The organism is Kitasatospora sp. NBC_00039, from assembly GCF_045160625.1.
Lineage (GTDB): Bacteria > Actinomycetota > Actinomycetes > Streptomycetales > Streptomycetaceae > Kitasatospora.
This window is the reverse complement of sequence record NZ_CP108289.1, coordinates 4904948-4962618: the sequence shown is the minus strand read 5'-3', so window position 1 is coordinate 4962618 and position 57671 is coordinate 4904948. Positions and strand designations below refer to the sequence as shown.

The 57671-nt window shown below is 73.3% G+C and carries 45 protein-coding genes, 1 tRNA gene and 2 pseudogenes (2 of these 48 running past the window's edge); 15 read left to right on the top strand and 33 right to left on the bottom strand.

What is annotated here, in order from left to right; translation table 11 throughout:
* The 3 genes from OG286_RS22010 to OG286_RS22000 form a co-directional block, all read right to left on the bottom strand.
* Positions 1-294, bottom strand: partial view of an amino acid adenylation domain-containing protein gene (locus tag OG286_RS22010; RefSeq protein ID WP_405360337.1) — the beginning only. The gene continues 9213 nt to the left of window position 1, outside the view; only the first 294 of its 9507 coding nucleotides appear in the window; the start codon lies at positions 292-294; its stop codon lies off the left edge, out of view.
* A gap of 280 nt (positions 295-574) precedes the next feature.
* Entirely contained in the window at positions 575-1453 is an 879-nt protein-coding gene (locus tag OG286_RS22005) for a sterol desaturase family protein (protein ID WP_405360339.1), read from the bottom strand.
* 180 nt (positions 1454-1633) lie between these two features.
* Positions 1634-2635 carry an Lrp/AsnC family transcriptional regulator gene (locus tag OG286_RS22000; RefSeq protein WP_405360341.1) on the bottom strand — a complete coding sequence of 334 codons (1002 nt, stop codon included), beginning with the start codon at positions 2633-2635 and terminating at the stop codon, positions 1634-1636.
* Positions 2636-2763: 128 nt separating this feature from the next.
* Here OG286_RS22000 and OG286_RS21995 point away from each other — a divergent pair, with 128 nt between their 5' ends.
* Complete coding sequence (locus OG286_RS21995) at positions 2764-4275, top strand: MFS transporter (protein WP_396322025.1); 1512 nt, start codon at positions 2764-2766, stop codon at positions 4273-4275.
* 409 nt (positions 4276-4684) lie between these two features.
* On the opposite strand, the gene OG286_RS21990 is transcribed toward OG286_RS21995, so the two are convergent.
* The 4 genes from OG286_RS21990 to OG286_RS21975 form a co-directional block, all read right to left on the bottom strand.
* Complete coding sequence (locus tag OG286_RS21990) at positions 4685-6382, bottom strand: AIPR family protein (RefSeq protein WP_405365713.1); 1698 nt, start codon at positions 6380-6382, stop codon at positions 4685-4687.
* Positions 6315-6818, bottom strand: coding sequence for a hypothetical protein (locus OG286_RS21985; protein WP_405365712.1), 504 nt, complete (start codon positions 6816-6818; stop codon positions 6315-6317). The genes OG286_RS21990 and OG286_RS21985 overlap by 68 nt, the downstream gene beginning before the upstream one ends.
* A gap of 100 nt (positions 6819-6918) precedes the next feature.
* Positions 6919-7521, bottom strand: coding sequence for an ATP-binding protein (locus tag OG286_RS21980; RefSeq protein ID WP_396322042.1), 603 nt, complete (start codon positions 7519-7521; stop codon positions 6919-6921).
* Positions 7518-7787 (bottom strand): hypothetical protein, encoded by a 270-nt coding sequence (locus tag OG286_RS21975; RefSeq protein WP_396322043.1) that lies wholly within the window; start codon positions 7785-7787, stop codon positions 7518-7520. The genes OG286_RS21980 and OG286_RS21975 overlap by 4 nt, the downstream gene beginning before the upstream one ends.
* Before the next feature lie 196 nt (positions 7788-7983).
* On the opposite strand from OG286_RS21975, the pseudogene OG286_RS21970 reads away from it, so the two are divergent.
* The 4 genes and pseudogenes from OG286_RS21970 to OG286_RS21955 form a co-directional block, all read left to right on the top strand.
* Positions 7984-8196, top strand: a pseudogene (locus tag OG286_RS21970) (helix-turn-helix domain-containing protein); the annotation flags it as partial.
* Positions 8197-8744: 548 nt separating this feature from the next.
* Positions 8745-9374: a hypothetical protein gene (locus tag OG286_RS21965; RefSeq protein ID WP_396322079.1), complete on the top strand. Its 630-nt coding sequence runs from the start codon at positions 8745-8747 to the stop codon at positions 9372-9374.
* Complete coding sequence (locus OG286_RS21960; RefSeq protein WP_405360348.1) at positions 9371-10255, top strand: phosphotransferase enzyme family protein; 885 nt, start codon at positions 9371-9373, stop codon at positions 10253-10255. The genes OG286_RS21965 and OG286_RS21960 overlap by 4 nt, the downstream gene beginning before the upstream one ends.
* 114 nt (positions 10256-10369) lie before the next feature.
* Positions 10370-10783, top strand: a complete 414-nt coding sequence (locus OG286_RS21955; RefSeq protein ID WP_396322045.1) for an NUDIX hydrolase — start codon at positions 10370-10372, stop codon at positions 10781-10783.
* A 428-nt stretch (positions 10784-11211) separates the two neighbouring features.
* On the opposite strand, the gene OG286_RS21950 is transcribed toward OG286_RS21955, so the two are convergent.
* The 13 genes from OG286_RS21950 to bldG all read right to left on the bottom strand — a co-directional run bounded on the left by OG286_RS21950 (position 11212) and on the right by bldG (position 29011).
* Positions 11212-11285, bottom strand: a tRNA-Thr gene (locus OG286_RS21950).
* Positions 11286-11367: 82 nt separating this feature from the next.
* Entirely contained in the window at positions 11368-12027 is a 660-nt protein-coding gene (leuE, locus tag OG286_RS21945; RefSeq protein ID WP_396322076.1) for a leucine efflux protein LeuE, read from the bottom strand.
* A 110-nt stretch (positions 12028-12137) separates the two neighbouring features.
* A complete protein-coding gene (locus OG286_RS21940; protein WP_396322046.1) occupies positions 12138-13772 on the bottom strand; it encodes an alpha/beta hydrolase in 1635 nt (544 codons plus the stop codon).
* A 133-nt stretch (positions 13773-13905) separates the two neighbouring features.
* The gene (locus tag OG286_RS21935; protein WP_396322047.1) at positions 13906-15063 is read right to left on the bottom strand and encodes a hypothetical protein; all 1158 of its coding nucleotides are present in this window, start codon (positions 15061-15063) and stop codon (positions 13906-13908) included.
* Between the two features lie 338 nt (positions 15064-15401).
* Positions 15402-16613, bottom strand: coding sequence for a DNA polymerase III subunit delta' (locus OG286_RS21930; RefSeq protein ID WP_396322048.1), 1212 nt, complete (start codon positions 16611-16613; stop codon positions 15402-15404).
* 263 nt (positions 16614-16876) lie between these two features.
* A complete protein-coding gene (tmk, locus tag OG286_RS21925; RefSeq protein WP_405365711.1) occupies positions 16877-20266 on the bottom strand; it encodes a dTMP kinase in 3390 nt (1129 codons plus the stop codon).
* A gap of 343 nt (positions 20267-20609) precedes the next feature.
* On the bottom strand, positions 20610-23480 hold the full coding sequence (topA, locus tag OG286_RS21920; RefSeq protein ID WP_396322050.1) for a type I DNA topoisomerase: 2871 nt from the start codon (positions 23478-23480) through the stop codon (positions 20610-20612).
* A 545-nt stretch (positions 23481-24025) separates the two neighbouring features.
* A complete protein-coding gene (locus OG286_RS21915; protein ID WP_396322051.1) occupies positions 24026-24490 on the bottom strand; it encodes a DUF3592 domain-containing protein in 465 nt (154 codons plus the stop codon).
* 228 nt (positions 24491-24718) lie between these two features.
* A complete protein-coding gene (locus OG286_RS21910; protein WP_396322052.1) occupies positions 24719-26251 on the bottom strand; it encodes a methyltransferase in 1533 nt (510 codons plus the stop codon).
* Between the two features lie 223 nt (positions 26252-26474).
* Entirely contained in the window at positions 26475-27227 is a 753-nt protein-coding gene (locus OG286_RS21905) for a small secreted protein (RefSeq protein ID WP_396322053.1), read from the bottom strand.
* Between the two features lie 302 nt (positions 27228-27529).
* Positions 27530-27898, bottom strand: a complete 369-nt coding sequence (locus OG286_RS21900) for a cyclophilin-like fold protein (protein WP_396322054.1) — start codon at positions 27896-27898, stop codon at positions 27530-27532.
* 194 nt (positions 27899-28092) lie between these two features.
* Positions 28093-28512 (bottom strand): ATP-binding protein, encoded by a 420-nt coding sequence (locus OG286_RS21895; protein ID WP_396322055.1) that lies wholly within the window; start codon positions 28510-28512, stop codon positions 28093-28095.
* A 157-nt stretch (positions 28513-28669) separates the two neighbouring features.
* Complete coding sequence (bldG, locus tag OG286_RS21890) at positions 28670-29011, bottom strand: anti-sigma factor antagonist BldG (protein WP_148644090.1); 342 nt, start codon at positions 29009-29011, stop codon at positions 28670-28672.
* 222 nt (positions 29012-29233) lie between these two features.
* On the opposite strand from bldG, the gene OG286_RS21885 reads away from it, so the two are divergent.
* Complete coding sequence (locus OG286_RS21885; protein WP_396322056.1) at positions 29234-31690, top strand: DEAD/DEAH box helicase; 2457 nt, start codon at positions 29234-29236, stop codon at positions 31688-31690.
* Here OG286_RS21885 and OG286_RS21880 read toward each other — a convergent pair.
* The 7 genes from OG286_RS21880 to ssd form a co-directional block, all read right to left on the bottom strand.
* Complete coding sequence (locus OG286_RS21880) at positions 31685-32176, bottom strand: Rv3654c family TadE-like protein (RefSeq protein WP_405365710.1); 492 nt, start codon at positions 32174-32176, stop codon at positions 31685-31687. The genes OG286_RS21885 and OG286_RS21880 overlap by 6 nt on opposite strands.
* Before the next feature lie 38 nt (positions 32177-32214).
* Positions 32215-32598 (bottom strand): TadE family type IV pilus minor pilin, encoded by a 384-nt coding sequence (locus tag OG286_RS21875; RefSeq protein ID WP_405366075.1) that lies wholly within the window; start codon positions 32596-32598, stop codon positions 32215-32217.
* A gap of 97 nt (positions 32599-32695) precedes the next feature.
* The gene (locus tag OG286_RS21870; protein ID WP_396322058.1) at positions 32696-32968 is read right to left on the bottom strand and encodes a DUF4244 domain-containing protein; all 273 of its coding nucleotides are present in this window, start codon (positions 32966-32968) and stop codon (positions 32696-32698) included.
* Positions 32969-33126: 158 nt separating this feature from the next.
* Positions 33127-33720, bottom strand: a complete 594-nt coding sequence (locus OG286_RS21865) for a type II secretion system F family protein (RefSeq protein ID WP_396322059.1) — start codon at positions 33718-33720, stop codon at positions 33127-33129.
* A 239-nt stretch (positions 33721-33959) separates the two neighbouring features.
* Positions 33960-35024 (bottom strand): type II secretion system F family protein, encoded by a 1065-nt coding sequence (locus tag OG286_RS21860; protein ID WP_396322060.1) that lies wholly within the window; start codon positions 35022-35024, stop codon positions 33960-33962.
* 117 nt (positions 35025-35141) lie between these two features.
* Complete coding sequence (locus OG286_RS21855; RefSeq protein ID WP_396322061.1) at positions 35142-36515, bottom strand: TadA family conjugal transfer-associated ATPase; 1374 nt, start codon at positions 36513-36515, stop codon at positions 35142-35144.
* Positions 36515-37639, bottom strand: a complete 1125-nt coding sequence (gene ssd / locus OG286_RS21850; RefSeq protein ID WP_405365709.1) for a septum site-determining protein Ssd — start codon at positions 37637-37639, stop codon at positions 36515-36517. The genes OG286_RS21855 and ssd overlap by 1 nt, the downstream gene beginning before the upstream one ends.
* A gap of 757 nt (positions 37640-38396) precedes the next feature.
* Between ssd and OG286_RS21845 the strand changes: the two genes are divergently transcribed.
* Entirely contained in the window at positions 38397-39317 is a 921-nt protein-coding gene (locus OG286_RS21845) for an HAD family hydrolase (protein WP_396322063.1), read from the top strand.
* Positions 39318-39861: 544 nt separating this feature from the next.
* Here OG286_RS21845 and OG286_RS21840 read toward each other — a convergent pair.
* Entirely contained in the window at positions 39862-40755 is an 894-nt protein-coding gene (locus OG286_RS21840; RefSeq protein WP_396322064.1) for an oxidoreductase, read from the bottom strand.
* A 267-nt stretch (positions 40756-41022) separates the two neighbouring features.
* Here OG286_RS21840 and OG286_RS21835 point away from each other — a divergent pair, with 267 nt between their 5' ends.
* The 3 genes from OG286_RS21835 to acs all read left to right on the top strand — a co-directional run bounded on the left by OG286_RS21835 (position 41023) and on the right by acs (position 47107).
* Entirely contained in the window at positions 41023-42012 is a 990-nt protein-coding gene (locus OG286_RS21835; protein WP_396322065.1) for an ATP-binding protein, read from the top strand.
* Positions 42013-42520: 508 nt separating this feature from the next.
* Positions 42521-44929 (top strand): SulP family inorganic anion transporter, encoded by a 2409-nt coding sequence (locus tag OG286_RS21830; protein WP_396322066.1) that lies wholly within the window; start codon positions 42521-42523, stop codon positions 44927-44929.
* Between the two features lie 222 nt (positions 44930-45151).
* Positions 45152-47107, top strand: coding sequence for an acetate--CoA ligase (gene acs, locus OG286_RS21825; protein WP_405360368.1), 1956 nt, complete (start codon positions 45152-45154; stop codon positions 47105-47107).
* 170 nt (positions 47108-47277) lie between these two features.
* Here acs and OG286_RS21820 read toward each other — a convergent pair.
* Positions 47278-48331, bottom strand: a pseudogene (locus tag OG286_RS21820) (serine hydrolase domain-containing protein).
* 638 nt (positions 48332-48969) lie between these two features.
* On the opposite strand from OG286_RS21820, the gene nhaA reads away from it, so the two are divergent.
* The 4 genes from nhaA to OG286_RS21800 all read left to right on the top strand — a co-directional run bounded on the left by nhaA (position 48970) and on the right by OG286_RS21800 (position 53044).
* Positions 48970-50526: a Na+/H+ antiporter NhaA gene (nhaA, locus tag OG286_RS21815; protein WP_396326018.1), complete on the top strand. Its 1557-nt coding sequence runs from the start codon at positions 48970-48972 to the stop codon at positions 50524-50526.
* Positions 50527-50741: 215 nt separating this feature from the next.
* On the top strand, positions 50742-51218 hold the full coding sequence (locus OG286_RS21810; protein WP_396326017.1) for a phage holin family protein: 477 nt from the start codon (positions 50742-50744) through the stop codon (positions 51216-51218).
* Positions 51219-51450: 232 nt separating this feature from the next.
* The gene (locus OG286_RS21805) at positions 51451-52497 is read left to right on the top strand and encodes an alpha/beta fold hydrolase (protein ID WP_396326016.1); all 1047 of its coding nucleotides are present in this window, start codon (positions 51451-51453) and stop codon (positions 52495-52497) included.
* A 337-nt stretch (positions 52498-52834) separates the two neighbouring features.
* Positions 52835-53044 (top strand): hypothetical protein, encoded by a 210-nt coding sequence (locus OG286_RS21800; RefSeq protein WP_396326015.1) that lies wholly within the window; start codon positions 52835-52837, stop codon positions 53042-53044.
* A 145-nt stretch (positions 53045-53189) separates the two neighbouring features.
* Here OG286_RS21800 and OG286_RS21795 read toward each other — a convergent pair whose 3' ends face one another.
* The 4 genes from OG286_RS21795 to nth all read right to left on the bottom strand — a co-directional run bounded on the left by OG286_RS21795 (position 53190) and on the right by nth (position 57038).
* Positions 53190-53891 carry a metal-dependent hydrolase gene (locus OG286_RS21795; RefSeq protein ID WP_405365708.1) on the bottom strand — a complete coding sequence of 234 codons (702 nt, stop codon included), beginning with the start codon at positions 53889-53891 and terminating at the stop codon, positions 53190-53192.
* Between the two features lie 210 nt (positions 53892-54101).
* The gene (locus tag OG286_RS21790; RefSeq protein ID WP_396326013.1) at positions 54102-55286 is read right to left on the bottom strand and encodes a MarP family serine protease; all 1185 of its coding nucleotides are present in this window, start codon (positions 55284-55286) and stop codon (positions 54102-54104) included.
* A 154-nt stretch (positions 55287-55440) separates the two neighbouring features.
* The gene (locus tag OG286_RS21785; RefSeq protein WP_396326012.1) at positions 55441-56172 is read right to left on the bottom strand and encodes an NUDIX hydrolase; all 732 of its coding nucleotides are present in this window, start codon (positions 56170-56172) and stop codon (positions 55441-55443) included.
* A complete protein-coding gene (gene nth, locus OG286_RS21780) occupies positions 56169-57038 on the bottom strand; it encodes an endonuclease III (protein WP_396326011.1) in 870 nt (289 codons plus the stop codon). The genes OG286_RS21785 and nth overlap by 4 nt, the downstream gene beginning before the upstream one ends.
* A gap of 288 nt (positions 57039-57326) precedes the next feature.
* Between nth and OG286_RS21775 the strand changes: the two genes are divergently transcribed.
* On the top strand, positions 57327-57671 hold the 5' portion of the coding sequence (locus tag OG286_RS21775) for a VOC family protein (RefSeq protein WP_396326010.1). The gene runs 66 nt beyond the window's last position; the window shows 345 of its 411 coding nt (coding positions 1-345); the start codon lies at positions 57327-57329; its stop codon lies off the right edge, out of view.

The following is a 57671-nucleotide window of genomic DNA, read 5'->3' as shown; positions in this document are numbered from 1 at the left end:
GGCCACGTCGTACCGGCTGCGCGGGGTCGGGGTGAGGCAGTCCTTGCCGTCGACCAGGTTCTGCCAGAACGACCGGTGGTCGTTGGCGCCGCCCGGCAGCCGGCAGCCGATGCCGATGATCGCGATCCGCTCCGGGCCGTCGGCATCGGCGGCGGTGGCAGGGGTGGCGGTGGCGGCAGTGGCGGCGGCGGCCGCAGGGGTGGAGGGGGCCAGGGAGTCGGCTGGGGAATCGGCTGGGGAGTCGGCCGGGGAATCAGAGGGATCGGGGACGGCGGCGAGGCGTGAATCCGTCATGGTCGAGTCCTTGTGTCGCTGCGTTCGCCCGGACGGCACGGGCGTGGGAGGCCGTGCGGGCATGGGGACGGCGGCCGTGGCCGGCTCCGGGCATGGCGGAGCCGGGCCGGCCTGAGAGACGGGCGGGCCGGTAGGGAGGGGCAGGCCGGAGGGACGGGCCGATGGAGGGACTGGGCCGATGGAGGCAGGCCGATAGGGACGGGCCGGTAGGGGACAGACCGGAGATCGGGGAGGGCGCGGACGGGTGGACTTCGGCGTGGGCCGCCGGGACAGCGGGCGGTCAGGCCGGGGAGTCGTCGGCCCGGACCGGCCGCACCGGCCGCCGCCAGGCCCGGAGATGACTGGCGATCACCTCGTCCGTCCGGGGGAACTCGGACGGACGATGCAGCCCCACCGCGGCCGGCCGGCGGCCCGGTAGCCAGGTGAAGCTGCCGAACGCGTGGTCCCAGACGGAGAGGTCGGAGCCGTAGTGCCCGGCCTCCGCCACGTCGACGCTGTGGTGCAGCCGGTGCTGCTCCGGGCCCGCGAAGACGTGGTTGAGAACACCGAGCCGGACGTCGACATTGGCGTGCACGAAATAGCCCTGGGCGACCACGAACAGGCCCACCACGAAAACCGACTCCGCCGAGAAACCCGCCAGCGCGAGCGAGAGCTGGACGGTGCCCTGCGTGACCAGCACGTCGACGATGTGGTTGACCCCGTTGTTGGCGACGTTGACCTTCCCGGGCACGTGGTGCACCCCGTGCAGCCGCCAGAGCCATGGGTTGCTGTGGCTCCAACGGTGCATCAGGTAGTTGGCCAGCGAGCCGAGCAGCAGCGCCGCCGGGATCTCCGCCCAGAGCGGCAGCGTCGGGTGGGGCGGCGCCAGCCACCCCACCGCGGCCGTCACCGGCAGCTGCGCCAGCGCCCCGCCGATCATCGTCAGAACGAAGTAGACGCCGCACCAACCCCATTCACCGAGGCTCGGCCGCCATGCAGGTTCGTACGGAATCAACCATTCCAGAGCCGTCAGACAGCCGATGGTGCCGAGCAGGAAGACCTGGCTCGTACGCCCGAGATCCCACCGCCAGCGCAGGGCCGCGACCGATATCGACACCACGGTGACCAGCAGGGTCGGATAGGCGACATGACGCAGCACGGCGCGCAGCTTCCCAGTCACGACTACCCCCTTCGCGGCCCAGCACCGACCGATCACCAAAAGCAATCATTCCGATACTAACGGTGCCCGGACGGCCATGCGAGGGATTTTAGAGAAGAATCACAAGCGTCAAAATTTGTCGGATAATAAGTAGACAAACTATCGGCCAGAGTGGCGCAGAATCCGAGCAAATACCTTTGATCATCGGATGAGCAGCCCAGCCCGTTTGACGCTCCGGATCACCGGCGCCGTCTCCAGCGCGCCGACCCCGTCCAGGCCACCCAGCCGGTCCGTCAGATAGCCGTAGAACGCCTCGATGTCCCGGCAGACCAGACCCGCCACCAGATTGGTCGGCCCGGTGGTCGCGGCGGCGAAGCCCACCTCGGGGTGGTCCGCCACCGCCTGGGCCACGGCCGTCAGGCGGCCGGGAGCCACCGTCAGCCAGCAGAACGCCTCGATATCGAAGCCGAGCCGCCGGGGCTCCACGTCCACGTCGAAATAGAGCAGTCCCGACCGGGTCAGCGCGGCCAGCCGGCGCCGAACCGTCGCCTCCGACCCCCCGGTCCGGGCCGCCAGTTCGGCGAGCGGCGTCCGCCCGTCCTCCGCCAGCGCCGCCAGCAGACCTCGGTCCAGTTCGTCCGGCACCACCGGCGCGCCCGGAACCTCCGAGGCCTCCGCGCCCTCCCCGTCCGCGGCCCGCGAGGCGCACCGCAGCCGGGCCACCTGCGCGGAGGTCAGCGCCGAGGTGCGCCCGCTCCACGCCGCCGTCCCGCCGACGAAGGTCCGCAACAGGTAGTGCGCGCTGACCGAGAGCACCCGGGGTGTCCGCGGCAGCTTGCCCAGCAGCAGCTCCTCACGGTCCGGCCGGGCCGGGGAGCGGGTGTTGCAGACGATCTCACCGCCGCCCGAGAGCAGGCTCACCCAGGACGTCTCCGGCCGGCGGGCCAGCGCCTCCGCGATCGCCGCCGCCGCGTCCGGTACGCAGCGGACCCGGGTCAGCCAGTCGACCTCGCCGAGCATCCGGGCCCTGGTCCGCCCCACCACCCGCAGGACGCCGTCGGCGCGCAGCCGGTGGTAACGGCGGGCCACCGTCTGGTCGGACACCCCGAGGACCTCGGCGATCCGCCGGTACGGCGCCCGGCCGTCCACGTGCAGGGCGTGCAGCAGCGCGCGGTCCAGATCGTCCAGCGTCACGATTTCCACCAGCAGGACGGTACCCGGTGTCGAGATCCGTCGGATCCGCACCGGTATCCGGCGCAGCATCCCACCCCGGGCCCAGAGTGGCGGAGCCCCGGCCTCCCTGGCCGGGCAACGGAACGAGGAGTACGGGGATGCGGAAGTGGTGGCCGCTGGTCGCGGTCAGCCTGGGGGTCTTCATGCTGCTGACCGACGTCAGCATCGTGATCGTGGCGCTGCCCGGCATGGGCACCGCACTGGGCATGGACTTCGCCGGCCTGCAGTGGGTGCTGGACGGCTACGCGCTCGCGCTGGCCGCCCTGATGCTCGGCCTCGGCGCGCTGGCCGACCGGCACGGGCGCCGCCGGGTCTACACCACCGGACTGGTCGTCTTCGCGCTGGCCTCGCTGGCCTGCGGACTGGCCCCGAACGGCCCGGTGCTGATCGCCGCCCGGGTGGTCCAAGCGGCCGGCGGAGCGGCGATGTTCGCCACCGCGATGGCCCTGCTCAACCTCGCCTACCGGGGCCGCGACCGCGCCGTCGCGTTCGGGGTCTGGGGCGCCGTCAGCGGTGCCGCGGCCGCCATCGGGCCGATCGCCGGCGGGGTGCTGACGGAGTACCTGGGCTGGCGGTCGATCTTCCTGGTCAACCTGCCGATCAGCGTCGCCGCCGTCGCACTCACCCTGCGCACCCTGCCGGAGTCCCGCGACCCCACCGCCCGCCGGACCGACCTGCCCGGCGCCGCCGCCTTCACCGTCGCGGCCGGTGCGCTCGTCCTGGTGCTGGTCCGGGGCGGCGCCGACGGCTGGACCTCGACGCCGGTCCTCGCCCTCGCCGCGCTCGCCGTCGCCGCCCTCGCCGCGTTCCTGCTGATCGAGGCACGCAGCCCGCACCCGCTGCTGGACCTCGCACTGTTCCGCCGCCCGACCTTCACCGGCGTGCTGCTCTGCGGCCTGGTCTACTCCGCCGCCGCGTTCTCCTACCTCCCCTACACCTCGCTCTGGCTGCAGGCGGTGCTCGGCCAGGGCCCGCTGGCCGCCGGGCTCACCATGCTGCCGATGAGCGCCGTCGCCTTCGTCGTCTCCGCCGTGGCCGGCCGCCGGCTGGCCACCCTGCCGGCCGCGATCCCGCTCGGCGGCGGCCTCGCCGTGATCGGCGCCGGCGCCCTCCTCCAGTGCACCCTGGACGGCTCCTCAGGGTGGACGGCCCTGCTGCTTGGCCTCGCCCTGACCGGCCTCGGCGTGGGCGCGGTCAGCCCCGTCCTGGCCGCAAGCGCGATGTCCGCCGTCCCGCCCGAGCGCGGTGGCATGGCCGGCGGCGCCCTCAACACCTTCCGCCAGCTGGGCCAGGCCCTCGGCATCGCCGTCTTCGGCCTGATCCTGGACGACGGGCTGCGCACCACCCTGGCCGGCCGCCCCGGCGTCCCCGACCCGGCCGCCGCCGCCCGCGCCCTGAGCACCGGCCAGACCCCGGCCGGCACCCCGGAGTCCCTGATCCGGACGGCCTTCGCCACCGCACTGGACCACACCATGCTCGTCGCGGCCCTCACCGCACTGGCAGGCGCGGCCGTGGTCGCCGCCCTGCTGCGGCCCACCGCGAACCGTCCGACCACCCCTCCCCCGCCGGCCGACCCGGAACCGGCCCCCAGGCACCACCAGGCGGCCTGAAGCCCCACTCATTGCAGACCCAAGCCCCCGCCGCGACGGCCCGAGCCGCCCCCGGCGCACACCACGAGCGCCAAAAGGCCCGGTCGGTGAACCGACCGGGCCTTCAACTCCTGAACGGCCTATGGGATTCGAACCCATGACCTACGCATTACGAGCCCGAGAGTGATCACGTTGACTGGTGTCGACATCGATCACCTGGTGATGAACCTGCAGGTCAGAGCGTTTCCCCGTGATCCACGATCTCGCCCGAACCCGGCACGTGCTGCCCCGTCCGCTCACGCACCGCTCACGCAGCTCGGCTCCAGCACAGTCAGCCGTGAGCAGTCGACGGCACAACGCCTGGGCCGCCGCCGAGCAAACGTTTGAGTCGAAGCATGCGGTCCGACCAGTGTCGATGGGGGCGGCCCGGTTAAGACTGACTGCCTTCCTCCGGTTCCTGTTCCGTGTCCAGCCGCCGCCACAGACGTTCCGCGATCTCCACCAAGGTCCCCTCCCCCGGGACCCGCCACTGCTTGGGCCCTTGGACGGCACTCCACTGCTCCCGCCACTCAGCCTGCTGCCAGATGTGGTTTACCAGTCCACTCGGCGAGTATCGCCGGCCGTCCGCCTCCCAGAGGATCGGTGCCTTGCGGTCGTTGAGCCAACTGGCCCGGCGGCGGCGCGGGTCCTGGTCGAGCCAGGCACCGATGGCCCGCTCTTCCGTGTCGCTGGCTGCATACGCCAACGGGGTACCGTCAGGGATGAGGTCATGGTCCACGAGAAGATGAATTGTCGGCGGACGCTTCGGACGCTTCTTGCTGGCTGCTGTCACGAACGCCGATAGATCAGGGGTGCCGCTCCCTGCGTCGAGCGTCAGCAAGACCGCCTGGACCAGCTGCTTGGACTTCTCCTCGCTGGCAAAGGTACTGGTGATATAGCTCTTGCTGGTGAAGAGCTTGTCGACCATGTCGATCAGGCAGGCCAGGACACTCCGCACCTGGTCGGGCACGCGCCGCAGTATCGTGTCCCAGTCACTGTCGGGCTCTTCAATCGCCTCGCTGCCGATGCGCTGGAACACCACATGGGCGGCCAGCAGCGCCCCGCTGTCCGCGATGGACGCCGCCCTCCCTGACAGTGTCGACCGGAGCTTCGTCAGCTCGTCTCGGATTTCCCGCAGGACCTGCACGGAACGCCAGATCTGGTGGGCGCTCGGTTGTTGCCCGAAGAGACGGGTATAGGCGCCGTCAGCGCCTTCCTTCCACAGAGCCTCGGTCGATCCCTTCACCCGGACTGCGAAGGTCGGATCCCGATAGGCACAGGCGAGGGCGGTGGCCGCTTCGGTGACCGAGCAGCCGGATTCGGGCGCCGGGTCCATCTCCCCGCGCCGAAATACGTACTCTCTGTCGAGGGAGAGCTTGAAGTCTTTCTGGATTTCACTCTGGACCGAGTCAATGGCGATGAAGTCCCGCCGCTCCATGTGGTTCTGAGTGTTGGTGGCCTTGGTAATGCTCTGCGCGAATCCCTCTGGCGCCCCATGGATCGAGACGATCCGTACGGAGACATAGGCTTCCGCCACCGCGTCGGGATCCTTCTCGAAGGCCCGGTTCGCTGACGTGACGGTCTGCGCCCCGTTCACGACACTTGCGTTGCGGAGGGTCAGGGAGATAGGCGCGCCGGTCGCGCGCTTCGCAAAGAACTCCCGCTCGATGGTGTCACACTGCACCGTGATGCCGTTGTGCCGGTAGAGGAAGCCGTCAGGATCCTCCAACATGCTGTCGACCAGGGTCTTATTGACTCCGGTGAGCCCGAGCGACTTGCGGACGTTCCGGTCATAGAGACGCTCACCGTTGTCCGCGTACCACTGGGCAAGCTCCGCGGCACTCACCTCACCAACGATAGCCGTGTACGGAGTTTCGCGGTCGTGCCAACCCTCGGTCATCTTCGCGGTGAGTGTGATCGGCTCCGGTTCCAGATCTTCCCGGATGGCCCGGTGGAAGTCAGCCTGATCCACCACTCTGTATTCGACAGTGCGGCCGAGACCACCGAATTCGCGGGCCGCCTCATCCAGTATGGCGCGCGTCTCGAGCGAGAGCCGGCCGTCCCCCATGAGGGCGATGACCAGGTGCACCTTGCAGGTGGGTCACGCGCGGGATGTCGAGGTCCGGGTTCTCCTCGAAGACCTCGGCCGCGAAGGCTGCCTTCTCGAACCACGGCGCGGCGGGGAGGGGGTGCCTCGCCTGGGCCTGCAGGAGCTTCGATGCGACGGCGGCCGCCGTACTGATGACCTGGTAGCTGACCTGACCGTCCCGCCCGGCATCGGCCAGCGCCTCCTCGTGCAGCGAGGTGTCGCCGATGGCGCGCTCGACGACGAAGTAGCGCCCGTCCTCCGAGCCGCTGTCGACGATCTCCGGCACCGGGTAGCCGAGGTTGGCGGCCAGCTGCTGGAACTCGGTCTCCGCCCGCAGGTCCTCACCACCGGTCCGCTTGTAGAGCAGGCCGTCGGTCGACTTCCACACCGCACCTTCGGTGGCGGTTCTGTTCTTCACGAACTCCCAGTCACTCATCCATCCATCCTTCCGTAGAGCCGAGTTGGGGTGAGGCAGATGCAGCTGTGTCGCGTGGGGTTGGGCCGGCCACCCCCGGGGGAAAGGGCGACCGGCCCGGTCACCGCCCGGCCGGTGTGCCTGCATCGGTACGGGCGGAGTCGGTGGGCGCGGGGAGTGCGGCTCGGGGAGAACCACTGGGGCGGGCGGGCGCCGTGGTGAGCGGAGTGTGGGGCCGCGGTCGGGGGCGTCCGGCACGGAGCAGGCTTGCGCGCAGTGCTGTCCGGCGTGCCGAGCGGAGGCGCTCGGGCACCGCGACGGTGGGGACGACGAGCTCCGCCCAGACCTTCTTGCCGTGGGTGGTCGGCTCGGCGCCCCAGTTTTCGGACAGGCCCTCGATCAGCAGCATCCCCCGGCCGCTGGTCAGTTCGCTGTTGCCGAAGTTCGCGGCCCCGGCCGGCATCCGACGCGACGGGTCGTAGACCTCGATGACGACCCGGCCACCGTCCGGGGAGAGGTAGATCCCGATCAGCAGCCTGCCCGGAGCGTGGACGACGGCGTTGGCGAGCAACTCCTCCGCGACCAGAGCGATGTCGCCCAGCGCCTCCCCGGCGATCCCCCAGGAGCGGGCGATGCGGACGACCGCGTCCCGGGCCGGCGGGACGTGCTCGCACTCGGTGCCGATGAGCGTGATGCGGCGCGCGAGGGCGGAGGTTGCGCTCACTCCTCACCGCCGCTGGCCTGGACCGCGTCGACGACGGTGTGGCACGGCCAGGGACCGCAGCCGTCGCTGCACTGGCCTCCCTCGGACTGGTGCCGGTCGAGCACCCTGCGGGCGTGAGGACTGGCCGTACCCGGGCACACGGCGAGCCGGCCCGAGGCCCTCGTCGCGCTGCTGGTCGTCTCTTCCACGTAGAGCGGACCGACAGCCGCGTCCGTGTCTCGTCGGAGCGTGGCGTCGCCGCTCACGATGTCCGAGGGGAGTGTCATCGGCGCTTCTCCTTCGTGGCTGGCAAAGAGTGGGCTGATATGGCGCGGTTGCGCCGAACACCTGCACGTCAGACCCGTAGCGGTGTGTAATGGGTGCTGAACGCTTGGAGACATTCAGCCCTGCCGGTGGGCCGCCCGGCCAGTGTCGGCATTCGGACAGCGCCCGCTGTCCACAAGAGACGCCCGGGGAGCCCAAATGCCGCGACCACCAAAGCCTTTGGACCCCACGCGGTCCGCGGCCCACTGGTTCGGTGCGGAGCTCCGGCACTGGCGGGAGCTCCGGAGCCTGAGCCAGGACGAACTCGGGCGGCTTGTCCACCTCAGTGGGGACCTGATCAGCAAGATCGAGCGGGCCGAACGGCCCTGCAAGCCGCACCATGCCCAGGCGTTAGACGCTGCCCTGGACACCGGCGGGGTCCTGTCGCGGAGCATGGCGCTGGCTCAGTCCGAAATGGACAACCGCTCAAGGGAAATGGACAGACGGCCCGCTGGGCCAGCTAAGGCTCCCCTGGGGGCTCTGCTCGGGGGCACGCTGGAGGAGCCACCGCCCGCTCTCGAGTGGAACGAGTCCGACCCCATGGAACGACGGAACTTCCTTGCCGTGACGAGTGCAGCGCTCGCTGCAGGCCCACTGGCCCAGCTGTTGACCTCCACCCCGGCCGCTGCCGTACCCGCAGCGGTCCGGCCCGCAGACGTCGAGCAGGTCCGCACCGCGGCGACCACACTGCGCAGCTGGGACAACCTCTACGGCGGCGCCGGCGTCGTCCGCGACACCGCGCTCGCCCAACTGCGCTGGGCTGCTGCTCTCCTGAACAGCCGCTGCCCTACTCCGCTGCGCGCCGAGCTGTTCGCCGCCGTCAGCCGCCTGGCGACCGTGGTCGGCGCCTCTGCCTTCGACGCCTTCGCTCACGACGACGCCCACCGTCTCTTCGCGTTCGCCCCTCGTGCGCCGAGGAAGTGGACAACTGGCCGCTGCGTGCCATGTCCTACAACCTGCGCTCCCGCCAGGCCACCTGGCGCGGCGATCCTGATGCCGGCCTCACGCTCGCGGAACTCGGCCTCGCCCGCGCCGACCGCCTCTCCCCTGCCGAACAGTCCATGCTCCACAATGCCCGCGCCCGAGCCCTGGCCAAGATGGGCCGAACCCAGCAGACCCTCGCCGCGATCGGGGCCTCCGACGACTCGTTCTCCTCGGTCGTCGCGGCGAACGAGGGTCCGTGGATGGCGTACTACGACAGCGCCCAGCACCACGGCGACACCGGGCACTCTCTGTTCGACCTCGCTCTCGCCGGCCATCCTCCACCGGAGGCGCTCCGACGGCTGCGGGCCGCCGTGGACGGCCACGGCGACGGCTTCGCCCGGTCCCGCGCGTTCTCCCGCACCAAGCTCGCCACGCTCCAGATGGCAGCCAGTGACCCCGAGCAAGCCCTGGCGGAGGGGCACACCGCGCTCGCCGAGGTCAGCGACCTCCGCTCACTGCGCGCCAACCACGAACTGGCCGAGCTGGGCCGGGTAGCCCACCGCCACCGCAACCTCCCCGACGTCCGAGACCTTCGAGAGCAGATCGCCGCTACGGTGGCGACGTGAGTCGTACCGAGGAATCCCACGTTCTGCTGCTGAAGGCGTGTGCCGACGCCGGACTGTCGGCGACGGGGGCCGAGCCGATACGGATCGGGGAGAACGCGCTGTGGCGGCTGCCGTCTCGGATCGTGGCGCGCATCGCTCGGCCCGGGCAGGCGGCTGCCGCCACCCGCGAACTGGCGGTCGCCCGATGGCTGCATGAGTGCGAGGTGCCTGCGGTACAGCCGCTCGATCACCTGCCTGAGCCAGTGGATGTGGACGGTCACCCGGTGACCTTCTGGCATGAGCTTCCCCCACACCGGCCAGGAACCGCCGCCGATATCGCGCCGCTCCTCCGGCGCCTCCACGAACTCCCGGTCCCAGCCATTCCGTTGGGCTCCCTCGACCCGTTCGTCCGGCTGTCCGCCAGGATCGACGGCGCGGCCACCCTCCACGATGAGCAACGGCAGTGGCTGCGTGACCACCTAGCCGAACTCGAAGCGGCATGGTCTAGCCTCCCGGCAGGAATGCCGCCAAGCGTCATCCACGGCGACGCCTGGCGCGGCAATGTCGCGGTCACGCCCACCACCGCCTACCTGCTCGACTTCGAGCGGACCTCCTTGGGGCCTCCTGAGTGGGACCTCACCGCCACGGCCGTCGGTTACGGCACCTTCGGCACCGTTTCAAACAGCGAGTACGCGGCGTTCTGCGAGGCGTACGGCACCGACGTGAGGGCCTGGGCCGGTTACCCGGTGCTGCGGGACATCCGTGAGCTTCGGGTCACCGGCTTCGCCCTCCAACACGCGGCGGCCGATCCAGCCCGCCACCGAGCAGAAGCCCACTACCGTCTCGCCTGCCTGCGAGGAAGGAACGGTCCCCGGCCATGGGGTTGGACCGCCGTCGGCTGACGCTGGCTCGGCGCCCGCTCCTTAAGCATCGCCTCGGGGAACCGGCGATATCGGTGGCCCCTTCACTGCCGATGCGGTCTTCCGCCCACTCTGACCGCCTTGGAGGAGCCAGACGTGACACAGCAAACTGCTGAGGAACGCCCAGGTGTCGCTGCCGCGATCGTGATCCGAGAGGGTCGGGTGCTGATGGTCCGGCGCCGGGTCAGCGAGGGCTGGCTCTCATGGCAGTTCCCGGCAGGCAAGATCGAGCCCGGCGAGTCACCCGAGCAAGCGGCTGTCCGCGAGACCGCGGAGGAGACGGGGCTCAGCGTGGCCGCCATCAAGGTCCTCGGCGAGCGCGTCCATCCAGAGACTGGCCGGTGGATGTCGTACATGGCTTGCGAGATCCTCAGCGGCACCGCCGCCGTCGTGGACACGAGAGAACTGGACGCGCTCGCCTGGGTGGCGCTTCAACAGATCCCCGAGTACGTGCCGTACGGGATCTTCGAGCCGGTGCAGGCATACCTGGATGAAGCGCTCAATGCCTGAGGGAACGGCTGCGGAGGCCACCAACTGGTGGCTGCCCGCAGCGCTGCCGGGGCACCCGGCACGCCGGCACGTGTCCCGAGCGACACGGCGGCGGTCTGGCGTTCACCCGGCCCAAGACGAAGGGCAGCCACCGCACGACGCCGCTGCTGCCGCCACTCCGCCGGCGCGGTCCTCAATGAGCTGGGCGTGGGCCCCTTCACCATCATGCAGATCCTCGGCCACTCCCAGATCAGCATGACCGGCCGTTACGCCAAGACGACCGCTCCGACGACCCGTGAAGCCGCCAGGCGAATGGGCAACGCGCTCTGGCTCCGACCGGCCGAAACTGAGCCCGCGAACATGCGGGCCGCTCGCGCGCGACGGCGGCGACGGATGCAGGAAAGGCAAAAGCCCCAGGTCACGGCGAGTGAGTCCTGGGGCTTCTACAGAGCCGCCTATGGGATTCGAACCCATGACCTACGCATTACGAGTGCGTTGCTCTGGCCAACTGAGCTAAGGCGGCGCCGCTGCAACGCGCGGTCGCAACGCGGGCCAGTCTACACAGGTTCGCGGGTGATCCGTAACGGGTTGCCGGGGCGGGGGGATCAGGCGGAGGAGACGGCGAGTTTCGCGGCGAAGCCGGCGAAGAGGACGGCGACGCCGCTGGTGAGACCGGCGGAGAGGCGCTTGCGGCGGCGGAAGGCGGTGGCGAGGGTGGTGCCCGCGAAGATCAGCATGGAGAGGTAGAGCAGGCTGAAGGTCTGCAGGATTCCGCCGAGGAGGGCGAAGGAGAGCGCGGGCTGCCCGTAGGAGGGGTCCACGAACTGGGTGAAGAACGAGAGGAGGAAGAGGATGGCCTTGGGGTTCAGCAGGCTGATCACCAGGGCTCGGCGGAACGGGCGCTCGGCGGGCTCCGCGGCGGGTGCGGTGGCGTCGGGGTCCGCGGTGGCGGCGGCCCGGCGTTCGCGCCAGAGCTGGCGGGCGGCGCGGAGCATACCGATACCGATCCAGAGCAGGTAGGCGGCGCCGCCGAACTTCACCACGGCGAAGACCGCCGGGTTGGCCTCCAGCAGCGAGGCGGCGCCCAGCGAGGTGAGGCTGATCAGGGTGAGGTCGCCGACGAAGACGCCGGCCGCGGCGGTGTAGCCGGTCCGGACACCCTTGCGGGCGGCGACGGACAGCACGTACAGGGAGTTGGGGCCGGGGAGGAGGATGATGACGAGGGCGCCGAGGATGTACGTCGCCAGGTCGTTGACTCCGAGCACGGTGCGCTCCGGTGAGGGGTGACAGGGGTGGCGGGCGCTCATCGTAACGTCGTACCGGCCAACAGTTGAAGCGGAAATTACCGCCCTCTCCCCCACCCCGGCACCGCGCCCTACGAACCGCAGCGCTTCCCCTGCTCCGGTGCCTCCCCGCCCAGCAGGTACCGGTTGACCGCGCCGTCCACGCAGGCATCGTGCCGGCCGTACGCGGTGTGCCCGTCGCCCTCGTAGGTCAGCAGCCGGCCGGACTCCAGCTGCCCGGCCAGCGACTGCGCCCACGCGTACGGGGTGGCCGGGTCGCGGGTGGTGCCGACGACGACGATCGGCGCGGCGCCGGCGGCGCGGATGGTGTGCGCCGCTCCGGTGGCCTTCACCGGCCAGTACGTGCAGGTCAACGCCATCCAGGCCATGTCGCGGCCGAACTGCGGCGAGGTCTGCTCGAACTGCGGCACCGCCTGCTGGACGCCGGCGGGCCCGGTGAACGGCGCGGGCAGGTCCAGGCAGTTCACCGCCATGTTGGCGAACATCAGGTTGGGGTACGAGCCGCCTGAGCCGCGTTCGTAGTACGAGTCCGACAGCTTGAGCAGGCCGGTGCCGTCGCCGCTCCTGGCGTCGGCGAGCGCGGTGCGCAGCCGGGGCCAGAGGAAGTCGGCGTACATGGCCTGGATCACGCCGGTCGTGGCCTGGGCCTCGGTCAGCCGGCGGCCGTCGGTGGTCGGCAGCGGCTGGGCGTCGATCGTCCTGAACAGGGCGGTGAGCTGCTCGCCGGCCTGCTGCTCGGTCCGGCCGAGCGGGCAGTCGTCGTGCTGGGCGCAGTCCTTGGCGAAGGCCGCCCAGGCGGTCTCGAAGCCGCCGGCCTGGGTGCGGTTGCCGGTGAGCGCGTCCAGTGACGGGTCCATCGCGCCGTCCAGCACGATCCGGCCGGTGCGGCTCGGGAAGAGCCCGGCGTAGGTGGCGCCGAGGAAGGTGCCGTACGACTTGCCGACGTAGTTGAGCTTCTCGTCGCCGAGCAGCGCGCGCAGCACGTCCATGTCGCGGGCGGTCTCGACGGTGCTCAGGTGGCCGAGCCGGTCGCCGGCCCGCTGTCGGCAGCCTTCGGCGAACTCCTTGTCGGCGGCGACCAGGGCGTCGATCTCGGCCTGGTCGTCGGGGGTGATGTCGGCGGCGGTGTACGCGTCCATCCGGTCGCCGCCGAGACAGGTCACCGGGGAGCTGCGGCCGACGCCGCGCGGGTCGACGCCGACGAGGTCGTACCGGGCGCGCACGCCGCTGTCGTACGTCCTGGCGACGGCCTCCACGTAGTCGACCGCCGAGCCGCCGGGGCCGCCGGGGTTGAGGAGCAGCGAGCCGAGCCGGCCGGCGGCGCCCGTACCGGAGCCGGCCGGGACGGCGGGGGCGCGGACGGCCGACAGGGTGAGGTCCCCGCCCGCCGGGTGGTCGTAGTCCAGCGGCACCGTGAAGGTGGTGCACTCGAAGCCTTCGTCGCACGGCTGCCAGGCGAGCCGCTGCCCGTAGTACGGCGCCAGCGCTGCGGGGACGGCCGCCGGCAGCGGCTCCAGCGGTGTGACCCCGGGGCGGGAGGCCGGCCCCGTGCCGGGGGACGAGGAGGACGAGGGCGAGCCGGGCGCGACGGTGTCCGAGGAGGAGACGTGCGGCGTGGACGAGCTGGAGCTGCACCCGCCGATCAGCAACCCGGCGGCCAGCACCGCGGCCACCGCCGCCCCGCGCCGCTCCCGTTCTGGCCTCATCCGCTCCCGCTCCGCCCTCATCTGTTCCCCTCGGCCCTCGGGTACGGGGCCGCTGCCGCTGCCGCTGCCGACGCCCGGGTACGGCGAAGCGTAGTGCCCGCCGGTGCACCGCGCAGGGCGGCTCGGCCGCAGCTCAGGACGCCTTGGCCAGCGTCTCGGCCAGGTACTGCGCCGCCTGCCGGACCAGCCGCAGCCGCTCCCGGTCCGCCGTGTAGTCCTGCACGTTGTCGGAGATCCGCACGTCGGCGCGGGCCGCCGCGCCGGTGCCGCCGCGCAGTGCGGCCTGCAGCTTGCGGGCCGCGTCCAAGCCGGCGCTGTCGGCCTTGGCCGCGGCCAGCAGCAGCTTGGGGGCGGCGTTGGCGGGGGCCTCGGCACCGGTCTGGGCCAGTGCGGCGTTGTCGTACCTGCCGGAGACCGCGGCCGCCGCGCCGTACAGGTCGGGGCGGGCCAGGGCGGCGGCCGCGGCGCAGGGTGCGCCGCCCTCGACGCCGAGCGCGCCCCAGGAGGCCGGGCCGGGCGGCAGGGTGCGGAAGGTGGCGGCGATGGTGGTGCGCAGCGCCGCGTCGTCGGCGACGGCCTGCGGAGCGGCGGCGACCAGCTCGCAGGGGTGCGCCGTGCCGTTCGGCGCCTCCGGGGCGACCAGGATGAACGGGCGGGCCTTGCCGGTCTGGACGGCGGAGCCGAGGCCCTCGAAGACGTCGGGGACTTCCACGTCGGCGGTCTTGCGCGGGGTGGCGGCGTGCATCACCACCACCGGGAAGCGTGCGTTCGGGTCCGCGGCGTACTGGGCCGGCAGCCAGACCCGGACGTTGCGCGGGTGGCCGTCCGGGCCGAGCACGGCGGACTGCAGCAGCTCGCCGCCGGCGGGGTGGCCGACGCTGTCGAAACGGCTGGCCACCGGCGCGGGGGCGGGGGTTGTGGCACCGGCCGGGGTGGCGGAGACGGTCACCGGTGCGGCCTCGGGGGTCGGCGGAGCCGCCGGCCGCGCACCTTCGGCGCCGCTGCCCACCGCGGCGTCGGAGTCGGCACCGAACTCCGCGGAACCGGAGCGCGGGTCCTGGGCCCCGAGGCCGCCGAACGTCCCCAGGGCCGTCAGCAGCGTCAGCGCCGTGACGCAGACCCCGCACACCATCGCGCCGGCCGCGCGCAGCAGCATCGGCCGCTGGTCACCGGTGAGCTCGTAGGTCTCGGCGGCCCGCAGGTCGCGCCAGCGCAGCAGGGCGCCGCGCGCGAGCCAGACACCGCCCCCGGCGGCGGCCAGCAGGGGAACGACGAGGAGCGAACGGACCATGGGACGCACCGCCTCGGGAGGAGGGCCGGACGACCGGTGGGGCCCGGCGCCGGACGGGACGCGACGGCCCCGGCGTCGGGGCGCAGTCGGCCCCAGCGTGCAAGACGACCCGGCGGTCACACGTGGGTGTGCCCGGCGCGTACGGCCCGTTCACTCGAAGGTGGGACACGCCACTAGCGCGGGAAGCCCTACCCCGGAGCCCCGTGAGTCCCCGAGCCCCCGGAGCCCCGTGAAGTCCCGTTGAGCGCCGTACAGCCCGTACAGCCCGTACAGCCCGTACAGCCCGTACAGCCCGTACAGCCCTTGGAGCCGCGCAGCCCGCCGCGAGGCGTCGCGCGCTAACCCGCCCGCAGCGCGACCGTCATCGCCTCTACGGCGAGCAGCGGGTCGACGTTGCGGTCCAACGCCTGCCGGCAGGCGAGCACCGCCTCGATCCGGCGCAGCGTGCCCTCCGGCGGACCGGCCTGCGCGACCCGGTCCAGCGCCGACCGCTGGTCCTCGTTGGACAGCGCTCCGGTCGAGCCGAGCTGCAGGGCGAGCACGTCCCGGTAGAAGCTCAGCAGGTCGAGCAGGGCGACGCCGAGCGTCTCCCGGCGGGTGCGGGTGGCACGGCTCTTCTGCCGCTTCTCCAGCTCCTTGACGGCCCCGGCCATGCCGCGCGGCGCCTTGCTGCCCTCGGCCGCGCCGTACGCGGCCTTGAGATCGTCGGTCTCCTTGGCGTCCTGGGTCTCGGCGAGCGCCTCGGCGTCGGCCTTGGCGGTGTCGACCAACCGCTGGGCGGCGGAAAGGCAGCCGCCGATGTCGGCGACCTCCAGCGGGATCCGCAGCACCTCGGCCCGGCGGGTCCGGACCTCGTCGTCGACGGCCAGCCGGCGGGAGCGCTCGATGTCCCCCTGGCCGGCGAGCGCGGCCAGCCGGGCCGTCCCCGGGTCGACGCCGTCACGGCTCACCAGCATGTCGGCGACGGCCTCGGCGGCGGGCTGGCGCAGCACCAGCAGGCGGCAGCGCGAGCGGATGGTGGGCAGGACGTCCTGGACGGAGGGCGCGCAGAGCAGCCAGACGGTGCGCGGCGAGGGCTCCTCCACGCCCTTGAGCAGGGCGTTGGCGGCGGCCTCGGTGAGCCGGTGGGCGGCGTCGACCAGGATCACCGACCAGCGGCCGCCGGTCGGGTAGCTGGAGGCGCGCAGCACCAGGTCACGCATGTCGCCGACGCCGATCGACAGGCCGTCGGTGCGCACGTACTTCACGTCCGCGTGGCTGCCCGCCAGCACGGTGTGGCAGCCGTCGCAGAACCCGCAGCCGGGCGTGCCGCCGAGCGCGAGGTCCGGGCTGGTGCACTGGAGGGCGGCGGCGAAGGCGCGGGCGGCGGTGGTCTGGCCGGCCCCGGGCGGCCCGGTGAACAGCCAGGCGTGCGTCATCAGCGAGGCGTTGCCGCCCGGCTCCGGCGCGGCCCCGCGGCCGACGGCGACCGTCGCCCCGGCCGCCCGGGCGGCGGCGGTCAGCTGCTCGACCACCCGCTCCTGGCCCACCAGGTCGTCCCAGACGGCCACTGCTGCTCCCAAGCTCGGTACGGACTGCCTCGTGCGGACCGCCCCGGCGCTCATGCCCGGCCCGGTCTCCGCTCCCCGCCGTCGAGCATACGTGCCCGGTACGACGGCGGGCGGTGCCGCCGGAGCACCGCCCCGGCCGCACCGCCCGCCGTCTTTCCCGGAGCCCGTCCTGAGCCGTCCGGCCCGGGCCGTCCCGAGGCGTCCGTCCCGGGGTTGCGAGGTGTCCGTCCTGGACCGTCCTGGCTCTTCCGCCCCGGGCCGGGTCAGCCCCGGCGCCGCCAGCGTCGGCCCTTGCCCTTGCCGCCCTGGTCGTCCGGAGCGCTCTGGCCGGCCTGACCGCCGCCGTCCACGCCGCCGTGACCGGCCGCGTCGCCGCCGTAGGCGAGGCGCGGGTCCTGCGGGCCCTGCTCGGCCGGGCCGGTGTGATCCCAGCGGGCCCACTCGTCACGCGAGCCGAGCAGGGTGTCGGTCAGGCTCGGCAGGTCGTCCATCGGGGTCTCCTCGGCCCAGGACGGCCGCGGACGCGGTTCGGGGGTCTGCTGCGTCTCCTCGACCACCGGCAGCTCCCGGGTGGTGTCGACCGGCCGTTCCGACGCGGCCTGCCCGGCCTGCCCGGCGCGGTCGTCCCGGTCGTCCCGCCACAGGCCCGGCGGCACCCGGTCGGCCGGCCCGGCCGGCTCGACCCGCGGCAGTACCTCGGTCCGGTCCGCCGCGGGCACCCGGGGCAGCACGGCCGTCTCGTCCGCCGGAGCGGCGGGAACGACCGGCAGCTTCGCCGTCGCGTCGGCCTCGCTCTTACCGGCAGCGTCCGCACCGCCCGCCTCCGCCGCCCGGACCGCCGCCCGGCGGTCCCGCTCGGAGATCTCCTGGGTGGCGTCGTCCGGGTCCTTCACCATCCGCAGCTCGGTGGTCACCGCATCGCCCGGCACCGGACGGTCAGCCCGGTCGGCCGCGCTCTCGGCCGCCGCAGCCGCCGCGGCGAGCGCCGCGGCCTGAGCCAGCCGGGCCTCCTCGGCACGCTGCAGCGCCTCCTCGGCACGCCGCCGCTGCTCCTCGCGCGCCAGCTCCCGCTGCCGCTGGAGCTCCGCCTGGGCGGCCGCCTCGTCGGCGAGCCGCTTGCGCTCGGCGGCCTCGACGGCGAGCCGGGCCTCCTCTGCGGCACGCTGCTCGGCCTCCTCCTCGGCACGCCGGCGGGCTTCCTCCTCCGCCTTGCGGCGGGCCTCCTCGGCAGCCTTGCGCGCAGCCTCGGCGGCGATGCGCTCGGCCTCCTCCTTGGCGAGGCGCTCCTTCTCCGCCTGCTCGGCCCGGAGCTGCTCCAGCAGCTCTTGCCGCTTGCGCTCGGCGGCCTCCGCCTCGGCCTTCTTCTGCGCCTCCTCGGCCGCGCGGCGCTCTGCCGCCTCGCGGGCGAGCCGCTCCTGCTCGGCGCGGGCGGCCTTCTCCTGGTCGGAGAGCGGCAGCTCGCGGTCGAGCCGGTGACGGATCGCCGTGGTCACGAAGCCGGGCTGCTGGCTGCCGTCGACGACCAGGTAGCGCGCGGGGTCGGCGGCCGCCAGGGCGAGGAAGCCGGACCGGACCCGCTGGTGGAACTCGGTCGGCTCGGACTCCAGCCGGTCCAGCGCCTCCGTGAAGCGCTCCCGGGCCCTGGTGGGGTCGACGTCCAGGACGACGGTCAGGTCGGGCACCAGCCCGCCGGTCGCCCAGCGCGAGATCCGGGCCACCTCGGTGGCGGCGAGATCACGGCCCGCGCCCTGGTAGGCGATCGAGGAGTCCATGTACCGGTCGGTGATCACCACCGCGCCGCGGGCCAGCGCCGGGCGGATGACGTTCTCGACGTGCTCGGCGCGGTCGGCGGCGTAGATCAGCGCCTCGGCGCGGTGCGACAGGCCGGTGTTGCCGACGTCCAGGACGAGCCCGCGCAGCCGCTGGCCGACCGGGCTGCCGCCGGGCTCGCGGGTGAGCACCACCTCGTGGCCCTTGCCCCGGATCCACTCGGCGAGCGCCTGGGCCTGGGTGGACTTGCCGGCGCCGTCGCCGCCCTCCAGGGCGATGAAGAAGCCGGTGCCGGTGGTGCGGTGCGGGGCCGGCCCGGCCGCGCCGCGGACGGCGTCCACCAGGTCACGGGCGAACGGGGCGGTGCCCCGCCGGTCGTCGGTCCTGAGCAGGACCACGGCGGCGAGCACCAGGGTCAGCAGGCCCGCGGTGGCGACCGCGAGGGCCGCGCCGCCGTGGATGAAGGTGAACGAGCCGGGCTCGACGGTCCCGTACTGGACGTCCCCGTAGGCGGCGGCGATCAGCGGGACGACGACCAGCGCGGCGCCCACGACGACCCGCAGCACCGCGTACAGGTGCTCGTCGACCTTCGGGAGCCGGGCCTCCTCGACCTCCTGGGCGAGCAGGGTGCGGCCGGCCGAGATCACGATGCCGGCGGCCAGGCCGGCCAGCACGGTCAGCAGCAGGACGAGGACGAAGTCCAGCACCAGGCCGGCCAGGATCAGCGCGACGCCCTCGGCCAGCAGGGCGAGCGCGAGCAGCCGGCGACGGGAGAGCGAGGGCAGGGTGGCCCGGGTGAGCCGGGCGCCGAGCGCAGGCGTGCCGGCCGCGGCGAGGACCAGCAGGCCGTAGCCGATCGGCCCGGCCCGGTGCTCGGCGGCGGTCAGCAGCGCGAGCGCGGCGACCCCGGCCATCGAGGCGTAGGCCGCGGCGACCGCGAAGGTGAAGTACGGGGCGGAGCCGGTGCGGCCCTTGCTCAGCGCGGGCCCGGGGGTCGCATCGGTCGGGGCGCGCAGGCCCTGCAGCGGGGAGTGCGGGGCGGCGGAGACCGGACCGCCGGGCAGCTCGTGCTGGTGGATCCGGACGGCCGAGACCGCGAACAGCACGGCCGCACCGAGCGCGGCGAACGTGGTCTGGTGGGCGCGCAGCCAGTCCGAGCCGGCCGCCGCGAAAATGTTGTTGAGCAGCGTGAGCGCGACGAGCGCGGCCGCCGCGAGCGGCACGGTGGCCCAGCCGGTGCGCCGGTCCAGCGTCCGGACGGTGTCCAGGTTGGCGGCGGACGGGCGCTGCTCGGCGGCGGGCGCGAAGGGGTTGGCCGGCGGCAGCAGTGCCGGGGCGGCGGCGGCCTTGGCGATGGCCCAGACCCGCTCGGCGGCACCGGTCACGAAGACGGTGCCGAGCAGCAGGTAGGTCGCGGCGCCGGAGGGCTTGGCGCCGGAGCCCAGCCAGACGATCCACCACGGCGCGACGCCGATCAGCACGGCCCGCAGCAGATCGGCGCCGAGCATCGTCCAGCGCCGGTCGAGCTTCCCGTTGAGCAGCCCGTGCACCGGGCCGAGCAGGGCGGCGCCGACCAGGACGGTGGCGGCCAGCCGGACGGCCATGACGGCGGCGACCGCGAAGGCGAGGCTGCGCGGCAGGTCACCGAACTGCCCGCCGAGCGCGGCTGCGATCACGGTGAGCGCGAGCAGCACCAGCAGGCCGAGCCGGTCGGCGGTGCCGCCGATCAGCTGGGTGGTCCAGAGCCGGCGGTAGGGGCGCAGCCGAAGCAGCGCGCGGGCCCGCTCGCCGGGGGTACCGGCGGGCGCGACCTCGGGCAGCTCGGGCGTGCCGGCTCTGGCGGCCGCGGCGGCGCTGGGGGTGGGCTGCTCCTCGCTCGTCATACGGTCAGCGTAGCGGTCGGCGGTTGCCGCAAAAGGGTGAGCGGCCTTCCGGATCGCTGTCATTGCAGGGTTGTGACGCACCCCGCACAGCTCGTGGACCGCTCCTTCGAAGACGGCGGCCCTCCGCCGAGAGGTCAGCGGGCCCCTCCCCCGCACCGCCGGCCCCTCCTACGACGGCCGCGGGGCCCTCACGTCCACAACCGCGGGGCTCACCTCGACGGCCGCGGTCCGATACCCGAAGACCACGGGCCCACGCCTCGAAGACCGCCGGCCCCGTCCTTTCGACGACCGCGGGCCCGCGCCTCCGGAGGGGAGACGCGGGCCCGGTGCCGCCGGCGAGAGGTCAGCCCTCGTCGGTGGCGGTGGTCTTGCTCGCGGCCGTAGTCTTCTTCGCCGCCGTCTTCTTGGCGGTCGCCGTCTTGGCCGTGGTCGTCTTCTTTGCGGCGGTCTTGGCAGTGGCGGTCTTCTTCGCCGCGGTCTTGGTCGCCGTCTTCTTGGCCGCGGTGGCCTTCTTCGCCGGGGCCTTCTTCGCCGTCTTCTTCACCGGTCCGCGCGCCCGCTTCTCGGCGAGGAGCTCGTAGCCGCGCTCGGGCGTGATCGTCTCGACCTCGTCGTCCTTGCGGAGCGTGGCGTTGGTCTCGCCGTCGGTGACGTACGGTCCGAACCGGCCGTCCTTCACCACCACCGGGCGCTCGCTGACCGGGTCGGTGCCCAGCTCCTTGAGCGGCGGCGCGGCGGCGGCCCGGCCGCGCTGCTTCGGCTGCGCGTAGATGGCCAGGGCCTCCTCCAGGGTGACCGTGAACATCTGCTCCTCGCTGGTGAGCGAGCGCGAGTCGGTGCCCTTCTTGAGGTACGGGCCGTAGCGGCCGTTCTGCGCGGTGATCTCCACGCCCTCCGGGTCCGTCCCGACCACGCGCGGCAGCGACAGCAGCTTCAGCGCGTCGTCCAGGGTGACGGTGTCCAGCGCCATCGACTTCAGCAACGACGCGGTTCGCGGCTTGACGGCGTTCTTGCCGGTCTTCGGCGTGCCCTCGGGCAGGATCTCGGTGACGTACGGGCCGTACCGGCCGTCCTTGGCGACCAGCACGTTGCCGCTGACCGGGTCCTGGCCGAGCTCGAAGTCACCGCTGGGCTTGGCCAGCAGCTCCTCGGCCAGCTCGACGGTGAGCTCGTCCGGCGGCAGCTCGTCGGGGATGTCGGCGCGCTGGCCGGGCTCGCCCTCGACGGCGGAGGCGCGCTCGACGTACGGGCCGTACCGGCCGACCCGCAGGGTGATGTCGTCGCTGATCCGGAACGAGCTGATCTCCCGGGCGTCGATCGCGCCGAGGTCGGTGACCAGCTCCTTCAGGCCGCCCAGGTGGTCGCCGTCGCCGTTGCCGGCCTCGGCCGCACCGCCGGCCGCGTGGCCCTCGCCCTCACCGAAGTAGAAGCGCTTCAGCCACGGCACGGACTTCGCCTCGCCGGCCGCGATCCTGTCGAGGTCGTCCTCCATCTTCGCGGTGAAGTCGTAGTCGACCAGCCGGCCGAAGTGCTTCTCCAGCAGGTTGACCACGGCGAAGGAGAGGAACGACGGCACCAGCGCCGTCCCCTTCTTGAAGACGTAGCGGCGGCCGATGATGGTGTCGATGATCGAGGCGTACGTGGAGGGGCGGCCGATCTCCCGGTCCTCCAGCTCCTTGACCAGCGAGGCCTCGGTGTAGCGGGCCGGCGGCTTGGTGGCGTGGCCCTCGGGGGTGAGCCGGTCGGCGGCCAGCGGGTCGCCCTCGGCGACCTGCGGCAGCCGGCGCTCACGGTCGTCCAGCTCGGCGTTCGGGTCGTCGGCGCCCTCGACGTAGGCCTTGAGGAAGCCGTGGAAGGTGATGATCTTGCCGGAGGCCGAGAACTCGGCGTCCCGGCCGTCAGCCGCTTGGCCGCCGACCTTGACGGTGACCGACTGGCCGACGGCGTCCTTCATCTGGGAGGCGACGGTACGCATCCAGATCAGCTCGTACAGCCGGAAGTCGTCGCCGCTCAGGCCGGTCTCGGCGGGGGTGCGGAAGCGGTCGCCGGACGGGCGGACGGCCTCGTGCGCCTCCTGCGCGTTCTTGACCTTGCTGGCGTAGGTGCGCGGCGCGTCCGGCAGGTAGTCGGCCCCGTAGAGCTGGGTGACCTGCGCGCGGGCGGCGGCGATCGCGGTGTCCGAGAGCGTCGTCGAGTCGGTACGCATATAGGTGATGAAGCCGTTCTCGTACAGCTTCTGGGCCACCTGCATGGTCCGCTTGGCGCCGAAGCCCAGCTTGCGGCTGGCCTCCTGCTGGAGCGTGGTGGTGCGGAACGGCGCGTACGGCGAGCGGCGGTAGGGCTTGGACTCGACGCTGCGGACGCTGAACGCGGTCTGCTCCAGAGCGGCGGCCAGCGCGCGGGCGGCCTGCTCGTCCAGGTGCAGGGTGTTGGTGCTGCCGGCCTTCAGGCGGCCGTCCGAACCGAAGTCGCGGCCGCTGGCGATCCGCTTGCCGTCCACGGCGGACAGTCGCGCGCCGAAGGTCTCCGGGTTTGCGGCGTCGGCCGGGGTGCGGCCGGTGCCGAAGGTGCCGACGAGGTCCCAGTACGAGGCGCTGCGGAACGCCATCCGCTCGCGCTCGCGCTCGACCACCAGCCGGGTCGCGACGGACTGCACACGGCCCGCCGACAGCTTCGGCATGACCTTCTTCCACAGCACCGGCGAGACCTCGAAGCCGTAGAGGCGGTCGAGGATGCGGCGGGTCTCCTGGGCGTCGACCAGGCGCTGGTTCAGCTCGCGCGGGTTGGCCACGGCCTCCTGGATCGCCGACTTGGTGATCTCGTGGAACACCATCCGGTGCACCGGCACCTTGGGCTTGAGCACCTGCTGGAGGTGCCACGCGATGGCCTCGCCCTCGCGGTCCTCATCGGTGGCGAGGAAGAGCTCGTCGGACTCCGCGAGGAGCGACTTCAACTTGCTGACCTGGGACTTCTTGTCCGCGTTGACCACGTAGATGGGGGCGAAGTCGTGGTCGACGTCCACGCCGAGGCGGCGCACCTCGCCGGTGTACTTGTCCGGGACCTCGGCCGCTGTGCTGGGCAGGTCGCGGATGTGCCCGACGCTCGCCTCGACGATGTAGCCGGGGCCAAGGTAGCCCTTGATCGTCTTCGCCTTGGCCGGCGACTCGACAATGACGAGTCGCTGTCCGTGCGCGGTCTCGCTGCTCGGGGACACCTTCGCTCTTCTCTCCCGGTCGTTATGTGAGCTGGTCGGCGCTGGCAGCACGGGCTGCGCTCCGCCCGACCCCTCCACCGTCCCGGGGCTGCCGCTGTACGACGACCCCACCAGCGGAGTGTGACCGTACCCCGGCCACCCTTGTCAAACGGACGGATCCTGCTTTTTCACCGGCAAGGCCGACCGACGCCACTCGAACGGTAACCCGATGATGGAGGATCGCGCCCCGTGGAGGGGGGCTTCGGCGGGTTTCGAAGGATGGAATGACGGATTTCAAAATCTGTCAACGGAAAATCGACGCCCGGCGACGGGGCTGGTGACAGGGGGCGCGGGGGTGGTCCAGGGGTGGTCCGGGGGCACCGCTGATCCGGCCTCGGGTCGGATCCGGCCCGGCCCGGCAGCGGGCCGGGTGGCCGGACCGAGTCGGGTGGCCGGACCGAGTCGGGTGGCCGGACCGAGTCGGGTGGCCGGACCGAGTCGGGTGGCCGGATTCGGGCGCTGTGGCCGGTTCGGGAACCGGCCTCCACGACCGGTCCGCAGCTCCGTCAGTGGGCGGCGGCGACCGCGGTCAGCAGGGCGCTACCGGCGGCCAGGCAGCCTGCGCCCAGCGCCGTCCACAGCAGATCCGAGACCACGAACCGGCCGGTCTCCGCCGCCGCCAGCACCACCCGGGCCGGCCGGCGCGCGTCGTAGGAAATACGGACGGAGGTGCCGGGCGAGAAGCGCGGCGGGCGGCGCAACGGGGTGTGGCCGCGCGGCCGGGTGAGCACCACCTCGGCCCTGCGGGCCGCGCCGGGGCCGTCGATCGCGGCCGGCGCGGAGAAGGTGAGCAACGGCGCGCTGTCGAGTTCGCCGTAGGTGTCCGTCTCGGCAACCACGGTGGCCACCGCCGGTACGCCCCGGCGGCGCGCGACGTGGCGAAGGCGTACTTCGGCGGCGCACCAGAGCAGCAGCGCGCCGCCGAACAGTGCGAGCACCGCGCCGCCCACCGTCGCCGTCGTCGTCTCCACCCCTCGGCCCCCAGCTCTGTCCACAGCCTGTGGACAGAGCCTCACAGCCGGGGGCCAACGGGGGAGAGCCGTTCGGCGACCGGCAGGCGAACCAGGGGGTACGGAGGGATGAACCGGGCCGCCGGCAGCACTCGGGCCGGGCCGACCGGCGGGGTCACCCGGCCCTGACTGCCGGGGGTCACCGGGCCCTGGCTGCCGGGGGTCACCGGGCCCTGGCTGCCGGGGCGCTCAGCCGGCCGGCTGGATGAACCCCTGCTCGGTGAGCAGCCGCAGCGACTCCGGCACCCGGTCCCGCAGCACCACCCGGTCCTCGCCGAGCAGTTGCGCGATGGCGTCCACGATCTCGCCCGCCGAGAGCGTCCCGTCGCAGACCCCGGCGAACCCGGCACCCACCGTGTCCACCTTGGTGGCCCGGCGCATGCCCCGATTGTGCCGGAGGATCACGTGCTCGGGGTCCTCCGCCCCGGGCGCGCCGACCTGCTCCTGCACCACCTCGTCGGCCAGCACGTACCGGGCCGCGAGCAGCCCGGCGTCGTCGTGCGTCCGCAGGAAGTCCTGCCGGGCGAACCACTCCTCGATGTGCGGGCCGAGCGGCTGCTCGACCGGGTGCGGCCACTCCTCCACCCGGACGGTCGGCTGCTCGGCACCGCCCGCCCGCAGCGTGATCCAGCCGAAGCCGATGCCCTCGACCCGGCCCGCCTCGAACGCGTCCAGCCACTCCCCGTACCGGGCCTGGTAGTCGCCGCCGGGGCCTCGGTGGTCCCCGCCGTCGCGCAGCCACAACTCGGCGTACTGGGCGACGTCCTGGACCTCCCGCTGGACGATCCAGGCGTCCAGGCCGGTGCCAGCCACCCAGCCGGCCAGCCGCTCGTGCCAGTCCTCGCCCTTGACGTGCTGCCAGTTGGCGAGCAACTGGCAGTAGCCGCCGGGCTCCAGGTGAGAGGCGGCGGAGCGGACCAGGCTGCGGCAGAGGTCATCACCGGCCATCCCGCCGTCGCGGTAGGTGAACCGGCCCGAGGGCGAGATCACGAACGGCGGGTTGGAGACGATCAGGTCGAACCTGCGCTCACCGACCGGCTCGAAGAGGCTGCCGGCCGCGGTGTCGGTGTTCTCGAAACCGGAGAGCGCGAGGGTCAGTTCGGTGAACCGGAGTGCACGCGCGTTGAGGTCGGTGGCGGTGACGCGCTGGGCGTGGCGGGCGGCGTGCAGCGCTTGCACACCGGAGCCCGAACCGAGGTCCAGGGCGGCGCGGACGGGCCTGCGCACGGTGATGTTGGCCAGCGTGGTGGACGCGCCGCCCACCCCGAGCACCAGATCCTTGCGGGCCACGCCGTGGGCGGTCTCGCCGGAGCCGATCCCGCCCGCGCCGCCGACCGCGCAGCCCAGGTCGGAGACCACCCAGGCGTCCGAACTCGGCAGCCCGGATACCTCGTTGGCATACGGGCGGACGTCCACGGTGGCCCGCACCAGATCGCCGTCCGGGCGCAGCCAACCGTCGGCCAGGCAGTCCTCGACCGGAAGTGCGGCGGCGGCCGCCCGGTACGGCACGGGCTGCTGGAGCAGGAACAGCCGCACAAGCGTCTCCAGCGGGCTGCCCCCGCGGGTCGCGCGCAGTGCCGGCACCGCCTCGCTGCGGGCCAGCGCCGCGTACCCGGTGGGCCCGAGCAGGTCGAGGCAGCCGTCGGCGGTGAACGAGGCGGCGAGCAGCGCCTCGCGCAGCTTGGCGAGGCGGGTCGGGTCGAGAACGGGGCTACTGATCACCCCGCCATTGTCCCCCGAGCCGCGGGGCACGCCCGCCCGCGTCGGGCGCCCGACGCGGGCCGGTCCGCCGCGAGCACCGGTCCGCCCGTGGCCCGCGAGTCCGCCGCGGGCACCGGTCCGCTGGGGGCACCGCGCCCGGCATGGCGCCGACAGCGGAAGCGCCCCCGCCGGCCGAGGGCCGACAGGGGCGTGGTGGTCCGGAGCGTGGCGCGCAGCGCCCGCGTCAGCTCGCCGACGGCGCCGGGGTGGACGGGCTGGACGGGGTGGCTGAGGCGGACGGGGCCGGCGTGCCACCGGCGTCCGTGGGCGTTGCACCGGCGGCCGGGCTCGCCGGGTCCGTCGAGCCCGGCGCGGGAGTACCGGTCGCGTCGCCGGCCGCCGGGGTGCCGCCCGCGCCTGCCGAGCCGCTCGCCCCGGCGGTCGGCGCCGCGGCGGCCGCGCCCGGCTTGCAGCCCTGCTGCTTGGCCATCGCGGCACCGAGCTCGCCGCGCTGGAGCTTGGCCTGTGCCTGGGTGGAGAGCGAGGCCAGTTGCTGCACCTGGTCGGCGACGCTGCGCAGCCCGTCCGCGAACTTCGCCTGGTCGGTGTTGGACAGCCCGTCCAGCTTCTTCTGGACGTCCAGGTAACCGTCGGCCGCCTTGTTCAGCTCGGTGACGGTGTCCTTCTGCAGGGTCGCGCCGTCGTCCACCTTGGGAGCCCCGGCCGAGTCGATGGCCGTGGCGATGTCCTGGTTGGTCTTGGCCAGCCGCCCGATGTCCGCGGAGAGGCGCTTCTGCAGGTCGGCCGGGGCCTCGCCGGTCTTCACCTGCCCGGTGTCCGCGAGCGCGGTCTGCGCCTGGGCGATCGGGTCCTTGGCCGCGCCGCAGACGCTGGTCGCCCAGGACTCCAGCTGCTTGCTGTTGTCGTCGCCGCAGCCGACGGCGCCGAACGCAAGCAGCGCGCCGAGCGCGGGTACGGCCAGCAGTCGCTTGTTCACCGGGAGAAGCCTTTCGGTTTCGGTCGTCTTCGGTCGTCGAACTGCGAACCTACACGGCCGCCGACCCGCCCCCGGTTCCCCCGTCCCGCCCCCGCACCGGCTCCGGCCCGTACCCGGGTTGCCTCCGGGCCGCGCCCCGCCGCGGTACAGGCCCGGCACGGACCAGGGAGGGGCCCGGGCGCCACCCGGGGCGGAACCGATGCAGAGCCGGTGCGGAGCGGGTTCAAGGAACCCGTGCGGGCCCGGTTCGAACACGCTTCAGGCCCGGCTGACGGGCGCCTCAGGCCCGGTTCAAGCGCGCGTCAGGCCCGCTCGACCCGGATCGGATCGCCCGGCCGGACGGTACGCAAGACCTGGGCGTCGCCGTCCAGCTCGCCGAGGATGTTGCACGGGCTGGCCAGCCGGCACTCCCCGTCCCGCGAGATCGGCGTCGGACCGTACGGGAGCGCGAGGCTGTCGCCGTCCGTCCAGAACGCCACCGTGCCGGGCTCGACGACCTGCCGGGCGTCGTGCTCCCGCAGCACGCTGACCGGGGTGTCGAAATAGACCTCCTCACCCCAGGTGTTCGCCGACGAACTGATCGGCAGTGCGGCCCAGAGCAGTTCGGAGGTGGGCGTGGCCGCCAGCGTGGCGGTCGCCTGACCGGCCGGCCACCGAATGCGTATCCGCATGGGTTCCCTCTTCTACGACGGGTCCGATCACCGATCGGACCCGTCGTGCCGAGAGCAGCGAACCGCCAGGCTCAACAATTTGTCAAAGCACGCCCGGGAATTGGACCATCCGGGACCTCGGGAGCAGGGAAACGAGCGGCCTCAGGGGCCGGGGAGACGAGCGACCTCACACTCGGGAAATCCGAGGCCCGGGGTCAGACCGCCACGGCGTCGACCGAGACCGGCCAGCTCATCCTGATCAGGCCACCGCCGGAGCCGCTGGTGACCTCCAGGTCCTCGACCAGTCCGGTGATGACCGCGAGGCCCAGGGTGTCCTCGTCCGGATCGGCCCCTGCGGCCGCGCCCGGAGCCGGGACGCTGGCGGGGCCCGCCTCGTCCTCGACCTCGATGAGGAAACGCTTCTCCTGATCCGTGAGCGCCACCCGGACCGCACCGGTAACGCCACCGCGCTGGTGCAGACCGACGGCACGGGAGCACGCCTCACCCACGGCGAGCCGCACCTCGTCGAGCACCGACTCGTCGACCCCCGCTCGTCTCGCGACTGCCGCGGCGACCAGCCGGGCCGTACGCACATGCTCGGGAAGCGCACTGAATCGAAGTTCGACGGTTGCCATCTTCTCCCCCTCGGGGTGTCCGACCGGGGCCGGGCATGCGGCCCCGCGGGCCGGTCTCACCGGCCCTGAGGCGGCCGGGGCGGCCGGGGCCACGAGGGCCCCGGCGCACCCGGACGCATGGATCGGGCGGACCGGCACAGAGGCCGGCCCGGCCGCGTCAGTCGGTCGAGTTGACCGCGTCGTCCACCGAGGTGTGGATCGGGAAGACCTTGGTCAGGCCGGTGATGCGGAAGATCTTCAGGATGCGCTCCTGGTTGCACACCAGGCGCAGCGAGCCCTCGTGGGCCCGCACTCGCTTCAGACCGCCCACCAGCACGCCCAGACCGGTCGAGTCGAGGAAGTCCACGCCCTCCATGTCGACGACGAGGTGGTAGTTGCCGTCGTTGACGAGCTCGACCAACTGCTCACGCAGCTTCGGGGCGGTGTACACATCGATCTCGCCGCCAACCTCGACGACCGTGCGATCGCCGACTGTACGGGTCGACAGGGACAGGTCCACGGAACCTCCAGCACCTTGCCTTGCTACGTCATTGCGATCTTCGGCCGGACGGCCGCCACCGCATGGTCGCGAGCCCCGGGCACGCCCAGCCAACGCGTGGCAAGCCTCAGCGCTGCGACCCCCGGCCGTACGGCCGTCACGGCCACATTCAACCACCTGCGACCATGCCCGCACGATGGCTTACAACGATTCTCCGTCACGCCGGTGACACACTGGGTCCTCATGCCGCCCCGTCACAGCCTGCCCGAGGCACTGCTCACGACCCTGTCCACCACCCGGGGGCGGTCGGACCGGCTCACCCATACGGAGCACCTTCCCGCCCGAGCCGCCCGTTATTCGCCATGGCCCGACTCGATCCGGCCCGAGATCGTGACCGCCGCCCGGGAGCTCGGCGCGGGACAGCCCTGGGCCCATCAGGCGGAAGCGATGAATCTGGCCAAAAGCGGCCATTCTGTGGTGATCGCCACAGGCACCGCCTCGGGCAAGTCGCTCGGCTATCTGGCCCCGGTGCTCAGCGACCTCCTGGACGGCACCGAGGCCCGCAACGGCCGCGGCGCCACCGCGCTGTACCTGGCCCCGACCAAGGCGCTCGCCGCCGACCAGCGCCGCCGGGCCGCCGAACTCGCCCCGCCCAGGGTCCGGGCCGCCCTCTACGACGGCGACACCCCGCCCGAGGAGCGCGAGTGGGTCCGCCAGTACGCCTCGTACGTGCTCACCAACCCGGACATGCTGCACCGCGGCATCCTGCCTGCCCATGCCCGCTGGTCCTCCTTCCTCAAAACGCTGCGCTACGTGGTGGTGGACGAGTGCCACAGCTACCGGGGCGTCTTCGGCTCGCACGTCGCCCAGGTACTGCGGCGGCTGCGCCGGATCTGCGCCCGGTACGGCTCCTCGCCCACCTTCCTGCTCGCCTCGGCCACCACCGCCGACCCGGCCGCCACCGCCCACCGGCTCACCGGGGTACCGGCCGAGGCGGTCACCGAGGACGCCTCGCCGCGCGGCCCGATGCTCTTCGGCCTCTGGGAGCCGCCGCTCACGGAGAACGTCGGCGAGCACGGCGCACCCGTCCGCCGGACGGCCACCGCCGAGGCCGCCCACCTGCTGACCGACCTGGTCGAGCGGCAGACCCGCACCGTCGTCTTCGTCCGCTCCCGCCGCGCCGCCGAACTCGTCGCGCTGCAGGCCCAGGACCAGCTCGGCCGACCGCTCGCCGACCGGGTGGCCGCCTACCGCGGCGGCTACCTCGCCGACGAACGCCGGGCCCTCGAACGCGACCTGCACACCGGCCGGCTCCTCGGCCTCGCCTCCACCTCCGCTCTCGAACTCGGCGTCGACATCTCCGGCCTCGACGCCGTCCTGATGGCCGGCTACCCCGGCACCCGGGCCTCGCTCTGGCAGCAGGCCGGCCGGGCCGGGCGCGAGGCCCAGGGCGCGCTCGCCATCCTGATCGCCCGCGACGACCCGCTGGACACCTACCTGGTGCACCACCCCGAGGCCCTGTTCGCCACACCCGTCGAAGCCACCGTGCTCGACCCCGACAACCCGCACGTGCTCGCGCCGCACCTGTGCGCGGCCGCCGCCGAACTGCCGCTCACCGATGCCGACCTGGAGCTGTTCGGCCCCTCCGCCGGCCCGCTGCTGCCCGTCCTGGAACGCCGCGGACTGCTCCGCCGCCGTGGCGAGGCCTGGTACTGGACCCGCCGCGAACGGGCCGCCGACGCAGTCGACCTGCGCGGCAGCGGCGGCAGCCCGGTGCAGATCGTCGAGGCCCCGACCGGGCGGCTGCTCGGCACGGTGGACGCCTCCGCCGCCCACACCACCGTCCACACCGGAGCCGTCCACCTCCACCAGGGGCGCAGCTACCTCGTCCGGGAACTCGACCTGGAGACCTCCGTCGCGCTGGTCGAGCCGGCCGATCCGCCGTACACGACGGCCGCCCGGGACATCACCTCCATCTCCGTGCTCTCCACCGACACCACCGTCGACTGGGGCGAAGGCCGGCTCAGCTTCGGCTCGGTGGAGGTGGTCAACCAGGTGGTCGGCTACCTCCGCAAGCGGATCTCCACCGGGGAGATCATGGGCGAGACCAGGCTCGACCTGCCGCCCCGCACCCTGCGCACCCGGGCGGTCTGGTGGTCCGTCACCGAGGACCAGTTGCTCGACGCGGACATCCCGCCCGACCAGCTGCCCGGAGCCGCCCACGCCGCCGAGCACGCCTCCATCGGGCTGCTGCCGCTGTTCGCCACCTGTGACCGCTGGGACATCGGGGGCGTCTCGGTGCCTCTGCACCCCGACACCGAGCTGCCCACCGTGTTCGTCTACGACGGCCACCCCGGTGGGGCCGGGTTCGCCGAACGCGGTTTCCGGCGGGCCGTCCAGTGGCTGACGGCCACCCGGGAGGCGATCGCCGCCTGCGAGTGCGAGCGCGGGTGCCCCTCGTGCGTGCAGTCGCCCAAATGCGGCAACGGCAACGACCCGCTGGACAAGGCGGCCGCCGTCCGACTCCTGGACATCCTGCTCGCCGGCGCCCCGACAGCGCCGAGCGAAGCCGGGGCCGCGACCGGGCCGGCCCGGGAATCGGCCCAGGAGGTGGCGGAGGAAGCTCAGGAGGCGGCCCGGGAGGCGGCGGAGGAGGCGGCGGAAGCCGATGCCTCCGCCGAGACCGCAGAGGACTCATGAGCCACCCGCCGTCGCACTGAGGCCGGCATCCGCCTCGGCACCCACCGTGGCGGATGCCGAGGCGGACGTCGCGGCATCCGCCACGGCAGCCGTCGCGCGGACCGGGCCGGCGCGGGACCGTGCACGGGCCGGTCCGACCGGCAGCCGCACGGGCAGCCCACCGACCGGCACTTCGGCTACCACCTCGACGGCGTCCGCCTCCCGGTCCACCGTGCAGGAGACCACGGTGGCCGCCTGCGCGGCAGCGATCCCGGCCGCCCGCCCGCAACCGCCGTCCACGTCCAGCAGCAGCCGGTCCGCGGCCGCGAGGGCCGCCAGGTCGGCGGCGGACTCCGCCCGGTGCCGGGCGCCGGCCGCCGCACCCACCGCGAGCGTGGCCGTGAACGCTGCGCACCCGAGCACCGCGAACGCGACCAGCCACACCGTCGCGGACCCAGCGTCGGCCCCGCGCCCCGCAGCCGCCCGGGCGGTGCGGACCCGCGCCACCCTCCGCACCGCTGCGGCAAGCCCGGCCGCAGCCCGCCTCAGGGCGGCCACGGGCCACCACCGCCTCCGCCACCCGCCAGGGTGTCCTCCCGTGCCGCCACGGCCGCCGCGCCCAGCCGCACCGAGAGCAGCGAGCCGAGCCGGCCGGGCGGCGACGACGGTGCGTCCACCCTGACCCGGACGGTGTCGGCCGCCACCACGATCTGCACGTCCGCCCCGGACGGGGCCGCCGAACGGGCGATAGCGGCGGCGTCCGCCTCTCCGCGCGCGGCCGCCCTGGCACCCACGCTCGCCGCGTCCACGCAGCGGATCTGTGCGCCCGCCGCGAGCACGCCCCAGATCAGCATCACGGCGAGCAGCACCAAGGCCGGCAGGGCGACCGCCGTCTCGGCCGTGACGAAGCCCGCATCGCCCCGACGCAGGCCCCTGCGCCGCTGACCCCGACCCTGATTGGGGACCCGAACGCGGCGGCTCCCGGTGTGCCGGCGGATCGACCGAGGCCGCTCCGCCGACGGATCATCACGTCGCATGGAGCGCCCGGTCCAGGAGCTCGGTCAACCCGCCGATCATGGTCGGACTGGTCACCACCTTGTACAGCCCGGCCGCCAGGGCGCACGCCCCGAGCGTGCCGACCGCATACTCGGCCGTGGTCATGCCGGCGTCCGACCTGCCCCTGACCCGGACCGACCGCCGGGCCCGCCCGGCCACCCACAGGCCCCGGCGCCGGCACAGCTCGTACAGGCGACGGCCGGGACGCCCGTCGACGATCTCCGGTGTGATCACTACAGTCATGGAACTCTCCTCCGATGATTGATGGTTGACATCGATTTCCCAAGCGGACATTGCCCCGCACCACGCGGGCACCGCCCCGTACAGGACCGCCGCGCAGAACCGCCCGCACAGGACCGCCCGCGCGGACACCGCCCCGCCCGCACGCTCCCGCCACCGGCTCACATCGCCTGGGCGAAGCGAGTGGTGAGCCCGATGACCACCGGGACGACGCTGATCAGCACGAACGCCGGGAGGAAGCAGAGCCCCAACGGCGCCGTCGCGAGGACCCCGGCGCGGCGGACGCGGGCGTGCGCCGTACGGGCAGCCGCCGTCCGCCGGCCGTGTGCCAGACCGATCAGCGGCCCGGCCGCCGGAGCCCCGCTGAGGCTCGTCCGGACCAGACAGCGGGCCAGCGGCGCCAACGCCGGGCGCTCTCCGCCCAGCCTGGTCCAGCAGACCTCCGGCGGTGCTCCCAGAGCCAGTTCCGCCGCGATCGCCACCAGCCGGGGCCCCATGGGGGCGCCGACGCTCCGGCCGACCGCCGCCACCGCCACGGCCGGCGAGGCCGCCGAACCGAGGCAGGCCGCCAGCAGCTCCGCCGTGAGCGGAAGCTGCCGGGCGAGCTGCTCCTCCTCCAGGGCAGCCCGCCGTTCGTCCGGGGACCTCGCCTTCGGCAGCCACCGGCACAGCGCGGCGGCCAGCAGGACGCCCACCGCCAGTCCGGCACCGCCGCCCAGCGCCACGGCCGCACCGAGGCCGGCAGCGACCGCCAAGGCCGCCCGCCGGGCGCGCCCCGCGCCGTCGGATCCCGGCGCCGGGATCCGCGCACCCCACCTGCCCCGCACCGGCCCTCCCCACCGCCGGGCGGCCCGCCCGAGGGGCCGGCCCCGGGCCTGGATCCAGGCCGACCTCCGACGCCCCGCCCACCGCATCGCTCCTCGCCGCAGGAGCAATGCTCCCGCTGCCACCATCGGCGCCGCCGGCACCAGGACGCTCCAACCAGCCCCCGGCTTCATGTCGACATCACCTCGGCCCGGAACGACCCGCTCGGCCGCCCCGGCCGCGCCTTCGTGCGCGAGATGCCGCACCGCCACCGGCCATCGCCGGCCCAGACCGCACCCCCGGCCCGGAGCTCCTCCCGTTCAGCGCTCCTGGGCGCTTCCACGGCCCCTCGCGCCGCCGCCCGGACGATCCGCGCCGTCCACGCCAGGCCCAGCCCCTCCAGGGCCGCCCCGCCCGCCAGACAGGCCAGCCCGGCGGGAGTGTGGAGCAGGACGGCCACCGGCCGGGCCCCGAGCGCCACCCCGAGCAGCAGCCCGGCGGCGGGGAGCGCCGCCAGGACCGCGATCGTGGTCCGCGGCGCCGCCAGCTCCGCGGCGATCTCCTCGGCCAGCGCCTGCTCCGCGCGCAGCGCCTCGGCAACCCCGTCCAGCCCCGCTGCCAAGCCCGAACCCCCGTCGGCAGTGACCCGCCAGCAGGCGGCGATCGCCGTCGCCCCGCTGCCGCCCGGCAGCTCGGCGAGCAGTTGGAACGCCAGCGGGACGTCCCCGCCGTAGCGGCCGGCCGCCAGCCGGGCCACCGGCTCCTCGCCGATCCGGTGCAGCGCCTCGCGGTCCGCGGCAATACGCGCCGTCACCACGTGCAGCGCCTGTTCGGGTGTCGCCCCGCTCCGCAACTCCCCTGCCAGCCCGGCACAGAGCTCGACGATCGCCGCCGACCGGTGCCGGCCCGCCGCCGTCACGCTGCGCCGCTGCCGCCAGCGGCGCAGCGGAAGGTAGGCCAGTGCGGCCGCCAGCAGCGGGACGGGCGAGCCCACCCCCGGCCACGCCGCCAACCCTGCCGGGAACAGCAGCAGTTCGGGCATCAGCCAATCTGGTCTGCGGAGCGGCCACCACCTGGCATCCACCACCGCCGGGCCCCGGTGCGCGGCCGCCCTCCTGCTGCCGTCGCCTTCACCGGCCGGCAGGAGCACGTGCCGGCGAGCGCCCGCCGCCGCCCGCTGCAGCGCGTACCACCCGGCCGACGCCGCGACGCAGAGCACCATCACCCAGCACAGCAACAGCTGATCTTTCGCCACGTCAGCGACCACCCTTCTCCCCGGCCTTCCCTCGCCATGGCCCGAGCAGTGCCCAGGCGCCCGCCACACACCCGCACAGCAGCAGGACGAACAGCCCTTCCACCGCCCGTACCGCCGTCACGGCAGCCCCCCGGCGAGCGTCACCCCGCGCGCCGCCAGCAGCCGGAGCAGCCGCTCCCAGCCCTCGCCGGGGAGGGCCGTGCCGTCCGCCGCGAAGGTCACCGCCGGCGTGGTGACCGCCACGCCGTCGCGATCACCGGCCAGTGTGTGGATCTCGGCGACCCGGCGCCGTCCGGAGGCCGGCTCCCGCACCAGGTGCACCACCAGGTCGAGGGCGGCCCGGAGTTGGCTGTGCAGGGCCGGCCGGTCAAGCCCGGCGAGCGACCCCAGCGCCTCCAGCCGGACCGGCACGTCCGCCGCGGTGTTCGCGTGCACGGTGCCGCAGCCACCCTCGTGGCCGGTGTTCAACGCGGCCAGCAGGTCCGATACTTCGGCACCCCGGACCTCCCCGACGACCAGCCGGTCCGGACGCATCCGCAGGGCCTGCCGGACGAGGTCGCGCAGGGTGAGCTCGCCGAGCCCCTCCTGGTTGGGCGGGCGGCTCTGCAGCCGGACCACGTGCGGGTGGGCCGGCCGCAGCTCGGCCGAGTCCTCCACGACGACGATCCGCTCGTCCGGCCCGACCAGCCCGAGCAACGCCGCCAGGAGGGTTGTCTTCCCCGTCCCCGTCCCGCCACTGATCAGCAGGGACAGCCGCGCCCGCAGGATGCCCGCCAGCAGTTCGGCACCGGCCGCAGGCAGCGCCCCGCCGGCCACCAGCTCGTCGAGTGTGAGCGGGCGCGGCCGGCAGACCCGCAGGGAGATGTGGGTGCAGCCGGTGGCGATGGGCGGCAGCACCGCGTGCAGCCGGGTGCCGTCCGGCAGCCGCGCGTCCACCCAGGGCCGGGCATCGTCCAGCCGTCGCCCGGCCGCGGTCGCGAGCCGGTGCGCCAGCCGCCGGACCGCCTCGGCGTCCGTGAAGCGGACCCCGGCGGCCCGCCGGAGCCCGCCGCCCCGGTCGACCCAGACCTCGTCCGGGCCGTTGACCAGGACGTCCGTGACATCCGGCGCCGCCAGCAGCCGGTCCAGCGGGCCCGCACCGACCAGCTCGGCCCGCAGCGATCGCACGGTGTCGAGGACGTCGTCGCCGCCGAGCGGCGGCCGGGTGGCCCGCAGCACCGCCGCGACGGACCCGGCCGTCGGCGGCGCTCCGGACTCGGCCAGCCTGAGCCTCACGGCGTCGACCAGCGCGGCCGTACGTTCCTCCCGGGCCGTGCGCCCGTACGGGGGCGGCTCGGCCCGCGAACCCGGCTCCGGGGGCCCGCCGGTCGCCGTGACGCTCCTGAGCAGCCGGTGCTCCCGCGCACCGCCGCCCCGGTCACCGGCACCGGCACCGGCACCGGCACCGAGGCCGCCCCCGGCCGCATTGCTTGTTCTGCGCAGACGGACCATCAGTAGACACCTCCTCCGACCGCCGGAACCGGCGGCAGCACCTCGTCCAGGAAGGTTTCGCAGAAGCGCGCCAGCGGGCCGTTCTCACGGATCCCGGGCGGCACGCCCTGCTCGACGTCGGCGGCCAGCCCGGGCTCCGCCCCCAGCTCTCCGGCGAGCCGCAGCCGCAGCCCCCGCGCGATCCGGTGGGCCGGGAGCCCGAACGGCCGCATCGGGCGCACCACCATCCGGACGTCGTCGAGCCGCATCCGCACGGACGCCGCGACCCGGTCGGCGGCGGCCACCGCTCTCAGCTCGGCGGGCACCACCAGCAGCGCCGTGTCGGACTGCTCCAACGCCTGCCCGGCCGCCGGATCGAGGTGGCGCGGCACGTCCACCACGACCAGGCCACCGCGCCGACGGGCGGCTGCCAGCACGCTGCGCATGGCCTCGGGCGGTACGGCGAGCGTGTCACCGCGGTCCCAGGACAGGCAGGACAGCGTGGTCAGCCGTTTCATCACCGGCAGCGCCTTGGCCAGCTCGGCGCCGCTGACCCGGCCGCGTGAACCCGCCAGGTCGGGCCAACGCAGGCCGCCGGCCGTCTCGCCGCCGAGCAGGATGTCGAGCCCGCCGCCCAGCGGGTCGCCGTCGACGAGTATGGTCCGCCGGCCCGTGCGCGCGGCCGTGACCGCGAGCGCGCAGGCCAGGGTGGAGGCACCGGCTCCGCCCCGGCCGCCGAGTACCGCGACGGTGAGCGCCGGCGTGCCGACACCCTCCGCCGCGTCGGCGATCCGGTCGAGCAGCCAGGCCTCGGCGTCCGGCAGGAACAGCACGTGCTCAGCTCCGAGTTGGACGGCTCTGACCCAGACCCCGGGGTCGTCGAGGTCCAGCCCGAGCAGCAGCACCCCGGTGCGCCGGGGGAGCCCGGCGCACCGCTCGGCCTGGTCGTCGCCGACCAGCACGAGCGACGAGCCCTCCCAGAGCCCGCGCGGCGGCGGGGAACCCCGGATCAGCCGGGGTTCCGTCCCGGCCGCCGCGCAGAGCCGCAGCAGGTGCTCGGCCAGGCTCTCGTCCTCGGTGACCACGAGCGGGCCGGCGGCCTCCGGCCCGTGGGTCGAGGCATGGCCGGTGATCGGTGTCGACATGGCGGTCTCCCCTCTGCGGCGTCCGTCCGCGTAGGGCGGTACGGGCGCACGTCCGGACAGGTCCGGCAGGCGGCCGACCGGGGGCGCCCTGCTCGGGGCCCGGCAACCGCTGCCGTCCATCACGGTGGGGGGTGATCCTGATTCCGTCAGCCCGGTTCCGAATGCCTGTGGACAACTCGGGCCTGTGGATAACTACGTTCACCCGGACGGGGGGCTATTGAGCAAAGAATTGACGAAACGGCCTCACCGAGAAGACCCGGCACAGCTCGCACGAGGCACGGCCGGCCCTCGGGCAAGGTCCGCAATGATGGTCCCCGGGCCATCTCCGCCATCTCTCCGGAGTCTCGTGACGGATCTCTTCGGGGATCTCACCGTGGGCGTTTCCGGGCCTCCACGGACCTCGCGCGGACCCTGGGCAGCGATGAGCAGCCGGCAACACAGAGTGACGAAACCAGACGGGTGGGGCCGCGCCCCGACACCCCCTGTAGACGCCCGGCAGAGCCGGTGCGGATTCCTCCGCAGAAGCCGTTCAAGCCCTGAAAATGGCCCCGGACGTGCGACGACCCCCGCCGGGGGGGAGAGCGGGGGTCGTCTATCCACAGCCCGACTCGGGGGGGAGGAGCCGGACCGGGTTAGCACGGTCGCGAACGATCCGTGACTTCCATGGTGTACCCGAGCGGCCAGAAACACAAACCCGCACGCCCACGAGTACGCCGAATGGCGGGCTCTTTTGTGGCGCCCTCTATCCTCGGTTCCCGTGGACACCACCGAGAACGCCGACGAGTACGCCGACAAGTCCCCGGGCTCCACCGCCGAGCCCGCCGCGTCGGCCGAGAGCGCCGCCCCGACGCCTCCGGCCGCCCGCCCGCGCCCGGCCGGCCCCAGGACGGCGGCCTTCTTCGATCTCGACAAGACCATCATCGCCAAGTCGAGCGCCCTCGCCTTCAGCCGGCCGTTCTACCAGGGCGGTCTGATCAACCGTCGGGCCGTACTGCGCAGTGCCTACGCCCAGTTCGTCTTCCTGGTCGGCGGCGCGGACCACGACCAGATGGAGAGGATGCGCGAGTACCTCTCCGCGCTCACCCGGGGCTGGAACGTCCAGCAGGTCCGCGAGATCGTCGCCGAGACCCTGCACAACCTCATCGACCCGATCATCTACGACGAGGCTGCCTCCCTGATCGAGCAGCACCATGCGGCCGGCCGCGACGTGGTGATCGTCAGCAGCTCCGGCTCCGAGGTGGTCGAGCCGATCGGCGCGCTGCTCGGCGCGGACCATGTGATCGCCACGCGGCTGAAGATCGAGGACGGCTGCTACACCGGCGAGATCGACTACTACGCCTACGCCGAGAACAAGGCGGCCGCCATCCGGGAGTTGGCCGAGTCCGAGGGGTACGACCTCTCCGAGTGCTACGCCTACAGCGACTCCTCCACCGACCTGCCGCTGCTGGAGGCGGTTGGTCACCCTTCCGCCGTCAACCCGGACCGCGCCCTGCGCAAGGAGGCGGTGGCGCGCGAGTGGCCGGTGCTGGTCTTCGACCGACCGGTGGAACTGCGGCGGCGGCTCCCGGAGTTCTCCGCACCGAGCCGCTCGGTGCTGACCGCGGTGGCGATCGGCACGGCGGTGCTGACCGCCGGAGTGATCTGGTACGCGGCGCGGCGGCGCCGCCCTGCGGCCTGAGCGACCGACCGTCCCGCCCGGGCGGGCTCCGCCCCGGCGCCCGAACGGCATCCCGCCCCAGTTGCAGGCCCCGGGAGCACAACAAGCCCAACCAGTACGGTTTGGGACAAAAGGGGCAAAAGCCGAAGACTTCTCGTTTCGGGTTCCCCTTTCGCCCGAAACGCGATACAAATGAAGCACGGCCCGCGAGACCCGGTCAGGACCCGAAGAGGTCAAACCGACAACGCAGTTCAGGCCCCACGGACCGCGTACAGATAACCGAGCACCCACATGCAGCCGACCCGCTGTCGGGCCGCCGCACCAGACGAACGGGCAGGATCCCCGTCTGATGGGCACTTCCGGTGCATGCATGGTCACCCGGTACCTGTACCAGCGGCGGCACCCGGCAGGATCAGGTGCCGCCGCATCTCGCTGTTCGGACCCGGGATCTCGCCGTTCGTGGCGGCGCGGCCTCGGGACCTCGCCGTTCGGGCCGGCCCGGGCAGAGTCCGGTCCGGCGGCAGGCCCCGGCGGGCAGGCCGGGGCCGGGCCTCCCGAGCCCCGGTCAGACCATGCCGCGCTGCATCGCCTCGCAGACCGCCGTGCTCTCCCGCACGCCGAGCCGCAGTGCCCGGCCGCAGTGCCCGATCCAGGCCGCCAGCCCCTCCTCCGTCCCCGCCAGGTAGCCGGCCAGCGCCCGCCGGTAGGCGTCCGTGCCGAGCTCCGCGAGCCCGACCTCGGCCGGGCAGATCGACTTCGGGTCGAGCCCCTCCGCGAGCAGCACGATCCGCTGCGCGGCCCGCGCGATCACGCCGTTGTGCGAGCCGAACGGCCGCAGCGCGAGCAGCTCCCCGTGCACCACCGAAGCCACCACCAGGGCCGGCGTCCCCACGCCCTGGCCCTCCGCGCGGGCGACCAGCAGCCGGGAGAGCTGGTCGAGCCGAGCGGCGACCTCCTCGGCCCCGGGGGCCGGCGGCAGGGCGGGCACCGGCTCGCCGGCCGCAGGGTCGGCCTCGACGCTCTCCACCGGCTTGAGCTCCAGCGGGAAGAGCTCCTCGGCGACCTCACCGGCCTGCCGCGGCCGCCCGGCGGCGGCGTCGGCGTCGCCGACCGCCAGCAGGTGCAGCCGGGCCAGCACCTGGAGCGGCGAGTGCCGCCAGACGCTCAGCAGCTGGCCGGATTCGGCGGCGATCCGCAGGGCGGCGCCGACCGTACGCGACTCGTGGTCGGCGCTGAAGTCACTGCGGCGCCGGACCTCCTCCAGCGGCCAGTCCGCCCCGGCCAGCGCCGCCGACGCACGGGCGCCGCGCAGCGCGGATTCGGAGGTGACCTCGGCCGCGCGGCGGCGCATCACCCGGTGCCCGTAGAGGCGGTCGACGGCCTTGCGCACCTCGGCCACCGCGTCGGGCACCCCGGGGAGCTGGGTCAGCGGGGCGAGGGGATCTGTTCCAGTGCTCACCTACCCGAGAGTAATGAAAGAAGGGCCCCTCCCGGAACAGCAACCCCGGATCACCCGTTAGAGGCAATCCTCACTCCCCTCCGCCGGGGAGCCCGAAACCCCGGATACCATGAGCGCTATCGGAGACGATAACGATTTCCAATTCTGGAGATCGTCGACATCGGCGCAGGGCGGAAGCGGCACGGAAGGGCGACGCGGAAGCAGCGCGACGAGACATCGATCAAGCGGCCCCGCGCATGGGCCCCAGAGCGAGAGCCGGAGTCCCAGATGAAGATCGCGTTCGTCGGCAAGGGCGGCAGCGGCAAGACCACGCTGTCCGCACTGTTCATCCGCCACCTGGCCGCCGCGGGCCGCCCGGTCATCGCCGTCGACGCCGACATCAACCAGCACCTCGGCCCCGCCCTTGGACTGACGGACGCCCAGGCCGCGGAGCTGCCCTCGCTCGGCGCCCACCTGCCCGAGATCAAGGAGTACCTGCGCGGCAGCAACCCGCTGATCCGGTCCGCCGAGGAGATGATCAAGACCACGCCGCCCGGCCGCGGTTCACGGCTGCTCCGGATCGTCGAGGAGAACCCGGTGTACGCGGCCTGCGCCCGGCCGATCGCGCTGGACGAGGGGTCGGTCCGCCTGCTGGCCACCGGTGCCTTCACCGAGGAGGACCTCGGCGTCGCCTGCTACCACTCCAAGGTCGGCGCGGTCGAGCTGCTGCTCAACCACCTGGTCGACGGCCCGGACGAGTACGTCGTCACCGACATGACGGCGGGCTCCGACTCCTTCGCCTCCGGGCTGTTCACCCGGTTCGACGTGACCTTCCTGGTCGCCGAGCCGACCCGCAAGGGCGTCTCGGTGTACCGCCAGTACAAGGACTACGCGCGCGACTTCGGCGTCGAGCTCCGGGTGATCGGCAACAAGGTGCAGGGCCGCGACGACCTGGAGTTCCTCCACCGTGAGGTCGGCGAGGACCTGCTGACCACCTTCGGCCACTCCGACTGGGTGCGCCGGCTGGAGCAGGGCGCGGAACCGCCGCTGCGGGCGCTGGAGGCGGGCAACCGCGCAGTGCTGGAGCAGCTGCGCAGCGAGGCCGACGCCGCCCACGACCGGCGGGACGCCCCCCGCTACACCGAACAGGCCGTCCTTTTCCACCTCCGCAATGCCGAGAGCTGGGCCAACTCCAAGGTCGGCATCGACCTCGCCACCCAGGTGGACCACGGGTTCGTGCTCGGCGGCGAGCAGCACGCCACGGCCGGTGCGCACTGACGCACACAGCACGAACCGCCTGACGACACGCGTGGCCCGACCACACGACCGAAGACGGCGCGCGGGGCACCGAACGGGCTGTGGCCTTCCTCCATTCGGAGGGAGGCCACAGCCCGTTCTCGCACGCCTCGGCCGGGCCCCAGCCGGGCCCCGCCCACCCTGTCCGGGCGTCAGCAGATTCCCGTCAGTTCGACTACCACCCAATGGGGTGAATCCAGGGGTTCAGCGCTACCGCCCGGGATGACGCTGTGCAAAGCTTTCATTACCCTCGGTTTACCGAGTCTTGATGGTCCTCCCCGAGGCATGGCCGACCAATGCCTCTCCCATGCCCCTCCGAGGCCCACTGATGGTCCACGGCCCGGCCGGTGACACCCGCGCTCCCCGCCGCGCCCACGCCCATCCCGCCACACCGTCGCGACCCACGACAGCCGATCCGGCTCCCCCGAGCCCCAACCGGACTCACCACCGGACCTGACTGCGTTCGTTCCCCCGGAAAGACGGGAAGACAATGACCCTCGACATCTCCAGCGCACCCATCGCCTCCGACACCAACGACCACGCCCCACCGGGCCCGAACTCCCGCACCCGCTGGGTGCAGGACCTCTCCGCCTCCCTGGTGGTCTTCCTGATCGCCGTGCCGTTCTCCCTCGGGATCGCCCTGGCCACCGGCGCCCCGCTCACCGCGGGCCTCGCCGCGGCAGCCGTCGGAGGCATCGTGGTCGGCCTCTTCGGCGGCACCCCCCTCCAGGTGAGCGGCCCCTCGGCCGCGCTGACCGTGATCACCGCCGGGCTGATCACCCAGTACGGCTGGCAGGCCACCTGCGCCATCACGCTCGGCGCCGGGCTGCTCCAACTCCTGCTCGGCGTCCGGCGGGTGGCCCGCACCGCGCTCGCCGTCTCGCCCGCCATCGTGCACGGCATGCTGGCCGGAGTCGGCCTGACCATCGCGATCGCGCAGCTGCACGTCGTCCTCGGCGGCTCCCCGCAGAGCTCTGCGCTGGCCAACCTGCTCGCCCTGCCCGGCCAGTTGGCGGGGCCGCACCCGCCCGCGCTGGCCGTCGGCACGGTCACCGCGGTCGTGCTGCTCGGCTGGCCCCGGCTCGGCCGACTCCCGGGCCGGGCCGGGGAGTTCGGCGGCCGACTGGCCAAGGTGCCGGGCCCGCTGGTGGCCGTCGCCGCCGCCACCGCGCTCGCCATGACCCTCGGCCTGCACCTCGCCCGGGTCGAACTGCCCGCCTGGCAGCCGCACGACCTCGTCCCCGACCTGCCCCACGGGCCGCTCGCCGCGGTCCTGGCCGCCGTGCTGACCGTCACCGCCGTGGCGAGCGTCGAGTCGCTGCTCTCCGCCGTCGCGGTCGACCGGATGTCGCACCGCACCGGGGACCTCGACCGTGAGCTGCGCGGCCAGGGCGTCGCCAACATGGTCAGCGGCCTGCTCGGCGGGCTGCCGATCGCCGGTGGCGCGGTACGCAGCACGGCCAACGTCCGGGCCGGGGCGCAGAGTCGCTGGGCCTCGGTCCTGCACGGCGTCTGGGTGCTCGCCGCGGCCCTGGCGCTCACCGGCGGGCTGCGCAAGATCCCGCTCTCCGCACTCGCCGCCCTGGTCCTGGTCGTCGGCCTGCAGATGGTGAGCTTCGCGCACATCCGCAAGGTGCACCGGCACCGCGAGTTCCCGGTCTACCTGGCCACCGTCCTCGGCGTGGTGCTGCTCGGCGTCCTGCTGGGCGTGGCACTGGGCGCCGCGACGGCCGTGCTGCTCGCGCTCTACCGCCTGACCCGCGCCCACGTGGACGTCCTGTCCGGCCCGGACGGCTCCGTCACGGTACAGACGCACGGCCCGCTCACCTTCACCGTGGTACCCCGGCTGAGCCGCGCTCTGGCCGGCATCCCCGCCACGGCCGACGTGACGGTCGTCCACGACGGCTCCTTCCTGGACCACGCGGCGTACGAGACGCTGCACAGTTGGCGGACGGGCCATCAGGCGACCGGCGGCCGGGTGTCGATGACGACGCGGCGCCAGGACGAGGAGGTCCTCGACCCGGACGGGACGATCCGGACGGGCAGCTCACCCGGTCCGCACCGCTGCCGGGCATGGACGCCCTGGGTCGGCCACCACTGCATCGAGCAGCAGGAGGATCCGCACGGCCGGCTGCTGGACGGCCTCCGTGGGTTCCAGTTGCACACCGCCCCGCTGATCCGCCCGGAGCTGGCCCGGCTGGCCCGGGAGGGGCAGACGCCCTCCCAGCTCTTCCTGACCTGCGCGGACTCGCGGATGGTCACCAGCATGATCACCAACAGCGGCCCGGGCGACCTCTTCACCGTGCGCAACGTCGGCAACCTGGTGCCCGCGCCGTTCGAGCCGGGCGCCGCCGACGACTCGGTGGCCGCCGCGGTGCAGTACGCCGTGGAGGTGCTGGAGGTGCGGTCCATCACGGTCTGCGGGCACTCCGGCTGCGGCGCGATGAAGGCCCTGCTGGACGGCCTGCACGAGCGCCCGGGGCCGCCGACCCCGCTGGCCCGCTGGCTGCGCAACGGCCGCGGCGCGCTCGACCGGCTGCGCCGCGCCCCCGCCGAGTTCACCGCCCGTCCGGTGGTCGACCTGGTCGAACAGCTCTGCATCACCAACGTGGTCCAGCAACTGGATCAGCTGCTGGCGAACCCCGCGGTGGAGCGCCGGGTCACCGCGGGCGCACTACGGCTGGTCGGCATGTACTTCGACTTCGCCACCGCCCAGGCCTATGTGCTGGACCACGAGAGCGGCAAGTTCAGTCCGGTCGAGGCGCTCGACGCCGGTGCGACCGGGTCGGCGCCCTGCGACACGCCCGAGCGGGTGAACGAAATCGAACAGATCTCCGCGGCGGAGCTGGAGGCCGCCGGCACGGCCGCCGGCGGGGGTGATCCCCGACTGGCCGCCTGAGAGCGGGGCCCGTGCCCCACCTGGCGGGCAGGGGTGCGGGCCCACCTCACCGTTCGACCGTTTCTTCGAGCAGACCGTTCGACTCTCGATCAAAGGTCTACACCAATTCCCCGGAGCCTCTTGTCAAGTGACCGCTTCGCCTGGTGAGCTGTGCGCTGGGACACACGGGACAATCCCCACGCACGGGATCGACCCCGATCATGACTCGATGAGGAGTGCGCGTTGAGCAACGAGAGCCTGGCCAACCTGCTCAAGGAGGAGCGGCGATTCGCCCCGCCGACAGAGCTCGCCGCAGCCGCCAACGTCACCGCGGCCGCGTACGCGCAGGCCTCCGAGGACCGCCTGGGCTTCTGGGCCGAGCAGGCCCGCCGCCTCAGCTGGGCCGTGGAGCCCACCGAGACGCTGGACTGGTCCAACCCGCCGTTCGCCAAGTGGTTCGCCGACGGCAAGCTCAACGTGGCGTACAACTGCGTCGACCGCCACGTCGAGGCGGGCAACGGCGACCGGGTCGCCATCCACTTCGAGGGCGAGCCCGGCGACAGCCGCTCGATCACCTACGCCCAGCTCAAGGACGAGGTCTCGCAGGCCGCCAACGCACTGCTGGAACTCGGTGTCGCCAAGGGCGACCGGGTCGCGATCTACCTGCCGATGATCGCCGAGGCCGTCGTCGCGATCCTCGCCTGCGCCCGGATCGGTGCCACCCACTCCGTGGTCTTCGGCGGCTTCTCCGCCGACGCCGTGGCCTCCCGCATCCAGGACGCCCGGGCCAAGCTGGTCATCACCGCCGACGGCGGATACCGCCGCGGCAAGCCGTCCGCACTCAAGCCCGCCATCGACGAGGCACTGACCAAGGCCGACGGAGTCGAGCACGTCCTGGTCATCCGCCGCACCGGCCAGGACATCTCCTGGACCGAGGGCCGCGACGTCTGGTGGCACGAGATCACCGAGCGTCAGTCCACCGAGCACACCCCCGAGGCACACGAGGCCGAGCACCCGCTCTTCATCCTCTACACCTCCGGCACCACCGGCAAGCCCAAGGGCATCCTGCACACCACGGGCGGCTACCTCACCCAGGCCAGCTACACCCACCACGCCGTCTTCGACCTCAAGCCGGAGACCGACGTCTACTGGTGCACCGCCGACATCGGCTGGGTCACCGGCCACTCGTACATCGTCTACGGCCCGCTCTCCAACGGCGCCACCCAGGTCATCTACGAGGGCACCCCGGACACCCCCCACCAGGGCCGGTTCTGGGAGGTCGTCCAGAAGTACGGCGTCACGATCCTCTACACCGCACCCACCGCGATCCGCACCTTCATGAAGTGGGGAGACGACATCCCCGCGAAGTTCGACCTCTCCTCGCTGCGGATCCTGGGCAGCGTCGGCGAGCCGATCAACCCCGAGGCCTGGATCTGGTACCGCGACCACATCGGCGCCGGCAAGACCCCCATCGTGGACACCTGGTGGCAGACCGAAACCGGCGCGATCATGATCAGCCCGCTGCCGGGCGTCACCGAGACCAAGCCCGGCTCCGCCCAGCGCGCCCTCCCGGGCATCGCCGCCACCGTCGTCGACGACGAAGCCCGCGAGGTCCCCAACGGCTCCGGCGGCTACCTCGTGCTCACCGAACCGTGGCCGTCCATGCTGCGCACCATCTGGGGCGACGACCAGCGCTACATCGACACCTACTGGTCGCGCTTCCAGGGCCGCTACTTCGCCGGTGACGGCGCCAAGAAGGACGAGGACGGCGACATCTGGCTGCTCGGCCGGGTCGACGACGTCATGCTGGTCTCCGGCCACAACATCTCGACCACCGAGGTCGAGTCGGCCCTGGTCGGCCACCCGGCCGTCGCCGAGTCCGCCGTGGTCGGCGCCACCGACGCCACCACGGGCCAGGCGATCGTCGCCTTCGTGATCCTGCGCGGCACCGCCACCGACAGCCCCGAGCTGGTCGACGAGCTGCGGGCGCACGTCAGCCGCACGCTCGGCCCGATCGCCAAGCCGAAGCAGATCAAGGTGGTCGGCGAGCTGCCGAAGACCCGCTCCGGCAAGATCATGCGCCGCCTGCTGCGGGACATCGCCGAGGGCCGCGAGGTCGGCGACACCACCACACTGGCCGACAGCACCGTGATGAACCTGATCCAGTCCCAGCTCCCGCCCGCGGGCAGCCAGGGCTGACGTACGCCGTGAACGGCAGTGCCCCGGGCGGTCGGACCTCGGTCGGACCATCCGGGGCACCGCCGTTCGCACCGATGCCGTTCGCACGTGCGCCGTTCACACGTGCGCCGTTGGCACCGGCGCCGGACCGGTCTGCCTCGCCGTGTGCGCCAGGGCCGGCCGGACGGGGCCTACGCCTCCGTGGCCTCCCGGCGGTCCGCGACCGGGCTGCGCAGCGTGTCGTACGCACTCTGTACGAAGCCGCGACTGCGTAGCGGCGGGGTGCCCGCCATCACGGCCAGCCCCACCTGTGTGCGGGGGCTGAAGCCGACGAAGGTGGTGAACCCCCGGGTGGCACCCGCGTGGTGGACGACCTCGTCCGCCTGTTCCTCGGTCGGCTCGGCGGCCTGGCCGCGGGCCCGTTCCGCGACAGCCCCCACCTCCCCCGGGACTGAGCGGTGGTTCCAGCCCAGGCAGATCCGCGTCCCGCCCCGCCGCCCGCCGGCCCGCGGGCGCCGGACCTCGCCGAACGCCGTCCGCATCGCCGCCGCGTCGGCCCGTTCGGGCAGCGGGACGGCGTCCAGCTCCAGGTGTGCCTGCAGGTAGCGGAGCATGTCGTCGGCCGTGGAACGCAGCGTGGCCGGCACCGGGCAGGGAGGGCAGGCGGAAGGACGGGACGCGACGACCGCGACGGTAGCCGGCGGCGTCCTCGCGGCCGGGGCCGCAGGAGGTGTCCACCAGGCCGAGCGGCCCGCAGACCCGGGCCTCCAGCAGGTCGTCGTAGCGCTGGCCGGCCGCGTTGGCCAGGAGCAGGCCGAGCAGCCCGCAGCCGAGGTTGGAGTAGCGCACCTGCGCGCCCGGAGTCCCGCGGACGGCGGTCCGGGGCAGGGCCCTGAGCAGGTGGGCCGGGCCGAAGGTGGCGTACGGGCTGGTGAACCAGCGCGGGGTCATCGCGGGCAGCAGGCCGACCGGCAGCCGGGGCAGTCCCGAGGTGTGGGTGGCCAGGTGGAGCAGGGTGATCGGCCGCTCGTGCGGGTAGCCGGGGGCGGCGTCGACCGGCAGGTAACGGTCGATCGGATCGTCGTAGCCGACCTCGCCCCGGGCGGCCATCTCGGCGAGCAGGAGCCCGGTGAAGGTCCTGGTCACGGAGCCGAGCTCGAATCTGGTGTCGGCTCGGACGGGGCGTTCACGGGAGCGGTCGGAGTGGCCGCGACAGGCGACCGTCCGTTCGTCGCCGCGGATCACCACGACGGCGGCGCCTCCGCCCGGGGCGGCGGCGTGGAACAGCGGGCGGAGCAGGTGGCCGAGGTCCGGGCCCGGCTCGACGGCCGGGCGTCGGCAACAGGACGAAGGGCTGAACCGTTCATCGGTCGGCACTCCACCGAGGCTCCGCACTCCACCGAAGCTCCGCGCTCCGACACGTGCCCGCGCTCCGGCACTTGTCCGTGCTCCGGCACTTGTCCGTGTTTCGTCGGGTCTCGGCGCTCCGGCGGACCTCGGTGCTTCATCGAAGGTCCGTACTCCACCGAAGCTCCGCGCTGCGGCGGACCTCGGTGCTTCATCGAAGGTCCGCGCTCCGCCGGGGCGGCCACGCGGACAGGGTGGGCGGTAAGAGGGGCGCTCTGGGCATCGTCGTGCCTCCAGTACACGGCTGCGCAGCGGCTACGCAGCGGCCACGCAGCGGCGGGAACGGGGAATCGCGCCGCCCGGACGGGCAGCGCCTGCGATCGACGATAGGGCGGCGTTCACCCGTCTGCATGCGGCCGGCTCCATTCGGGTGTCATCGGCTGCCGTCGGACGCCACGCGTCGAAGCAGAACAGGCCGCCAGGTCTTAAGTCCTGAAATATGACAAGAAGCATGCCCGCTTGTGCTTCCGGCTAGAATGTCAAAGACGCATCAAGATCCCCGTCGGAACATCCAGGGAAGTCCTCCCGGATCCACCACGGAATCCACTGCGTCACAGGGCGCGCCGGGAAGTCTGGTCGGCACTGCACCACAGGTGCATCCGTACACCGTTCCCCGCCCCAGGAGGTCACGCGTGGCCAGCCAGCCGCCCGTCAACGAGCCGACGACCCGCCGCCGCCAGCTCCTCGGCAGGCTGTCCTTCCCCGAGCGCACCTACATCACCGACGCCCTGCGCACCGAGACGGTCGGCGGCATCCTGTTGCTCGCCGCCGCCGTGACGGCCCTGATCTGGGCCAATGTCTGGCCGCAGTCGTACGAGAGCGTCCTCGACTACACCATCGGGCCGTCCACCCCGTTCCACCTGGACCTCACCCTGGACGCCTGGGCCAAGGACGGCCTGCTGACGATCTTCTTCTTCGTGGCCGGCATCGAGCTCAAGCGCGAGTTCGTGGCCGGCGAACTGCGCAGCCCCAGCGCCGCCCTGCTACCCGTCATAGCCGCCCTCTGCGGCGTCGCGCTGCCGGCGATCCTGTTCGCCGTGGTCAACTCCGGCAGCGGCGGGCACCCGGGCGGCTGGGCGATCCCGACCGCGACCGACATCGCCTTCGCCCTCGGTGTGCTGGCCGTGGTCGGCAGCCACCTGCCCTCCGCGCTGCGGGCCTTCCTGCTCACCCTCGCCGTGGTGGACGACCTGATCGCGATCCTGATCATCGCGATCTTCTACAGCTCCGGCATCAAGTTCTGGGCGCTCGGTCTCTCCTTCGCCGGCCTGGTTCTGTTCTGGTTCCTGCACCGGCGCAACGTGCACGGCTGGTACCTGTACGTGCCGCTGGCCTTCGTGATCTGGGCGCTGATGCACGAGAGCGGTGTGCACGCCACGGTGTCGGGCGTCGCGATGGGCCTGATCCTCCGCTGCCACACGGTCGGCGACGAGAAGTACTCCCCCGGCGAGCACATCGAGCACCAGGTCCGCCCCCTCTCGGCCGGACTGGCCGTCCCCGTCTTCGCCCTGTTCGCCGCCGGGGTGACGATCACCGGGCCGGCGCTGGGCGAGGTGTTCACCCAGGCCACCCCGCTCGGGATCATCCTCGGCCTGTTCGTCGGCAAGACCGTCGGCATCTTCGGCGGCACCCGGCTGACCGCCCGGTTCACCCGCGCCGAGCTGAACCCGCAGCTCAAGTGGGCCGACATGTTCGCCGTCTCGGTGCTGGCCGGCATCGGCTTCACCGTCTCGCTGCTGATCAGCGAGCTGGCCTTCCCGGACGACCAGGCGCTGGCCGACCGGTCCAAGGCCGCCGTCCTGGTGGGCTCGCTGCTCTGTGCGCTGGTCGCAACCGTGCTGCTGAAGCTGCGTAACCGGCACTACCGCGAGCTGTGCGAGGAGGAGGACCGCGACCTCGACCACGACGGCGTCCCCGACGTCTACCAGCAGGACGATCCGGCCTGGCAGGCCCGGGTGACGAAGCTGGCCGACCACCCGACGGAGGGCGGTCCGGACGGTGACGCCCCGTCCGGACCGGCCGCCCGCGGCTGAGACGCACGGCCCCGCCACTCGGGAGGCAGGGGGAGAGCAACGGGGAGCAGGGGGGACACATCCCTCCGGCGGGGCCCCGGAGTGGTGTGTGACTGACCGCTGGGGGCATGATTCTGAGCTGTCGACAGTCCACAGACGCCTCCGGGCCCCCTCCGGCCCCCGGAACCGCACCGCACGGCGGCGTCACGCCGCACAGCCGCAGAGGAGAACCGCTGATGCCCGCAGGAGCCGCAGACCCGTCCAGCAACGGCCGGGCGCCCTACGAGGGCGAGCGTTCGGTGGGGCAGCTGTTCGCGGCGGCCACCGCCGACCTGTCCGCCCTGGTCCACGACGAGATCGCACTCGCCAAGGCCGAGCTGCGCGCGGACGTCAAGCGCGGCGTCTCCGGCGGGGTCTCGCTGACGGTCGCCGGCGTGGTGGCACTGGCCGCCGTTCCGATGCTCAGCGCCGCGGCGGCGTTCGGGATCCACGCGCTGGGCCTCTCGCTCGGCTGGTCGTTCCTGATCGTCGCCGGCGCATACCTGCTGCTGGCGGTGGTGCTCGGGCTGCTGGCGCTGCGCTCGTTCAAGCGGATCGAGAAGCCCTACCGCACCATCGAGGGCGCCCAGAAGACCGCCGACGTGCTGAAGAACGCCCGCCCGCGCCCCGCCACCCAGGAGGAGATCGACCGGGCCCTGGGCCGCATCCCGTAAGCCCGGCAGCACGCCGGCCGGCCCCGCCCATCGGCACGCGCCGCTGCCGTCCGGGCGCCGCCCCGGACGACGGCCCGGGCGGCCACCTCGGACGACGGGCCGGACCGGGGCCGGGCGGCGGGTCGGCCGGTGGGCCCCGGGCGGTGCACGGACGGCAGCCCTGCCATGGTCTGACGCACCGAGACCGAGTGCCGGGCGCGTGTCCGGTGTACGGATGTGACACGCTCTCGGTATGCCGCTCGACCAGAAGCCCGTGCCCGCGCAGCCGTCCGCCGACTCCGGCCCCGACCGCGCCGGCGGCCAGGACGCCGTTGACGAGGCTGCCGACAGCGCGACCGCGGTCGCCGAGGACGGCACCGCGGCAGCCGCGCCCGAGTCCGTCTGGGACGTCCGGCAGACGGGCCCCTGGACGCACCGCGACCTCGCGGCCAACGGCGCCCGGTTCCACATCGCCGAGCTGGGCAAGGGCCCGCTGGTCCTGCTGGTGCACGGCTGGCCGGAGTACTGGTGGGCCTGGCGCCACCAGCTGACCGCGCTCGCCGAGGCGGGGTACCGGGCCGTCGCCCTCGACCTGCGGGGCGTCGGCGGCAGCGACCGCACCCCGCGCGGGTACGACCCCGGCAACCTCGCACTGGACATCACCGGCGTGATCCGCTCGCTCGGCGAACGCCGGGCCCACCTGGTGGGCCACGCCTCCGGCGGCACGCTGGCCTGGGTGGCGGCGGTCATGCGGCCGTCGGTGATCCAGAGCCTCACCGTGGTCTCCGCCGCACACCCGCGCGACCTGCGCCGGGCACTGCTGACCGACCGTCGCCAGATCGCCGCCTTCGACCACGTCCTGGGGTTCCAGCGGCCGTGGATACCGGAACGGCGCCTGGTGGCCGACGACGCCGCGCTGGTCGGCCGCTACCTGGACGCCTGGACCGGACACAACCAGCTGGACCGGGGGGCGGTGGCCGCGTACCGGCAGGCGATCCAGATCCCCAGCACCGCGCACTGCTCGGTCGAGCCGTACCGCTGGCTGCTGCGGTCGATGGCCCGCCCGGACGGCATCCAGTTCGCCCGCCGGATGAAGAAGCCGGTCACCGCGCCCACCCTGCACGTCCAGGGCGCCTCGGACCCGGTACTGCTGTCGCACACCGCGCTCGGCGGCGGCGAGTACGTGGCCGCGCCGTACCGCTGGCGGCTGATGCCGGGGGTCGGGCACTTCCCGCACGAGGAGGCGCCGGAGGAGTTCACCGCCGAGCTGCTGGACTGGATCGGCCGCCACAAGGACTGAGCCGCCGGGGCCCGGAAGCGGCGGGCGCCGGTCACCGCGGAGCCGTTGGACCGCAGGCACCGGCCACCGTGGGCCCGGTCACCGCAGGCACCGGCCACCGTGGGCCCGGTCACCGCAGGCACCGGCCACCGTGGGCCCGGAAACCGCCGCCCTCGGTCGCCCCGGGATTCGGCTGCGCGGGCGGCCTGGCCAGCCGACGGGATGAGTGCGGGACCGGCTTCCGGTGCGACTTCGGACCCCAACTCCCCTTACAGTGCGCTCATATGACAAACGCATAGGACAAGTTGCCTCGTGCGCGAGCGGTTACGCCGACCGGCCCAGGGGCATCCATTGCGGTATGACCTGGATGCCCGATCGCGGCAGCGCTCCGCGCGGCCGAAGCCACAACAGCTCGCAGAGGTCCGGCCACCGCCCCGACTGGACGGACGACCTCGGATACGACGGCGTGGACCGCCGTCAGCGCTCGGCTCAGCAGGAGCTCGGCATCCCGCGCATCCTCGGCCGCCGGGCCCGCTGGGTGGGCGCACGGCTGCGGCGCGAGACCTGAGGCCTCGCGCCGCGCTCCCCCGGGGCGGATCCCCCTCCCAGCGGGCCCTTCCTGTGAGGGGCCCTTCCCGAGGCGGATCGGATCACCGGACGGCTCTGCTCACCAGCCGGATCGGCTCACCGGCCGGATCGGCTCACCGGCCGGGTCAGTTCACCACCGTCGGCGACAGCGCCGTGAACCAGAGCAGCACGAAGGTCGCCACCGACATGATCGGTACCAGCACCTTGGTCTCGATGTCGTTGCCGCTGCGCTTGATCAGCACCACCTCGTAGCGTTCCTTGTGCGGCCAGAGCAGCGGCGCGCCCTTCATCGTCAGGCAGTCGCCCAACAGGTGTGCGAGCGTGCCCAGCGCCACCGCGTACGGCAGCCAGCCCGGCGCGTTCGGCATCCAGGTGTTCATCCCGGCGGTGCCCAGCGCGGCGAGGCCGATGATGGTGATCCACATCGTCGGGCCGTCCCCCGGCGGGTGCAGCCGCAGGGCCCGGATCGCGAGCGCCAGCAGGAAGAACGTCAGCCCGAGGGTGAAGTCGCGGCCGAGGAAGGTGACCCCGGCCCAGGTGCCGCCGCCCGTCAGGGCGACGAACAGCAGCGAGTGGGTGGCGTGCCGGTGGCCTCCGGAGACCCAGGCCACGAGGCGGCAGAGCACCCTGGAGATCGGGCCGAGGAAGTTGGCGATCGTCCCGTCGTGGTGGTCGAGGTCCGGCAGCAGGGCGGCGCCCGCGCACAGCACCGTGCCCATCAGGATGTCGGCCGGCTGGAGCGTGGTGTCCAGCAGCAACGGCGGCAGGAACGGCGCGGAGGCCGCGTACAGCATCGCCCCGCTGACCGCGTGCGAGTGACCCATCATCGAACCTCGCCGACCTCCGCCCGGCCCACCCCGGGACGGCGCCCAATTGAGCCGAACGGGTGAGCGCGGCCGACGCTATCAGCCGGGGCCGACCGCACGCCGGGCATCGACCGGACATCGGCCGGCGCGGTGGGTGCGGCCCGTTGCGGTACGTGCCGTGTGTGCGGTGGGTGCCGCGGGTTCGCCGACCGGTGAGCCCCCGGGGCGGTGTCAGAGCGCGCAGCCCTGGGTGTCCACCCTGCCGGTCGCCGTGCTGCCCTGGACGGCGTCCTCGCGCACCTCGGCGGCGGTCAGCACGTACCCGGTGTCCGCGCTGTCCAGCGACTTGGCGAAGACCACGCCGAACACCTGGCCGTCCGGGGTGAGCAGCGGGCCGCCGCTGTTGCCCTGGCGGACGAGCGAGCGCACCGAGTAGACGTCCCGGACCACCTGGCCGCGGTGGTAGATGTCCGGGCCGTTGGCCTGGATCCGGCCGCGGATACGGGCCGGCTGGACGTTGAAGGCGCCGTTCTCGGGGAAGCCCGCCACGATCGCGCTGTCGTTGGTCTTCGCCTCGCCCGCGAAGGCGAGCACCGGCGCGTTCAGCTTGGGCACGTCCAGGATCGCGATGTCGCGCTGCCAGTCGTAGCGGACGACGGTCGCGTCGTAGAGCTGGCCGACGCCGCCGATCTGCACGGTGGGCTCGTCTACGCCGCCGACCACGTGGGCGTTGGTCATCACCCGGTGCGGGGCGTAGACGAAGCCGCTGCCCTCCAGGGTCTTGCCGCAGGAGGTGGCGGTGCCGACCACCTTGACCAGGCTCTGCCTGGCCCTGGCCACCGCCGGGCTGGCGGCCAGCGCCGGATCGGGGGTGTCGACCTGGGTGATCGGCTCGTGCTCGAAGGGGTTGAAGACCTGCGGGAAGCCGTTGCGGGCGAGCACCTTGGAGAAGTCGGAGAACCAGTTGGGCGCGTCCGAGGGCAGGGCGTCCTGGACGCCGCCGAGCACGGCCGAGCTGCGGACCTGCTTGGAGACGGTCGGCAGGGACGTTCCGGCGAGCGCCGAACCGATCAGCCAGGCCACCAGCAGCATCGAGATCACGTTGACCACGGCGCCGCCGGCCGCGTCCAGCGCCTTGGCCGGGCGCCGGTCGATGTGGCCGCGCAGCTTCCAGCCGAAGTGGGTGGTGATCGCCTGGCCGACCGCTGCCAGCACGATGACCACCACGACGGCGATCACCGAGGCGGTGGTGCCGGGGCTGAGGTGGTCGAGCAGCAGCGGCAGCAGCTGGACGGCGACCAGGCCGCCGCCGAGGAAGCCGAGGACCGACATGATGCCGACCACGAAGCCCTGCCGGTAGCCCGACACGGCGAATCCCACGGCGGCGGCGATCAGCAGCAGATCCAGGACGTTCACCCCGACACCCTCCCACGACCGGCCGGGCGGCCGCGCCGAGAGCCGTACGGACGTTCCTGCCGACCGCCGCACGGACGGAGGTGCGGACCGCTGCACGGACCGCCGTACCGACCGCGGAACGGCCCGCCGCACCGACCGCCGTGGGGGCGGCCGGTCACGTCTGCCTGGCGTCGCCGCCCAGCAGCGCGCGGGAGCGGTCGCGGTCGCCCTGCGCCAGTTCGATCGCCTCCTCCGAGAGGTCGACGGTCCGGGAGGTGTCCCAGGGCAGCTCCAGGCCGCTGTGGTGCAGCACCCGGTCGATCACCCCGGCGGTGAAGCCCCAGACCAGCCGGCCGCCGACCGCGAAGGCCGGGCCGAGGTGGCCGGACGGGTGGCGCAGCCGGACCCGGTTGGCCGGGTCGGTCAGCTCGGCGAGCGGCACCCGGAAGACCGCACCGGTCTCGCCCGCGTCCACCGGCCGCACCGGCGACTCCGTGCGCCACCAGCCCAGCACCGGGGTCACCACGAACCGGCTGACCGGGATGTAGAGGGCGGGCAGCGCCGCGAAGACCTGCACCCCGGCCGGGTCCAGGCCGGTCTCCTCCCACGCCTCGCGCAGCGCCGCCGCGACCGGGCCGGGCCCCGCCGGGTCCCCGTCCTCGGGGTCCAGGGCGCCGCCGGGGAAGGACGGCTGGCCGGCGTGCGAGCGCAGCGACCGGGCCCGCTCGATCAGCAGCAGGTCCGGCCCGGCCGCACCCTCGCCGAAGAGCATCAGGACGGCAGCGGCGCGGCCGCCCTCGACGGGCGGCAGGAACCGGCTCAGCTGCTCGGGCAGCACCCGCTCGGCGGCGTCCCGGACCGGCTCCAACCACCCCGGGAGGCCGTCCCGTTCGATCCTCGCGGTCACTCGGCCACCGCCAGGTCCGCGACGTGCCCCCGGTGCGCGGCGGCATCGGCCCGCGCCGCCGCCTCCCCCGGGAAGTCGGCGGGCGGCCGCAGCCGCTGGCCGGGCTGCCCGCCCATCTCGTACTTGAGCAGCTTCTTCGCCTTCTCCTGGTCCAGCTCGCCCTCCCCGTACGACGGGCAGAGCGGCGCAATCGGGCAGGCACCGCAGGCCGGCCTGCGGGAATGGCAGATCCGCCGGCCGTGGAAGACCACCCGGTGCGAGAGCATCGTCCACTCCGCCTTCGGGAAGATCTCCGCGACGGCCGCCTCGACCTTCTCCGGGTCCTCCTCCGCCGTCCACCCGAACCGCCGCGCCAGGCGCCCGAAGTGGGTGTCCACGGTGATCCCCGGGACCCCGAATGCGTTGCCCAGCACCACGTTGGCGGTCTTCCGGCCGACGCCCGGGAGGGTGACCAGGTCCTCCAGCCGGCCGGGGACCTCGCCGCCGAAGGTGTCCCGCAGCGCGATCGAGAGGCCGATCAGCGACTTCGCCTTCGCGCGGAAGAAGCCGGTCGGCCGGATGATCTCCTCCAGCTCCTCCGGAACCGCCGCCGCCATGTCCTCCGGCGTCGGATACTTCGCGAACAGCGCGGGCGTCGTCTGGTTCACCCGCAGGTCGGTGGTCTGCGCCGACAGCACGGTGGCCACCAGCAGCTCGAACGGGTTGTCGAAGTCCAGCTCCGGGTGTGCGTACGGATACAGCTCCGCCAGCTCCCGGTTGATCTTCCGCGCCCGCCGCACCATCGCCAGGTGCGACTCCGGTTTCCTCGGCTTCACCGCGGACTTCGCCTTCGGCGCGGCTGCCTTCCGGACCTTGCTCTCTGCCATGCACGAAGGCTACGCCCACGGGCATCGTCTTCAGGGGGGATCCCGCCGGGCCGCCTCGATCGAACTACCGGGCGCCGAACGGATCGTGCCGGCGTGAGGACGGGACCGGCGGGCCCCGGCGGCCCGGCCGCAGGCGGGCGCTCGCATCGGGGGCCGTGCCGGGGGCTGTGTCGGAGGCCATGTCCGAGGCCGTGTCCGAGGCTGCGCCGGAGGCCGTCTTCCCCGGGCGGCCGGACCGGTCAGGAATCGAGAAGCGCCCGCCTTCGGGCCGCGGCTAGCGTGACGGCCATGGACATCACCATTCACACGACCTTCCTCCCGCACGACGACCCGGACGCCGCCCTGGTCTTCTACCGGGACACCCTCGGCTTCGAGGTCCGCAGCGACGTCGGACAGGGCAAGATGCGCTGGATCACGGTCGGCCCCGTCGGGCAGCCCGGTACGTCCATCCTTCTCGCCCCGCCGGCCGCCGACCCGGGCATCACCGAGGAGGAGCGCCGCACCATCGTCGAGATGATGGCCAAGGGCACCTACGGCTGGATCCTGCTGGCCACTCCTGACCTCGACGGCACCTTCGAGAAGCTGCAGGCCGGTGACGCCGAGGTCGTCCAGGAGCCGACCGACCAGCCGTAC

What these genes read in the sequence shown, in the direction of transcription:
- OG286_RS21995 (WP_396322025.1), top strand. Translation starts at nt 2,764, where the DNA reads ATGCGGAAGTGGTGGCCGCTGGTCGCGGTCAGCCTGGGGGTCTTCATG.
- OG286_RS21985 (WP_405365712.1), bottom strand. Translation starts at nt 6,818, where the DNA reads ATGAGTGACTGGGAGTTCGTGAAGAACAGAACCGCCACCGAAGGTGCG.
- OG286_RS21975 (WP_396322043.1), bottom strand. Translation starts at nt 7,787, where the DNA reads ATGACACTCCCCTCGGACATCGTGAGCGGCGACGCCACGCTCCGACGA.
- OG286_RS21940 (WP_396322046.1), bottom strand. Translation starts at nt 13,772, where the DNA reads ATGAGGCCAGAACGGGAGCGGCGCGGGGCGGCGGTGGCCGCGGTGCTG.
- OG286_RS21935 (WP_396322047.1), bottom strand. Translation starts at nt 15,063, where the DNA reads ATGGTCCGTTCGCTCCTCGTCGTTCCCCTGCTGGCCGCCGCCGGGGGC.
- tmk (WP_405365711.1), bottom strand. Translation starts at nt 20,266, where the DNA reads ATGACGAGCGAGGAGCAGCCCACCCCCAGCGCCGCCGCGGCCGCCAGA.
- OG286_RS21900 (WP_396322054.1), bottom strand. Translation starts at nt 27,898, where the DNA reads ATGCGGATACGCATTCGGTGGCCGGCCGGTCAGGCGACCGCCACGCTG.
- OG286_RS21895 (WP_396322055.1), bottom strand. Translation starts at nt 28,512, where the DNA reads ATGGCAACCGTCGAACTTCGATTCAGTGCGCTTCCCGAGCATGTGCGT.
- OG286_RS21885 (WP_396322056.1), top strand. Translation starts at nt 29,234, where the DNA reads ATGCCGCCCCGTCACAGCCTGCCCGAGGCACTGCTCACGACCCTGTCC.
- OG286_RS21870 (WP_396322058.1), bottom strand. Translation starts at nt 32,968, where the DNA reads ATGACTGTAGTGATCACACCGGAGATCGTCGACGGGCGTCCCGGCCGT.
- OG286_RS21855 (WP_396322061.1), bottom strand. Translation starts at nt 36,515, where the DNA reads ATGGTCCGTCTGCGCAGAACAAGCAATGCGGCCGGGGGCGGCCTCGGT.
- ssd (WP_405365709.1), bottom strand. Translation starts at nt 37,639, where the DNA reads ATGTCGACACCGATCACCGGCCATGCCTCGACCCACGGGCCGGAGGCC.
- OG286_RS21835 (WP_396322065.1), top strand. Translation starts at nt 41,023, where the DNA reads ATGAAGATCGCGTTCGTCGGCAAGGGCGGCAGCGGCAAGACCACGCTG.
- OG286_RS21830 (WP_396322066.1), top strand. Translation starts at nt 42,521, where the DNA reads ATGACCCTCGACATCTCCAGCGCACCCATCGCCTCCGACACCAACGAC.
- nhaA (WP_396326018.1), top strand. Translation starts at nt 48,970, where the DNA reads ATGTCAAAGACGCATCAAGATCCCCGTCGGAACATCCAGGGAAGTCCT.
- OG286_RS21810 (WP_396326017.1), top strand. Translation starts at nt 50,742, where the DNA reads ATGCCCGCAGGAGCCGCAGACCCGTCCAGCAACGGCCGGGCGCCCTAC.
- OG286_RS21805 (WP_396326016.1), top strand. Translation starts at nt 51,451, where the DNA reads ATGCCGCTCGACCAGAAGCCCGTGCCCGCGCAGCCGTCCGCCGACTCC.
- OG286_RS21800 (WP_396326015.1), top strand. Translation starts at nt 52,835, where the DNA reads ATGACCTGGATGCCCGATCGCGGCAGCGCTCCGCGCGGCCGAAGCCAC.
- OG286_RS21795 (WP_405365708.1), bottom strand. Translation starts at nt 53,891, where the DNA reads ATGATGGGTCACTCGCACGCGGTCAGCGGGGCGATGCTGTACGCGGCC.
- nth (WP_396326011.1), bottom strand. Translation starts at nt 57,038, where the DNA reads ATGGCAGAGAGCAAGGTCCGGAAGGCAGCCGCGCCGAAGGCGAAGTCC.